Source organism: Kitasatospora sp. NPDC057738 (assembly GCF_042798815.1).
Classification (GTDB): Bacteria; Actinomycetota; Actinomycetes; order Streptomycetales; family Streptomycetaceae; genus Kitasatospora; species Kitasatospora lactacystinica.
In genome coordinates this window covers 1-57,671 of the sequence record NZ_JBHVJT010000039.1, presented here as the reverse complement: position 1 = coordinate 57,671, position 57,671 = coordinate 1, and the positions used below count along the sequence as shown (strand labels likewise).

Here is a 57,671-nt window from a genome sequence, read left to right as displayed (position 1 = left end):
CGGTCGGGCCCGATCCGGCCGATGAGCAGCTGGGTCTGGACGGAGCCGGGGCGGTCCACGATGACGACGCGGCCGCGGTCGTCGCCGGTGACCGGGGCGTGGACGGACGGCTCGACGGCCGTCCCGGTCCAGGTGCCGAGGGTGCTCTCCAGCAGCGCCGGCAGGTCCACCCCGGTGAGGTCGCCGACCACCACGACGGTGCCGGTCGCGGGGCGCACGTGGGCGTCGTAGAAGGCCTTGACGGCGGCGCGGTCGATCGACTTGACGGTGTCGGCGGTGCCGGCGCGGGGCCGGGAGAGCCGGTCGGCGGCGTCGAAGAGCTCGGCGTACAGGGCCTTGGCGGCACGCCGGGCGGGGTTGGCCTGCTCGTGGACGATCTCGTCCAGGCGGTTGGCGACCAGCCGCTCGATCTCCGCCTCGGGCAGCGCGGGGGCGCGCAGGGCATCGGCCAGCAGGGACAGGCCGCGCTGGAGCCGGGAGGCGGGGACCTCCAGCGAGATCCGGATGCACGGGTGGTCGGCGTGCGCGTCCAGGGTGGCGCCGGCGCGCTCCAGCTCGGCGGCGAACTCCTCGGCGCTGAGGCTGTCGGTGCCCTCGCTGAAGGCGCGGGCGAGGATCCCGGCGATGCCGTCGAGGCCCTCGGGCTCGGCCGCGAGCGGGACGTCGAGCAGGACCTCGACGGCGACCAGCTGCTGGCCGGGCCGGTGGCAGTGCAGGACGGTGATGCCGTTGCCGAGGGCGGCCCGCTCGGGGGCGGGGAAGTCCCAGGGGCTGGGCGTGCCCGGCCGGGGCTGCGGGTGGAAGGTCATGGCGGGAACGAAGTCGGTGCTCATACGGCGGCACCCTCCTCTTCGGAAGCGGCGTCGGAGTCGGCGTCGGTCTCGGCGGCGGCGGTCGGCTCGTAGGCGAGGACGGCCCGGTTGTCGGGGTGGAGCCGGGCCTTGGCGACGGCCTGGACCTCTTCGGCGGTGACGTCGAGGACCTTGGGGAGGGCGTCGTTGAGCAGCTTGGGGTCGCCGAACAGGACGGCGTAGCGGCACAGTTCGTCGGCCCGGCCGGCGACGGTGGTGAGCCGGTCGAGCCACTCGCGCTCGATCTGGGCCTGGGCGCGTTCGAGTTCCTCGGCGGTGGGGCCCTCGGCGGCGAAGCGGGCGAGCTCCTCGTCGACGGCGGTGCCGATCCGCTCGACGGTGGCGTCGCCGGAGGTCTTGACGTCGAGCCAGCCGAGGCTGGGGGCGCCGGCCAGCCGCAGCAGGCCGAAGCCGGCGGCGACGGCGGTGCGGTCGCGGCGGACCAGCCGGTTGTAGAGGCGGCTGGACTCGCCGCTGCCGAGGATGGTGAGGGCGAGGTCGGCGGCGTCGGCCTCGCGGGTGCCGTCGTGCGGGAGGCGGTAGGCGGCCATCAGGGCGCGCGAGGGGACGTCCTCGTGGATCTCCTCGCGGATCTCCCGCCCGATGGTCTCGGGGAGTTCGCCCGAACGCGGGGGCTGCTTGCCGTCGTGCGCGGGGATGGAGCCGAAGTACTTCTCGACCCAGGCGACGGTCTGCTCGGGGTCGATGTCGCCGACGATGGACAGGACGGCGTTGTTGGGCGCGTAGTACGTCCGGAAGAACGTGCGGGCGTCCTCCAGGGTGGCCGCGTCGAGGTCGGCCATGGAGCCGATCGGCGTGTGGTGGTACGGGTGGCCGTCGGGGAACGAGAGCGCGGTGAGCTTCTCGAAGGCGGTGCCGTACGGGACGTTGTCGTAGCGCTGGCGGCGCTCGTTCTTGACGACGTCGCGCTGGTTCTCCATGGACGTCTCGTCGAGCGCGGCGAGCAGCGAGCCCATCCGGTCGGCCTCCAGCCAGAGGGCGAGCTCCAGCTGGTGGGCGGGCATGGTCTCGAAGTAGTTGGTGCGCTCGAAGCTGGTGGTGCCGTTGAGCGAGCCGCCGGCGCCCTGGACGAGCTCGAAGTGCCCGTTGTTGGAGACGTTGGCCGAGCCCTGGAACATCAGGTGCTCGAAGAGATGGGCGAGGCCGGTGCGGCCCTTGACCTCGTGGCGGGAGCCCACGTCGTACCAGAGGCAGACGGCGGCGACCGGGGTCAGGTGGTCCTCGGAGAGGACGACGCGCAGGCCGTTGGCCAGGCGGTGCTCGGTGATGGCGATGCCTCGGCTGGAGGCGGGGGCCGGGTTGGCCATGCGCTCGGGTCCTTCCCGTCGTCGATGTCGGGGTTCGTGTGGCGTCCCCCATTGTGGTGCAACGTGCGGGAGCCGTGTTCGTGTCCGCGCGGACGGGGCCGTTCGCCAGGGGCGGAAGAGGGCCGCTGACCGGGAGTGTCGGCGAGAGGGTCCACAATGGGGGCGCCGCGCCCTGTCGGCGGCACCCGGTTGACGGGTCCGGCGGCGGGACGGTGCGGAGACGGCCGACGACCGCCCCCGGGCGTTCGGCGACCGACCGACGACCTACCGAGACACAGCCAGCGACACGTAAGGGAGCCCCGCCGCGATGGCCCGCCGCAGTTCGCAGACCCCGCCGCCCGGAGACTTCGAGGAGCGGATCCTCGACGTCGACGTCGTGGACGAGATGCAGGGCTCCTTCCTGGAGTACGCCTACTCGGTGATCTACTCGCGTGCGCTGCCCGACGCACGGGACGGCCTGAAGCCGGTGCACCGCCGGATCCTGTACCAGGCCAACGAGATGGGCCTGCGCCCCGAGCGCGCGCACGTGAAGTGCGCGCGCGTGGTGGGGGAGGTGATGGGCCGGCTGCACCCGCACGGTGACGCGTCCATCTACGACTCCGTGGTGCGCATGGCGCAGCCGTTCTCGATGCGGCTGCCGCTGATCGACGGCCACGGCAACTTCGGTTCGCTGGGCAACGACGACCCGCCGGCCGCGATGCGCTACACCGAGTCGCGGCTGACGGCCGCCTCGATGGCGATGGTGGAGTCGATCCACGAGGACACCGTCGACTTCGGCCCGAACTACGACGGCAGCGAGCAGGAGCCGCTGGCGCTGCCGGCCGCGTTCCCGAACCTGCTGGTGAACGGCGCGACGGGCATCGCGGTCGGCATGGCGACGAACATGCCGCCGCACAACCTCTCCGAGGTGGTGGCCGCGGCCCGGCACCTGATCAAGCACCCGAACGCCGACCTGGACACGCTGATGCGGTTCGTGCCCGGTCCGGACCTGCCGACGGGCGGGCGGATCGTGGGCCTGTCGGGCATCCGGGACGCGTACGAGTCGGGCCGCGGCACGTTCAAGATCCGGGCGACGACGACGGTGGAGGCGGTGACGGCCCGCCGCAAGGGCATCGTGGTCACCGAGCTGCCGTACAACGTCGGCCCGGAGAAGGTCATCTCGAAGATCAAGGACCTGGTCAACGCGAAGAAGCTCCAGGGCATCGCGGACGTCAAGGACCTGACCGACCGCGAGCACGGGCTGCGGCTGGTCATCGAGGTGAAGAACGGCTTCGTGCCGGAGGCGCTGCTGGAGCAGCTGTACAAGCTGACGCCGATGGAGGAGACCTTCGGCATCAACAACGTGGCGCTGGTCGACGGCCAGCCGCTGACGCTGGGGCTGAAGGAGCTGCTGGAGGTCTACGTCGACCACCGCTTCACCGTGGTGCGCCGGCGCAGCGACTTCCGCCGCCGCAAGCGCGAGGAGCGGCTGCACCTGGTCGAGGGCCTGCTGGTGGCCCTGGTCGACATCGACGAGGTCATCGCGATCATCCGGTCGAGTGACAACGCCCAGCAGGCGAAGGAGCGCCTGATGGAGCGCTTCTCGCTGTCGGAGACGCAGACCGCGTACATCCTGGACACCCCGCTGCGCCGGCTGACCCGCTTCGACCGGGTCGAGCTGGAGCAGGAGAAGGCGAAGCTGACCTCCGAGATCGCGGACCTGACCGAGATCCTGGAGTCGGACACCAAGCTGCGCAGCGTGGTGTCGTCCGAACTGGGCGCGGTGTCGAAGCAGTTCGGCACCGAGCGGCGCACGGTGCTGCTGGAGGCGGGGGCGGTGCCCTCGGCGGCGCTGGCGGTGCCGCTGGAGGTCGCGGACGACCCGTGCCGGGTGCTGCTGTCGTCGACGGGCCTGCTGGCGCGGACGGCGGACGGCGAGCCGTTCGAGGTGTCGGAGAAGCGGGCGAAGCACGATGTGATCGTGTCGGCGGTGCACGCGACGGCACGGGCGGACGTGGGCGTGGTGACGTCCGCGGGCCGGGTGCTGCGGCTGCCGGTGATCGACCTTCCGGCACTGCCGCCGACACCGTCGCCGACGCTGGCGGGCGGGGCCGCGGTGGGCGAGTTCCTGCGGCTGGAGGACGGGGAGCGGGCGCTGGCGCTGACCACCCTCGACGAGTCCTCGCCGGGGCTGGCGCTGGGCACGCTGCAGGGCGTGGTGAAGCGGGTGGTGCCGGAGTGGCCGGCGAACAAGGACGAGTTCGAGGTGATCGCCCTCAAGGAGGGTGACGAGCTGGTGGGCGCGGTCGAACTGCGCACCGGCGAGGAGGACCTGGTCTTCATCGCCTCGGACGCCCAGCTGCTGCGCTACCCGGCGGGCCAGGTGCGTCCGCAGGGCCGCCCGGCGGGCGGCATGGCGGGCATCAAGCTGTCGGACGGCGCGCGGGTGCTGTCCTTCACGGCGGTGGACCCGGCGGCGGACGCGGTGGTGGTCTCGGTGGCCACGGCCACGGGCACGCTCTCCGACGGCGAGCAGACGAGCTGGAAGGTCACCCCGTTCGAGCAGTACCCGCGCAAGGGCCGTGCCACCGGCGGCGTGCGCTGCCAGCGATTCCTGCGCGGCGAGGAGGCCCTGACCTTCGCCTGGGCCGGCGCCGCCCCGGCCCGCGCCGCCACCGCCAAGGGCGCCCCGGTCGACCTGCCCGAGCGCGACCCGCGCCGCGACGGCTCCGGCACCCCGGTCACCACCCCGATCGCGGTGGTCGCCGGCCCGGCGTAACGGCACCCGTACGAGCGGAGGGGCACCGGAGATCATCCGGTGCCCCTCCGCTTTTTCGTGCCCGTCCGACCGGGAATGCGGAAGGGCGATCTCCAATTCCCGGGCATGGCCCGAACTTTGCCCACCCATGGGTTAGGTTCACCGAACAGGTGCTCCATATCGCGCCACATGCATTGGGGGGACGGGGAGTTGGCCGAAGAATTCAAGATCGACATGGGCCGGATGAGAACCGTGTCCAAGCAGCTCGACGAGTGCGGCAACCGCATGGGGGCGGTCGCCAAGAGCCTCGAAAACCTCGGAAAGGGCAAGCAGTTGGGCACCGAGCGGCTCGACTCGGCCTGCAAGGGCTTCGAGGACCACTGGCACGGCGGCATCGGCCGGATGGCCAAGCTCGCCCACGGCCTGCGCGAAGGCCTCGACGCCTCGCTCAAGAACTACGGGGACAACGAGCAGGGCACCGCCAAGGGCCTCGGCGCGACCTGAGCCAACACCCAGGGGACTGACTTCCACCATGAGTGACAAGAACTGGCCGGGCCTCGGCTTCTGCCCGGCCCCGGGGGACCTCCCGGCCATCGCCAAGATGTACGCGGACGTCGACGCCGTCGCCCGCGAACTGGAGGAACTGCGCCACGCGCTCGCCGACCTCGGCTCCGAGGGCAGCGCCTGGCAGGGCGAGGCGGCCCGCAACTTCGCCGGCAAACTGGGCGAACTGCCCAAGTACCTCACCCAGGGCCACGAATCGATGGCCACCTGCTCACGGGCCCTCAAGACCTGGCACACCCAGCTCACCGGACTGCTCTCCACCGGCCGGACCATGGAGGCCCAAGCCGTCGAACTGCGCTCCCGACTGGGCGACATGAACGTCCAGTGCGACACCGCGGGAAAGGCCCTCGACGCCTCCGCGCAGTCCACCGACGCGGCCGCCCGGACGAAGGCCAAGGCCGACTTCGAGGCCAAACTCCAGGCCCAGCAGCAGCTCGTGCACCAGCTCGACGAGGTGATCGCCAACGGCCGCAAGCAGCTCGCGGACCACAAGAACAAGGCCGAGGTGGCCGCCAAGGCCATCATGGAGGCGTCCCGGCACCACCCGCCGGACCCGAACTTCCTCAAGAAGATGCTGGACAAGGTGGAGCATGCCTGGCAGAAGTCGCTGGACTTCCTGGCCGAGCACGCGGACCTCCTGTCCCAGATCTCCGCCGGGCTGGCGATCGCGGCGCTGGCGATCCCCGTCGCGGGCCCGGTGCTGGGCGCTGCGGCCATGCTGACCAGCGCGGCCGCGATGGCCGGTCACGGCATCGCCAAGTCCCGTGGACAGGACGTCTCCTGGTTGAAGATCGGGCTGGACGGGCTCGGGGTGATCCCCGGTGTCGGCGCCATCAAGGGCTTCGCCACCGCTGGGAAGGCAGCCAAGGCGGCCAAGGTCCCGGGCGTCGTCAACAAGGTCAAGGCCCACGTCGGCAACCTCAGGGAGTCGATGCAGCTCGCGAAGGGATCCGGTGTCGCCGCGCGGACCCGTGGTGCCGGCACGTCCCTGTACGAGATGACCCGCAACCCCCTGTCGACCAGGGCCATCGTCGGCGGGCTCAAGAAAACCGGCGTCGAGGTGGACCCCGGCATGATCACGATCTCGAACAAGGCGGGCGGGCTCTCCCACAGCCTCTACCGGAACTACGAGAAGGACCAAGAGGAGAAGGAGAGGGAGTCCCACATCGTCGCCCCCGGAGTGCCCAAGCCCGCCTACCGTCTGCCGTCCACACCGTTCCTGAACGCCGTCGGCTGAGAGGAGAGACCCATGGCCAACGATTTCCATGCGACGCTCCCCGTCGAAGGCGGGAGGATCGCCGCGGTGCCCGAGGTGGCCGAGGCCGCGCGGCGGGCCGAAACCCTCTATGGGATCAACCTGTTGCACGACCACGTGGCACGCGAGGTGGTGACCAGACATCTGAGGCTACGGAACCGAGTGGGTTCCTACTCCGAGCTGGCGTGGCTGCTCATCATCATGGCGATCGCGGCCACCTCGATCACTGGCAACTGGGCAGCAGTGATCCTGGGGATTCCGGCCGGCATCGCACTCTGGGCATGGGGTGCGCACCGCGCTTCGGAGAAGGACGCCGCCTCAGTGCACTTCACCACGTACATCGGTCTGCTGAACCACGCCAGGCGCGCGGGACTGACGGTCCGGATTCCCGCCGAGTGGGGAGTCGATGCCGATCGGGCCTCCTGGGAAGAGAGCGCCGCAACCGCTCCACAGCCGCCTGCCGCCCCGGCGCCGTACCCCGCCGCTCCGACCGCGCACCCCTCCGCCGCTCCCCCGTCCTCCGCCCCCGCGCTGCACGGCTCATGGTGGCCGACCGACGCCGTAATCGACCCGAAGTTCCCGGTGCTGCCGGTCGGCGCGCTCACCCTCCATCCGGCGCTGGCCGCCCGGGCCCGTGAGATCGGTGCTCCGCACGGCCTCGACTTCCTGGACGAGCAGGCCGCCAGGGGGCTGCTCACCGCCGTGAAGCGCTCCCGCCAGCAGATCAGCACGTGGGGCAGGATCTTCATCCTCACCGTGGTCGTCGGCATGATCGTCGCCCCCCTGGGCATGGACCCCGCCGGTGCCGAGCACCGTCGGCAGCTCACCTCCCTCGGCATGGGGCTGATCGGCATCGGCGTGCTCGCCGCCTTCCCCGCGCTGAAGGAACTCTGGACCTGGCACCGCTCCGGCCTGCGCGACCGGGCCGCCGCCTACCTCGACCTGCTGATCGAGGCCCGCGCGTACGGCGTCCCGGTCCCCGTCCCGCCGTCCTGGCTGGACGTCCGCAACCGGATCCGCAAGCCCTCATGACCTCCGTGGAAGGCCCGATGTCCGACATTCCGACAGCCACCGAGGACACCCGGCTCCAGATCCGCTTCGTCGTCCCGCCCGCCTTCCACGAGGTCCCGGTGCTGGGCACCGACGACGAGGTGGCCGAGGAGCTCTGGGAGCTGGTCTGCGAGGTGCTGGCCTCCCATCCCGAGGAGATGCGGGTGCGCTGGGCCGTGGCGCTGGCCGAGCTGATCCCGCCGATGGCCGAGGCCGGGGTGATCCACGCCGGGATGTGCCTGGTGGACGTGGACGGCCGCCCCAGCACGGCGTCGATCGTGGCCTCGGTGTGCCCCCTGGTCGGGACCGACTACCCGGGCGCGGTGGACTTCCTGCTCACCCGTCTGGCCCTGTCCCGTCCGGAGGCGGAGGTGACGGCGGTCGAGCTGCCGGCCGGGCGGGCGGTGGCGGTGATCGACGCCGTGGCGACCCCGGTCGACGACGGGTCGACCCCGCTGGACGGCCTGGCGGTCCCGCTCGTCGACGGGGTGCTGACCACCTCGGTGATCCAGGTGCACCTGCCGCTGCCGAACGAGTCCCAGCTGCTCTCGCTGGAGTTGAGCACCCCGTGCCCCGAGGACTGGGTGCTCTACTCGGAGCTGTTCGCCGATGTCGTCCGCAGCATCCACCTGGAGTTCGCCGACCTCCCGACCGTCTCCGAGCCGATGTACGACGCGGTGGACGAGGAGGTGGCGCAGCGGGTGAGGGCCGCGTTCGGGTGAGCCGGGTGAGGGTGATCAGGTGAGGGTAGCCTTGCCGGGGTGAGCACCTGTGCGACCGTGTCGCGTGAACTTTCGGAGCCGCTGGCAGCGACGGCGGCGGTGGCGACCACCTGGCTGCTGGTGGAGCAGAACGGACCGTGGGGCGCGAAGGCGCTGGGTGAGAGCCACCTGGACGCGGCGGTCGGGCGGGCGCTGGAGGCGGCCGCGGCGGGGACGGGCGTGCGGGTGGCCCTGATCCGGCGGCCCGGGCGGCACGCCGACTGCCTGCCGACCGCACGCCACGAGGTGCTCGTGGCGCACACGGTGCCCGGCCGCGGCTGGGTGCGCCGGGCGGGGGTGGCGGATCCGGCGGAGCTGCTGGAGCTGGACTTCGCGGCGCTGGGCGCCGGTGACCACACCGGCTTCGGAACGGAGCACGTCGGCGGGCCGGTGGCCCTGGTGTGCACCAACGGGCGGCGGGACCGCTGCTGCGCGCTGCTGGGCCGTCCGCTCGCGGCGGAGCTGGCGGCGGCCGGGCACAGCGAGGTGCGGGAGGTGACCCACCTGGGCGGGCACCGCTTCTCCCCCACGATGCTGGTGCTGCCGTACGGCTACGCGTACGGGCGGCTGACGCCGGAGACGGCCAAGGAGGTGCTGGCGGCGACGGCGGCCGGGCACGTGGTGCCGGAGTGGTCGCGGGGCTGCTCGGGTTGGGAGCGTCCGGGCCAGGCGGCCGAGCACGCCGTGCGGCTGGCCACCGGCGAGACCGGGGTGGACGTGCTGACGCTCACCCAGCGGCCGGACGGCGGGGGCCGCTGGCTGGTGACGGTGCTGCACCGGGACGGGCGGTCCTGGGAGGTGGACGTGATCGAGGCGGCCAGCGAGCCGGCCCGCCCGGAGAGCTGCGGCAAGGCGGCGGGGACGCCCTCGCGGATGGACGTGCTGTCCGTACGGGGGGTCTGAAACGCGGCGGCCCCGCGCCCGTGGGGGTGAGCGCGGGACCGCCGGGGCGGAGCGTCAGCCGGCCGCCTTGGCGACGAACTCCGTGGTGTACGTCTTCGCCAGGTCGATCGTCCCCTCCTTGCCCTTGACGTCCGGGTGGAAGGCGGCGAGCACCGAGAGCACCGTCTTCGGCCCGTCGGCCGGCATCACGCCGTCCGTGGTGAACATCGGCAGCGTCGCCTTGATCGCCGCCGCGTACTGCTCGGCGCCGCCCTGCGCGTAGTCGGCGGGCATCTTCGCGGCGATCTCCTCGGGGGTGTGGCCGGACATCCACTTGAGGGTCTTCACGAAGGCGTTGGCGAGCTTCTGGGTGGTGTCCTTGTTCTTCTCCACCCAGTCGGTGTTCATGTACAGCGACGAGGACGGGTACAGCCCGCCGAGGGCCTCGCGCGAGCCCTCGGGGGTGCGCATGTCGTACAGGACCTTGCCGAGGCCCTTGTCCAGGATGTTCGCGACGGTCGGGTCGGTGGTCATCCCGGCGTCGATGCTGCCCTGCTGGAGCGCGGCGATGAAGGTCTGGCCGGCGCCGACCGCGATCGGGCTGAACTCGCTGACGGCGGTCCCGTTCTTGACCGCGAGGTACTTGGTGAGGAAGTCGGTCGAGGAGCCGATGCTGGTGACGCCGAGCTTCTTCCCCTTGAAGTCGGCGCCGGACCTGATGGCGTCGGCCTGCTTGGTGGAGACCACCTCGACCTCGCCGGGCGCCTGGGCGAACTGCACGACGGACTCGACCTTCTTGCCCTTGGCCTGGAGGTCGATGGTGTGGTCGTAGAAGCCGACGGCGCCCTGGACGTCCCCGGCGAGCAGCGCGGTGGTGGCGTTGACGCCGGCCGGCTCGGTCATCAGCTCGACGTTGACGCCGGCGTCGGCGAAGTAGCCGAGCCGCTGGGTGAGCATCGCGGGCAGGTAGATGACCTTGTCCAGGCCACCGACCATGATCTTGACCTTGGGTCCGTCGACCTGCTGCCCGGCGGGGGCGGCGACCGCGCCGTGGCCGGCGGTGGCGGCGTCGTTGGCACAGGCGGAGAGCGGGAGGAGCAGGGCGGCGGCAAGGGCGGCGGCGACTGGTCTGCGCATGGGTGGGGGTGCCTCTCTCTTCTGACGACGGGGGGAGTTCAGCGGCCGTCGCCCGCGTCGGCGGGCTTCCAGCGGAACAGCTTCTTCTCGGCGAAGGTCAGCAGTCCCTCGGTGAGCAGCGCGACGACGGCGAGGATGGTCATGGCCGCGTAGACGCCGGCCGCGTTGAAGGTGCCCTGGGCGGCCGCGACGAGCAGGCCGAGGCCCTTGGTGGCGCCGATGTACTCGCCGACGATGGCGCCGATCAGCGCGAAGCCGAAGCTGACGTGCAGGCTGGTGAAGATCCAGGTGGTGGCGGCGGGGATGACCACCTGGAGGGTGACCCTGCGGTTGTCGGCGCCCAGGATGCGGGCGTTGGCGACGAGGTTGCGGTCCACCTCGCGGGCGCCCTGGAAGGCGTTGAAGAACACCGGGAAGAACACCAGCACCACCGCGGAGGCGACCTTGGAGGCCGGGCCCAGGCCGAACCAGATCAGGAAGATCGGCGCGAGCACGATCCGCGGGATGGCGTTGAGCACCTTGATGTACGGCCCGAGGACGTCGGCCAGGAAGCGGACCCGGCCGAGCGCGATGCCCAGCAGCACACCGCCGATGACGCCGATCACCCAGCCGGTGAGGGCCTCGTAGAGGGTGTAGCCGATCTGCTCGCCGAGCGAGCCCTGCGCGGTTCCGTGGGTGGTCCACTGCCAGATCTGGTCCCAGATCCTCGACGGCTGGGAGAAGTTGAACGGGTCGATGACGTCCGTCCGGGCGCAGACCTCCCACAGTCCGAGGAAGGCGACCAGCACCGCGACCCGGGCGCCGAGGACACCCAGCCTCCGGTTGCGGGCGGCCCGTTCACGGGCCTCGGTCCTCGTCGTGACGGCCGGGGGCTTCCCGGCGGCGGCCGGCGCGGACGCCGGCGCCGCCCCGGACCCGGACACGGACTCCGCCCCGGGCTCGGACGCGGACTCGGATGCGGTCTCAAGCGGCACGACCCGCTCCTCTCTCCCGGGTGATGCGCACCTCTTCGCCGAGCGAGGCCCAGATCTCGCGGTACAGCTCGACGAACCTCGGTTCCAGCCGGACGGCCTCCACGCTGCGCGGGCGCGGCAGGTCGACGGTGAAGATCTCCTTGACGGTGGCCGGTCCGGCCGTCATGACGACGACCCGGTCGGCGAGCGCGATGGCCTCGTCCAGGTCGTGGGTGACGAAGACGACCGACGCCGCGTCCCTGGAGGAACCGGTCCCCGCCCACAGCTCCAGCAGCTGGTCCGACATCAGCGCCCGGGTCTGCACGTCCAGTGCCGAGAACGGCTCGTCCATCAGCAGGATCGCCGGGTCGTTGACGAAGGTCTGGGCGAGCGCGACGCGTTTGCGCATGCCGCCGGACAGCTGGTGCGGGTAGCGGTCCTCGAAGGCGGCCAGGCCGACCCGGCCGAGCCAGTCCCGGGCCCGCTCCCGGGCCTCGGCGGCGGGCACGCCGCGGAAGCGCGGGCCGGCCATCACGTTGGACAGGACGGTGCGCCAGGGGAAGACGGCGTCCTGCTGGAAGACGAACCCGACCTTGGGGTCGATCCCGCGCACGGGCTCGCCGTACACCCGGACCTCGCCCTCGGTGGGCTCCTCCAAGCCGCTGACCAGCGTCAGCGTGGTGGACTTGCCGCAGCCGGTGGGGCCGACGACGGCGACGAACTCGCCTTGGGCGACGGTCAGATCGAGATCGCGGACGGCGGTGTGCAGCGCCCCGGAGGGGGTGCGGAACCGTTTGGTCGCGCCGGTCAGCTCGATCGCCGGGGTCTTGCTCATGTCGATCCTCCCGGGTCTGTTGCCTGCCCCGGAAAGGTAGGAGCGGGCCCGGCCCCGGCGGGAGCCTTCTTCGCGTAGTGCGACTTCTCCGCATAGAGGGGTGTTCTGCTCGTTTTGCTTCCGCTACAACTGCGGGGACGCGGCTGACAGAAACACCCCGGAAACATAGGGTGTCCCGACCCCACCCATCGGCGCCCCGACCGCCCCCCGAGGACGCCCGATCCCCCGCAGCCGCCGAGAGGAGGTCCGGATGAAGCTCCCCCGCGGACCCCGCCGGGTCTTCGCCCAGCTGCTGCTGAGCCAGACCGTCGTCACCGTCGGTGTCACCGCCGTGACCGCCGGGCTGTTCCTCGCCCCGGTCAGCAGCGAGCTGGACCACGACGCGATGCAGCGGGCGCTGTCGATCGCCCAGGCCACCGCCACCGACGAGAACATCGCCCGGGCCGCCGCCGGCCGCGACGTGGTGGCCGCCCAGCGCAACGCCGAGCAGATCCGGCTGGCCACCGGCGCCAGTTTCGTGGTGGTCACCGACCTGGACGGCATCCGGCTCTCGCACACCGACCCGGGCCGGATCGGCCAGCGGGTCAGCACCGATCCGGAGCCGGCCCTCAGCGGCCGCAGCGTCACCGCCATCCAGCAGGGCACCCTGGGCCGCACCGCCCGCGGCAAGGTGCCGCTGCGGATGGCGGACGGCCGGATCGTCGGCGAGGTCTCGGTCGGCATCAGCGACGACTCGATCCGCCGCCGGCTGCTGACGATGCTCACCGGCATCCTGCTGTGCGCGGGCGCCGGCCTGGCCGCCGGCACGCTCGCCACCCTCCTCCTGGCCCGCCGGCTCAAGCGCCGCACCCACAACATCGCGCTGGCCGACATCTCGGCGCTGCTGGTCGAGCGGGAGGCGATGCTGCACGGAATCCGCGAGGGCCTGGTGGCGCTGGACGAACGCGGCCGGATCCGGCTGGCCAACGACGAGGCCCTGCGGCTGCTCGGCCTGCCCGAGGACTGCACCGGCCGGCCGATCGGCGCGGTGCTGCCACCGGGCCGGCTGGCGGACGTGCTCTCCGGGCGGATCGCCGGCGCCGACCTGCCGGCCGTCCGGGACGACCGGGTGCTCGTGGTGAACCGCACGACCACGCCCGAGGGCGGCGCGGTGGTCACCCTGCGGGACCGCACCGAGCTGGAGTCGCTGGTCCGCGAGCTGGACACCACCCGCAGCCTGACCGAGGCGCTGCGGGCCCAGGACCACGAGCACGCCAACCGGATGCACACCCTGCTGGGCCTGCTGGAACTGGGCCGCCACGAGCAGGCGGTGGCGTTCATCTCGGAGCAGTCCGGCTCGCACGCCGTGGTCGCCGCACGGATCGCCGAGCAGGTGCAGGACCCGCACGTGGCGGCACTGCTGGCGGGCAAGACCTCGGTGGCGGGCGAGCGCGGGGTGCTGCTGGCGCTGGCCGCGGCGGCGCACCTGCCGGACGCGGTGGTGGACGCCCGGGCACTGGTGACGGTGCTCGGCAACCTGATCGACAACGCGGTGGACGCCCTGGCCGCGGGCGGCGGGGGCCGGGTGGAGGTCAGCCTGGCGGCGGCCGGAGCGACCCTGCTGCTGCAGGTCGCGGACAGCGGCCCGGGCGTGCCGGAGGAGCTGCGCGAGCAGGTCTTCGAAGAGGGGTGGACCAGCAAGGACGCGCCCGCGCACCGTCCGCGCGGGCTGGGGCTGGCGATGGTGCGGCGGCTGGTCGAGCGGACCGGCGGCCGGATCGTGCTCGACACCGGGCCGCTCGGCGGCGCCCGGTTCACCGTCGAGCTGCCCGAGGCCCTGCTCACCAGTCGGCTCGTGGAGGCGTGATGATCGACGTACTCGTGGTGGACGACGACTTCCGGGTCGCGGACGTGCACGCCGCCTACGTGGCCAAGGTCCCGGGCTTCCGGGTGACCGGCACCGCGCACTCGGCCGGGGAGGCGCTGGCCGCCCTGGAGCGCCGCCCGGTGGACCTGCTGCTGCTCGACCACCACCTGCCCGACGAGACCGGCCTGGCCCTGGTGCGCCGGCTGCGGGAACGCCAGGTCGCCTGCGACGTGATGATGGTGACGGCCGCCCGGGACGTGTCGACGGTGCACGCCGCGATGCAGCACGGCGCACTCCAGTACCTGGTCAAGCCGTTCACCTTCGCCGGGCTGCGGGAGAAGCTGGTGGCGTACGCGCAGCTGCGCCACGCGCTCGCCGCGCCGGCCCGGGAGGCCGGCCAGGACGAGGTGGACCGGCTGTTCGCGACCCTGCGCAGCGCCGCCGCCCCGGCCGGAACGCTCCCCAAGGGCCACTCGGCGCCCACCACGGACCTGGTGATGGGGGTGCTGCGCCGGGCCGGCCGGCCGCTGTCCGCCCAGGAGGTCGCCGACGCCACCGGGCTGAGCCGCTCCACCGCGCAGCGCTACCTCAAGCAGTTGGAGCGGGACAGCCGGCTGCGGCTGACCCTGCGGTACGGCGACACCGGCCGGCCGGAGCACCGCTACGGGCTGGCGGCCCGCGCCTAGGGCACGGTCTCCGGACAGGGGCCGGACAGGGGCCGGGCCTGGTCCCGGGCCTGGGGCCGGACAGGGGGGAACCCCGGCGGCCCCAGGCCCGCCGGGGTTCCCCGGGCGCGACGGCTCAGGCCGCGCCCGCACCGGTGAGGGCACGTACCTCCAGCTCGGCGAACCGGTCCGGATCGGCGGGCTCGGACGAGGTGACCGTCCCGACCCAGCCGGCCAGGAAACCCAGCGGGATGGAGACGATGCCCGGGTTCTCCAGCGGGAACCAGTGGAAGTCGAGGCCCGGGAAGAGCGCCTCGGGGGAGCCGGACACCACCGGCGAGAAGAACACCAGCACGATCGCCGGGACCAGCCCGCCGTACACCGCCCAGACCGCGCCGCGAGCGGTGAACCGCGACCAGAACAGGCTGTACAGCAGCACCGGCAGGTTGGAGGACGCGGCGACGGCGAAGGCCAGGCCCACCAGGAAGGCGACGTTCAGCTGCTGGGCGAAGAGGCTGATCACGATCGCCGTCGCACCGATCCCGGCGGCGGCGAACCGGGCGACCACCACCTCCTGCTGCTCACTGAGCTCGGAGACCGGTTCCTCCGCCGCCCGGGAGGCCGGGACGGTCTCGCCCCGGCGGCGCCGCCCGCGGCCGTTCTTCGACTGCTCACGGCTCTTCAGCTGCTCGCGGCTCTTCACCTGTTCGCGGCTCGGCCGGGCGCGCCAGGCGCCGGCCCAGATGTCGTGGGCGAAGGCCGCCGAGGAGGCCAGGGTCAGCCCGGCGACCACCGCGAGGATGGTGGCGAAGGCGATCGCCGAGATCAGGGCGAACAGCACCACCCCGCCGGTACTGCCGTTGCCGCCGCCGAGCACCAGGGCGAGCAGCGGAACGGCGGTGTTCCCGGCCGAGTTGGCGTGCCGCACCTCGGCCGAGCCGATCAGCGCGGTGGCGCCGAGGCCGAGCACGATGGCCATCAGGTAGAAGCTGCCGACCAGGCCGATCGCCCACATCGTGGAGCGGCGGGCGGCCCGCGCGGTGGGCACCGTGTAGAAGCGGGACAGGATGTGCGGCAGGCCCGCGGTGCCGAGCACCAGGCCGAGGCCGAGGCTGACGAAGTCCAGCCGGCTGGTGATGCTGCCGCCGTACTTGAGCCCGGGCTCCAGGTAGCGCTGCCCGGCGCCGCTGTGCTGGGCGGCCTCGCGCATCAGCTCGCCGAGGTCCCCGTGGAAGCGGACCACCAGCAGCACCGTGAGCAGCACCGAACCGCCGGTCAGCAGGAAGGCCTTGATGATCTGGATCCAGGTGGTGGCCCGCATCCCGCCGATGGTGACGTAGACGATCATCAGGGCGCCGACCGCGATGATGGTCCAGGTGCGGGCGTGCGGGCTGCCGGTGCCGAGCAGGAGGGCGACCAGCGAACCGGCGCCGACCATCTGGGCCACCAGGTAGAGCAGGGTGACCACGACGCTGGCGCCACCGGCCGCGGCGCGCACCTTGCGACGGCGCAGCCGCAGCGCGAGGACGTCGGCGAGGGTGTACCGGCCCGCGTTGCGGACGAGTTCGGCGACCAGCATCAGCACGACCAGCCAGGCGACCAGGAAGCCGATGCTGTAGAGCACGCCGTCGTAGCCGTACAGCGCGATCAGCCCGGCGACGCCCAGGAAGGACGCGGCGGAGAGGTAGTCCCCGGAGAGCGCGAAGCCGTTCTGCAGCGGGGTGAAGTCGCGGCCGCCGGCGAAGAAGTCCTCGGCGGCGTTGCCCTGGCGGCCGACCCAGAGGGTGACCCCCAGGGTGACCAGGACGACGACGGCGAACAGCGCGATGGCGAGCGAGTGGTGGTCGCCGGTGGGGGCGACCGGCGGCGGGGTGGCGGTCGACACCACGGTCCGGACGGCGGTCTGCACCGCGGCCTTGGCCGCATCGGTGGGCACGGTGGCCAGCAGGGGCGTCATCGCAGCTGGTCCTGGGTGTCCCAGCGCAGGCCCAGGGCGGCGCGGTCGCGCTTGGTCCGGGAGTTGCGGGCGTAGAGCCAGGTGAGCAGGAAGGTCGAGGCGAACTGCAGCAGCCCCAGCAGCCAGGCCACGTTGAGCGGGCCGGCCACCGTCCTGCGCATCAGGTCCGGGGCACCCGCCTGGGCGGCGACGTACAGCAGGTACCAGGCGAGGAAGGCACCGGTGATCGGGAAGACGAAGGTCCGGTAGCTGCGGCGGATCTGCAGGAACGTCTCGCTGGCCTGAACCGTCCGGTAGACCTCGGTGCGGTCGGCGACCGGTTCCTCGTCGAGCGGTGCGTGCGGTGCGGCCGGGGCCGCCGGATCGGCTGGGATGCTCTGGGCGAACGGCTCGACGGCGGCCCCGTGGACCGGTGCGCCGACGGCCACTGACCCGACGGCGGCCTCTGCCGACCGGGCCGTAGGAACGTGGTCCGTGGGGGCGGGGCCCGACTGCGCCGGTACCGCCGTCCGGCGGTGCGCAGCCGATGGCTCGGCGGACTCAACGGGGGTACCGGCGGCCGCAGCGGCCCACCAGTCGAATTGCTGTCCCGGGCCGGGACTGCTCGTCTGCTGCTGTGGCACTGCTGCTCCTGGACGGCCGGATGTTCTGACCCGAACCATGATGGCGGCCCTAGGAGAGCGCCCCTGACCATCGCAGATACGTTCACTCGATGAGGTGATCGATCATCCGACAGACACTCATCGGACTACTGCTGCGTCCCAGTGATTCCGTGTCGGAACGCGTACGCGACCGCCTGAGCCCGGTCCCGCACCGCGGTCTTGGCGAACAGATTGTTGATGTGGGTCTTCACGGTCGCCTGGCTGACGAACAGCCGCTGGGCGATCTCGGCGTTGGACAGCCCCTCGGCGATCAGCGCCAGCACCTCGGCCTCCCGGACGGTCAGCCCGTCGGGCAGCTCCCCCGACCGGGTTCCGGGCCTCCCGGCGGCCGGCCCGGAGTCGTCGCGCTGCTCCGAAAGCCTTTCCAGCAGCCGGAGTTGGACCTGCGGGGAGAGCCCGGCGGCACCCGAGCGGACGTCCGCGACGGCCCGGGCGATCTCCTCGGCGCCGGCGTCCTTGGTGAGGTAGCCGCGCGCCCCGGCCCGGAGCGCGGGGAACAGCGAGTCGTCGTCGGCGTAGGTGGTGAGCACCACGACCTCGGTCTCCGGGTGCGCCGAGCGGATCCGCCTCGTCGCCTCGACCCCGTCGCAGCGCGGCATCCGCAGATCCATCAGCACCACGTCCGGGTGATGACGCTCCACCAGGGCGACGGCCTCCTCCCCGTCCCCGGCCGCACCGACCACCTCGATGCCGGGCAGCAGCCCCAGCAGCATCACGATGCCCTCGCGCACCACGGTCTGGTCATCCGCGACCACCACCCTGATCGCCCCCGCACCACCCATGTGCTCACTCATGCCGGCACCCGCAGCAGCACGCGCCACCCTCCGTCCTGCGGGCCCGCCAGCAGCGTGCCCCCGAGCAGTTCCGCGCGTTCGCGCATTCCCAGCAGACCGTACCCGATGCCGCTGGCGGCCAGCTCCTCCGACGGGGGCCCACCCGCGGATCGGCCGCGCGGCGGCCGGGTGTTGCACACCTCCAGCTCCACCGCGCCGTCCAGGTAGCGCAGTTCGACGGAGCCGCGGGCCCCGGACGCGTGCTTGCGGACGTTGGTCATCGCCTCCTGCGCGGTGCGCCGCACCGCGAGGGCGACCTCGGCGGCGAGCGGGCGGGGCGTGCCGGTGACGGTGAGGGCGGCCCGCTCCCGACCGGTCAGCTCGACCAGGAACTCCCCGACCGGGGTGAGCTCCCCGCGCAGCGCGGACAGTGCCTGGCGGGTCTCGGCCAGTCCGTCCTGCGCCATCCGCCGGGCGGCGACGACCCGTTCGCGGATCTGCTCGCGGTCCGTCCCGGCGTCCAGCATCAGCCGGGCCGCCTCCAGGTGGACGAGCTGCGCGGAGAGGCTGTGGGCGAGCACGTCGTGGATCTCCCGCGCGATCCTGGCCCGTTCGGCGAGCGCCGCGCTCTCCGCCTGGGCGGCCTGGGCGGCCCGCTCCTGGGCGAGCAGCCGGCGGGCGGTGCCGCGCGCCTCGATGTCCAGCCGCAGCAGGCAGCCGACCAGGACGGAGCCCCCGACGGTGGCGGCGTTGCCGAGCCAGCCCGCCGGGGAGGCCGCCGTGTACGAACCCAGCGCGGCCGCCGCGACGACCAGCGCGGGCGCGGGCGGCAGCCGGATCAGAGCCGTCACGGCCAACCCGATCCACAGGAAGTCGGCCAGCGTGTGGGCCAGCCACAGGTCGGCGAGCCAGCCGCCGCCGACCAGGCCGGCGGCCAGCAGGTACGAGAGCGCCGGGCGCTGCTCCCGGGTGACCCGCAGGTACGCCGTGCAGAGGGCGACGGCCGCGGCCAGCCCGGCCGCCGCGGCCGCCACCGTCCAGCCGGTGTACCTGCCGCCGGAGAAGGTCCCCCAGCCGACGGCGACCAGCAGGACGCTCCGGCCGAACACGGACAGGACCCGCCGAGGCCGGCTCTCGTCCTCGTGGCCGATCCCCTCCCGGGACGGCCAGCGGGTCCAGTACCACCCGGCCACGGGGCCTCCTCGATGCTCACGGCGGCGGGTCAGTGCAGTGCGGCGGCGGGCCGCGAGGGCTCCAGCGACCGGGCCCTCCAGTTCACCACGAAGGAGCGGACCAGCAGCAGGACCGCCATGCCCAGCATCAGCGAACTGCCCGCCTGGTGGACGTGCAGGGCCGCACCGACCGCGTACAGGCCGATCCGGACGGCGATCATCCCGCACCAGGCGGCCACGGTGGCCCTGGTGCCCTTGACCAGGACGCTGCCGTCGGAGGCCCGCCAGATCCGGACGGTCCAGCCCCAGGCCGTGCCCATCGCGAGCACGGCGACCAGTCCGGCGGCCAGCAGCCCGGCGGAGAGCGCGGTGTGCTGGTGGTCGAGGAGCTGCGGGTCGCGCAGCGCGAGCGCGCCCAGGATCAGCGGCAGCAGCCAGAAACGGCGCTCGGTGTCCAGGCGCTGGACGCGCATCTGGCGCTGGACCACCAGGACCACCACCGCGAGGGCCACGAGGATGTCGGCGATGGAACCCATCGAATTCTCCGTCCCGGGAAAGGCTTGTTGCTGACCTCTCCGACGCTACGGATCCGGCGCTTCCCGCTGATCGGAGCCGGGGTGGAGCACGGGTGGAACCGGCAGCGCGAGGGCCCTCCACCCGTGGGTGGAGGGCCCTCGCGCACGGCCGGGATCAGGCGTCGATGCGGGAGCGGTCCAGGGTGGCCGCCGAGTCCACGATGAACTCCTTGCGGGGGGCGACGTCGTTGCCCATCAGCAGGTCGAAGATCCTCTCGGCCTGCTCCAGGTCGCCCAGGTTGATCCGGCGCAGCGTGCGGTGGCGCGGGTCCATGGTGGTCTCGGCCAGCTGGTCGGCGTCCATCTCGCCCAGGCCCTTGTAGCGCTGCACCGGCTCCTTCCAGCGCTGGTTCTTGCGCTGGAACTCCAGCAGCGTGGAGCGCAGTTCGGCGTCGGAGTAGGTGTAGTGGTACTTCTCCTGGCCGCGCTTGGGGCTGGTGAGCTCGATCCGGTGCAGCGGCGGCACGGCGGCGAAGACCCGGCCCTGCTCGACCATCGGCCGCATGTAGCGGTGGAAGAGGGTGAGCAGCAGGGTGCGGATGTGCGAACCGTCGACATCGGCGTCGGCCATGAAGATGACCCGGCCGTAGCGGGCCTGGTCGATGTCGAAGGTGCGGCCCGAGCCGGCCCCTATCACCTGGATGATCGCGGCGCACTCGGCGTTCTTGAGCATGTCGCTCACCGAGGCCTTCTGCACGTTGAGGATCTTGCCGCGGATCGGCAGCAGCGCCTGGAACTCGGAGTTGCGGGCGAGCTTGGCGGTGCCGAGCGCGGAGTCCCCCTCGACGATGAACAGTTCGCTGCGGTCGACGTCGTCGCTGCGGCAGTCGGCCAGCTTGGCGGGCAGCGAGCTGGTCTCCAGCGCGGTCTTGCGGCGCTGGGCCTCCTTGTGCTGCCGGGCGGCGACCCGGGTGCGGGCGGCCGCGACGACCTTGTCGAGCACGGCCCGGGCCTGGAGCTTCTGGTCCTTCTTGGCCGAGGTCAGGAAGGCCTTGAGCTCCTTGGCGACGACGGCCGCGACGATCCGGTTGGCCGCCGAGGTGCCGAGCACCTCCTTGGTCTGGCCCTCGAACTGCGGCTCGGCGAGCCGGACGGTGACCACCGCGGTGAGGCCCTCGGTGGCGTCGTCCTTGGTGATGTCGTCCTCGGCGACCCGCAGCAGCTTGCCCGCGCGCAGCGCCTCGTTGACCGTCTTGGCCAGCGAGCGCTCGAACCCGGTGACGTGGGTGCCGCCCTTGGGGGTGGCGATGATGTTGACGAAGGAGCGCAGCGTGGTGTCGTAGCCGGTCCCCCAGCGCAGCGCGATGTCCACACCGAGGTGGCGGGTGACCTCGGTGGGGGTCATGTGCCCGAGGTCGTCCAGGACCGGCACGGTCTCCTTGAAGGTGCCCTCGCCGTGCAGCCGCACCACGTCGCAGACCGGCTTGTCGGGGGCCAGGAACTCGCAGAACTCGGCGATGCCGCCGTCGAAGCGGAAGGTGCTCTCCTCGACCTTCTCGCTCTCGGTGAGCCGCTCGTCACGCACCACGATGGTGAGGCCGGGGACCAGGAAGGCGGTCTGCCGGGCGCGGCTGTGCAGGTTCTCCAGGGAGAGCTTGGCGTCCTTGAGGAAGATCTGCCGGTCGGCCCAGTAGCGGATCCGGGTGCCGGTGCGGGTCTTCGGCACCTTGCGGGCCCTGGTCAGACCGTTGCCGGGCTCGAAGGGCGCGTCCGGGCTGGCCTCGGTGAAGAGGCCGGGGGTGCCGCGGCGGAAGCTGATCGCGTGGGTGTGCCCGCCGCGGTCGACCTCGACGTCGAGGCGGGCGGAGAGCGCGTTGACGACCGAGGCGCCGACGCCGTGCAGACCGCCGGAGGCCGCGTAGGAGCCGCCGCCGAACTTGCCGCCGGCGTGCAGCTTGGTCATCACGACCTCGACGCCGGACAGCCCGGTCTTGGGCTCGACGTCGACCGGGATGCCTCGCCCGTTGTCCCGGACCTCGACCGAGGAGTCGGGGTGCAGCACGACGTCGATGCGGTCGCAGTAGCCGCCGAGCGCCTCGTCGACGGAGTTGTCGATGATCTCCCAGAGGCAGTGCATCAGGCCGCGGCTGTCGGTCGAGCCGATGTACATGCCGGGGCGCTTGCGGACCGCCTCCAGGCCCTCCAGGACGAGCAGGTGCCGCGCGGTGTAGTTGGAACCGTCGTCGCCGGCCAGCAGCGCGGACGGCACGGTCGTTTCGGCACTCACGCGGCACTCTCCTCGGTGAAGTTCTGTCTCATCGGTCACATCCGGACGCATCCGGACCAAACGCCAGTGCAGCACGCCGCACCGACACCCGTCGCCCTGCGTGCCCGAGCCCCTGCGCCGGGTGCAGAGCACGACGGGCCGGCCCCGCGCAGCTTGTACGCGCTGCGCGAACAAGCACCGCACCCGGGTACGGACCCCGGGGGCGCCATCTCCTCCCGGTACCACCGGTCCTGGCGGATCGTGGGACCCGGCACAGGCTCCGGAACTGCCGTTATGCAGGCTACCGGGGCCCGGGGCGGGGCTTATGCTCCAACCCGGCAGAGGATTATGCTACGCGGACCTCGTACCCGATCCCGATCGGGCGTTCGAGCGACGGGCGGATCCCGGGAATCGGCACGCATGAACCACCGACGCCCGGGGCACGTCCTCATCAACACAGCAGAATCCTCAGAGAAGAAAAGCCACGAGCGGGAACGTTTTCGGCCTGGTTGGATGTTGACCCTGGTACGACAGCTCGTCGAGCTAGAGAAGAGGCGACGTGACTACTGTTCTGACCCCTGCGAGCCCGCTGACCGCGGCTGACCGCTGCGACCGCTGCGGCGCCCAGGCCTACCTGCGCGTCGTACTCGCCAGCGGCGGAGAGCTGCTCTTCTGCGCCCACCACGGCCGGAAGTTCGAGCCCGAGCTCAAGAAGATCGCCGTGGAGATACAGGACGAGAGCGGCCGTCTCACCACGACCACCGCCACGGCGACCGAAGACGAGCGCTGATCCCGGGCGCCAAAACCAGCAGCCGGCGTCGAGCTGTGTCCGGTCGTGCACCGCGCGCGACCGGTGGGCCGGGCGGCTGACCCCCTCGGGGGCCGGCCGCCCGGCTCTGCTGTACCCCCGGGCACCCTCCCGGGTCCGGTGACGGCCCGGCCACGACTGCCGACGCCGCGTCAGAACCCGGCGTCAGCACGTGACCGGGCGCACACCCACCGCGACGTCCGCTTCACCGGACACACCGCGTCCGCGGACGTTCACAGGACCGAGCGCACCGCGTCGGCGACCGAGGACACCCTGGTGTAGACGCCCGGGTGGGCCGCCTCGGCGCAGCCGGTCCCCCAGGACACCAGGCCCACCAGCCGGCCCTCGACGATCATCGGGCCGCCGCTGTCGCCCTGGCAGGCGTCCTTGCCGCCCCGCTCCTCGCCCGCGCAGACCATGCCGCGGGCGTCGAACCTTCCGTCCTGCCCGCCCGGGTACGCCTGCGCACAGGCCCCGTCCGGCACGATCGGCACGGACACCCCGCGCAGCGTGGGCGAGTAGTCGCCCCGCCCGGTGGTGTCGCCCCAGCCGTACACCTGCGCCGTGGTCCCGGCCAGGTACGGCACCGTCTCGCCCTGGCCGACCAGCTCGACCACCGGCCGGGCGCCCTGGGACTCGGCCAGGGTGATCACCGCGACGTCGTTCATGTTCGCGTCGAAGGAGTAGTCGGGGTGGATCCAGACCGACCGCGCCGCAATCTCGCGGCCGGTCGTGCCGCGCATGTCGTCCCGGCCGACGATCACCTTGAGGCCCGGCCGCTCCACCCGGCCCTTGCCCTCGTCGTAGAAGCAGTGCGCGGCCGTGACCACCTTGGTCGGGGTGACCAGCGCTCCCCCGCAGAACTGGCCGGAACGGCCGCTGCCGAACTGCTGGCGGCTGGACAGCGCCACGATCCACGGGTGGTCCCCGGTGCTCGCCGCCGTACCGCCGACCACCCGGCGCTGGGCCTCGGCCGGCGCCGCGCCGCCGAGGGCGACCAGCGGGACGGGCACGGCGGCCAGCAGCGCCAGCACGGCGGCCCTGCGGCGGCGGCCCGCCCGGCCGACGGCCGGATCGACCGGATCGGCGAGGTCTGCCGGAAACGGGATGGGCGTCGGCAGGTCAGTGCGGTCCGGCTCGGTCGGCACCGTGACTCCAGGAGGCTCGGAAGCAGGCAACCGGCACAGCGTAGGTGACCGGCTGCACCGTGCGACCGCTTCCCGCCGCGCCGCCACCCGGACGAGCGACAACCACCACCCGGACGCTGACACGCCCGGGCCCGGACAGCCGCGAAGGCCCGGAGCCGTGCGGCTCCGGGCCTTCGCGTGGAACGACTGCCGTCGATCAGTCCAGGTAGTCGCGCAGCACCTGGGAGCGCGACGGGTGGCGCAGCTTCGACATGGTCTTCGACTCGATCTGGCGGATGCGCTCACGGGTGACCCCGTACACCTTGCCGATCTCGTCCAGCGTCTTCGGCTGGCCGTCGGTCAGGCCGAAGCGCATCGAGACCACGCCCGCCTCGCGCTCGGACAGGGTGTCCAGCACCGAGTGCAGCTGCTCCTGGAGCAGGGTGAAGGAGACCGCGTCGGCCGGGACGACCGCCTCGGAGTCCTCGATCAGGTCACCGAACTCGCTGTCGCCGTCCTCGCCCAGCGGGGTGTGCAGCGAGATCGGCTCGCGGCCGTACTTCTGGACCTCGATGACCTTCTCGGGGGTCATGTCGAGTTCCTTGGCCAGCTCCTCCGGGGTGGGCTCGCGGCCCAGGTCCTGGAGCATCTGGCGCTGGACGCGGGCCAGCTTGTTGATGACCTCGACCATGTGCACCGGGATGCGGATGGTGCGCGCCTGGTCGGCCATGGCGCGGGTGATCGCCTGGCGGATCCACCAGGTGGCGTAGGTCGAGAACTTGTAGCCCTTGGTGTAGTCGAACTTCTCGACCGCACGGATCAGCCCGAGGTTGCCCTCCTGGATCAGGTCCAGGAAGAGCATGCCGCGACCGGTGTAGCGCTTGGCCAGCGAGACCACCAGACGGAGGTTGGCCTCCAGCAGGTGGTTCTTGGCCCGGCGGCCGTCCTCGGCGATGATCTCCAGCTCGCGCTTGAGCTTCGGGGCGAGCTTGTCGGCGGCCGAGAGCTTGTCCTCGGCGAACAGACCGGCCTCGATGCGCTTGGCGAGCTCGACCTCCTGCTCGGCGTTGAGCAGCGGGACCTTGCCGATCTGCTTCAGGTAGTCCTTGACCGGGTCGGCGGTGGCGCCGGCGACGGCGACCTGCTGGGCCGGCGCGTCGTCCTCGTCGTCGTCGGAGAGGACGAAGCCCTCCGACTCCTCCTCCGGACCGGTGCCCTCGGCCTCGGTCTTGTCACCGGGCAGCGCGACGTCCTCGAGCAGCTCCTCCTCGCCGAGCAGCTCCTCGTCGCCCTTGGCGGTCTTGCCGGCGGCGGTCTTCTTGGCGGCGGTCTTCTTGGCCGGCGCGGCGGTCTTCTTGGCGGCGGCCTTCTTGGCCGGCGCGGCCTTCTTGGCAGGAGCCGCCTTCACCCCGGCGACGACGCCGGTCGTCTCCTCGACGGTGATCTCGGCGGAGACGGTGGGAGCCGTGGCCGCGGCGGCGACGACGGCCGGAGCCGCGACGGGAGCGCCGGGGGCGATCCGCACGGGCGGCTTGGTCGGGGCCGACGGGGTCCGGGTGGTGACAGCCTTGGTGGCGGTGCGCTTGGTGGGGCTCTTGGCAGCAACGCTCTTGCGCTTGGCGCCGGCCGGTTCGGCCGCGCTGACCATGAGGTCCACGCCCTCCTCAATCAGCACCTGATTGAGGCTGCGCATGACGTTCTTCCACTTGGTGACCGGGATCTGGTCCGCCTCGAACGCCTGGCGCACGTCGTCACCGGCGATCTGCCCCTGGGCCTTGCCCCGCTCGATGAGAGCCAGCAGAGCCGCGGACTCGGCGATCTCGGGGGGAAGCGAACGGGATGTGCTGGCCGACACGAACAACCTCTCGGACGATGAGTGGATCTCGAACCCGTACCGGCCGCCCGAGCGGGCGGGGAAGGAGATCGCGCGTCGGACGCGCGGTGTCGATTCCGACCGACTCGGGCTTGAGGACTGGGTTTGCAGGACGGCAGCAGCGCCGCGGACCAACACAGCATTCTGACATGTTGGAGTATTCCGGAGCTGCTTCCGCTCAGGACACATCGCTGCTACTCGTCAAGTGTTACGCATGGCCTTCGTGTCGCGGGTCACACCATCCGGCGCCCGCAACCCGGAGCCGCTTCCATCATCGCGCACTCGCCGGTGAAACTATTGTCATGGACAAGCCCGACGTGGGCCCGCTTTCGCCGTCCGTTTTCGCCGCCCGCATTCGCCGGGCCGCTCCCACCGGGCCGCTCCCGGCGGTTCGCCCCCTGGGGACGCCGCCCCCTCGGCCACGCGGCCCCCGCCGGCTCTGCCCGGTGGGACGGCGACATGCGGAAGCCCCCCGGCTGCGCCGCGCGGTGCGGCCGGAGGGCCCGGGCGGAGCGGGCCGCCGCCGTCCGGCGCCTCCGCTCGTGGAAAACAGCCCGTTCAGTGCTCCCTGGGCGCGGGAACGGACGGCTCGATCTCGGGATGGACGGTGAGCAGCGCCCGCATCGCGACCTCGCCCGCGGCGCCGTCGCCGGCACCCAGCGCCTCCACCAGCCGGGCGTGCAGGCTGACCGAGGACTCCGTGGGGCGCTCGCAGGAGATCGCCGGACCGCCCGAGACCTGCAGCGCGCAGGCGACGATCCCGGACAGGTGCTCCAGCATCCGGTTGCCCGCCATCTGGAGGACCAGGCCGTGCAGCTCGGCGTCGGCCCGGGTGTAGGTCGAGAGGTCGGCCTGGGAGGCGGCGTGGCTCATGATCTCGACCAGCTCGACCAGGCGCTGCTGGACGTCCTCCCGGCCGTGGCCGGAGGCGAGCCGGGCGGCCAGCGGCTCGATCGCCCAGCGGAGCTCGAACAGCTCCCGGCGCTGCTCGTCCCGCTGCGGCCCGAAGGCGCGCCACTCGATGATGTCCGGGTCCAGCAGGTTCCAGTCGCCGACCGGACGGACCCGGGTGCCGACGTTCGGCCGGGCGCTGACCAGGCCCTTGGCCTCCAGCACGCGCAGCGACTCGCGGACGACGGTGCGGGAGACCTCGAACCGCTGGCCGATCTCCTCGGGCACCAGCGGGCGGTCGGCACCGAGGTCGCCGGAGACGATCATCTGGCCGAGCTGCTGGACCAGCTGGCCGTGCAGACCGCGGCCCCGGCTGCTGGTGGTCTTGCGGCCGACCCGGGCGATGTCCGACTCGGCGCCCTCCCAGCGGGGCACCGGCGGGGTCGGCCGGTCGGCGTACGAGAAGCGGTCCAGGTCGCCGGGACCGTGGATGGGCCCATCGGCGGAACGGGCGGGGGTCATGGTGGGGTGCGCAAGGGTACTCACGCCTCCTTTGTCGGCGATCGGCAGGCGTGGCTTGAGAATTCTCGTGAAAAGCACACGAAAGGGTGATCGACCGTGACTGGATAATTGACTTCTTATCAGGAAGAACCGCGCATTACGGTCACTGCTGGTCGATCTTGGAAGTCCCGGGCAGGACCGCACCCGTGACGCGGCCTCGGGCCCGGGCGGGCGGCCCCGTGCGACGCGGCGCTACAGGGCGCGGCGGCGGGCCTGGGCCAGCAGGGCGGCCAGCAGCAGGAGCGCCGCAGGGGTCGCGACCGCGGCGAGCAGCGCCGGATCGGTCAGCGCCGCGCTCCCGGCCATCGCCTCGTGCGCACCGCCGTACACCCAGCCGTAGGCCCACTCGATCCCGGACTGGAACGGCAGCAGTTCGGTCGCCCGGGTCGGCCACGGCCTGCCGGTGCGGCGAAGCAGCAGGGCGACGCCGGACTCCAGCAGCGGCGGCAACGCGCACAGCAGCAGCACCCCGGCCGCGGCACTGCGGGTCAGCGAGGCGGCCAGCACCCCGGTCCAGCCCGCCACCACGGTGAGCAGGACGAAGGCCAGCAGGGCGGCGGGCACCCCGTGGCCGGCCACCAGCCCGAGCGGGGCGCCCACACCCGGCAGGTCGGACAGCCCGGACACCCCCGCACCGGTCAGCGCCTCGAAGGCCCGGTCCGACAGTGCGGACGGGTCCGCCCAGGCCGCCACCGTGACGCCGTCCGGCAGCGCGAGGTGCACGGCCGCCGTGTCGAACAGCAGGGTGGCCAGCGCCAGCAGCGCCGCCACCGGGCCGATCACCACCAGCTTGGCCAGCAGCAGCCGCACCCGGCGCGGGTACGACACCTGCGAGGCCACCAGCCCCGGGTGGCGCACCTCGTGCCCGTACGAGAGCGCGCCCAGCACCCCGGCGCCGAGCGCCGCGAAGGGCAGCGGGATCAGCGGGACGGCGGCGGTCAGCAGCCGCACCCCCGCCGGGGCCGTCAGCGGGCCGTCCGGGGCCTGGCTCGCCAGGACGGCGGCCACCCCGGCGTCGCCGAGCAGTACGGCGGCGAGCAGCAGCCAGGTGGAACGCAGGCCGCGCAGGCGGCGCAGCTCGTAGGCCAGGACACGCACGGTTCACTCGCTCCGGTGGTCGTCGGGGATGGCGGGGGCTGCAGAGGTCCCCGGGGCGGCCGGGGTGCCCGGAGTGGCCGGGGTGCCCGGAGTGGCCGGGGTGCCCGGGGTGGCCGGGGCGGCTCGCCTGACGGGGCTCTGGGCGGCGGCGCCCCGGACGGCGGAGGCTCGGACGGCGGTCGCGCCCGAGGCGGGGCGCCGGAGGCGCACGGTGTCGTCGGTGAGCAGGTCGTCGGCGCTGGCCCGGCGGCCGAGGGGCCGGACCCGGGCGGGCTCCAGCGGCGGGGCCGGGTCGTCGCGGAAGAGCCGGTCGACGGCCACCATGGGCGCGGGTTCGTCCATGGCGTCGACCCCCGTCCGCATGGACGGCCCGGAGCGACGGCCCGGCGGCTCGGGTCGGCGGCCGGCCGAGCCGAGGACGGGGAGCGCGGCGGCCGGGAGGGCGGCGGCGACGGCCACGGCGGGCAGGGCGCGGGCGGGCAGGGAACCATCCTGCCGGGGGCGGCGGGGAGCCCCGCACTTCGGGACGGCGGCGCCTCCCGGCGCGGCGGCGGTGGCCGGTTCGGCCGGGGTCAGGGTCGGGGGCGGGGGCAGGGGCGGGGCCGTCGCGGGCTCGGCCGGGGACCTCACGGCCTCGCCCGGAACGGGCTCGGCGGCCGGCTCGGGGACCCGCCGGGCGGCCGGCTTCGGACCCGCCTCCCGGGCCGGTTCCCGGTTCGGCCGCCGGCCAGGCTCCTGGCTCGGACCGGTCTCGGGTTCCGGGTGGAGGCGGAGCTCGCCGGAACGGCCCGAGCCGACCGGAAGGACGACCCGCGGCGCCGGCTGCTCGACCACCCGGTCGGCCAGCTCGTGCAGCAGGATCCCGTGGCGGTAGGCGAGTTCGCCGATCTCGGTGCGGTCGATCCCGGCCACCGCGAGACCGACGCTGCCGTCCCGGCGGACGTCCGCGCCCTGGCTGACCAGCAGATCGGCCAGTCGCGCCATCTGCGGCCCCCGGACGGCCACTTCGGGACTGAGCCTGGTCTGCCGGAACTCCGCGACGGGCTGGTCGGCCACCAGCCGGCCGCGGTCCAGGGTGACCACCCGGTCCGCGAGCTGCGAGGCCTCCTGCGGGCTGCGGGTGGTCACCAGGACCGTTCCGCCGGCGGCGCCGAAGGAGCGCAGGAAGGAGTGGAACCACTCGACGTTGCGCGGTGACAGGCCGTCGGCGGGCCCGTCCAGCAGCAGCGCGCCGGGGTCGCCGAGCAGGGCGGCGGCCAGCGCCAGGCGGCGGTGCATGCCGGGCGAGAAGGTGCGCAACCGCTGCCCGGCGACCGCGGCCAGCCTGGTCTGCTCCAGCAGTTCGTCGGCCCGGCGGGCCGGGACGCCGACGGCAGCGGCGAGCATCCGCAGGTGGCTGCGCGCCTTGCGGCCCGGGTGACCGGCCACTGCGGACTCCTCGGCGCCGGGCATCATCACCCCGACCACGCGTTCGGGGTGGCGCAGCCGGCGGTACGGGCGGTCGCCGAAGAACGTGACGCCCTGGCCCCGTTCGAGTTCGAGCATCAGCCGCAGCGCGGTGGACTTGCCCGCCCCCTCGGCGCCGAGCAGCGCGGTCACCGTGCCGGGCCGGGCGTCGAAGGTCAGATCGAGTACCGCGGGCGGAGCGCCCTTGCGATAGACCTTGGTCAGTCCGGTGATCTGGATCATCGCTGGCTGCTCCCATGCCCTCGGCCGACCTGCTCGACGCGGAGCGCCCCTGAGGGGCGGGCATGCACCCGCGCGGCTCCGCGCCAGCACATTAGGGGGCGACGGCGGCTATTCCGGGCATTGCGGGAACGGCACGGGCCCGCCGACTGCCCACCTCACCCGATCAGGGGAAAATCCGATCCTGCGATTCACGGGGGACCGGTCCGTTCCGGACCCGGGACGCTCCGGACCCGGGCCGCTCCGGCCGGCTCCGGGAGCGCTGATGGCTCCGGGGCTTCGGGAGCTTCACCGGCATCGGTGGCCCCGGGAGCTCAGGCCGGGCGCAGCGCCGTGCCCGAGGACGGGGCGCGGCCGCTAGCGGGGAGGCCAGGGCGGGGGTGGGAGCTGCTCGCCGCCGCACACCGCGTGGAACTCGTCGACGGCGGCCTGGCCCTCCACCGTGATCTCGCCCAGTCGCTCCCGCTCGGCGGCCAGCCGTTCCTCCACGGCGGCGACCGCCTCGGGCGCCGCCTGCTCGACCTGCAGTGCGGCCAGTTCCTTCTCCGTGGCGGTGGTGGTCTCGTCGAGGCTCCGGTAGTCCGCCGCCAGCCCCTCGATGAGGGTTCGCTGGTTGGCGCAGTCCTCGATGGCCATCGCGGGGCTCCCTGGGCCGGAAGGCCTCCGGCCCGGCGGCCGGAGCGTCCACCGACACTCTGCGCCGCCGGCCCCGCGTTCGCAGCCAGGCCAGGCCATTCGGCTGCCTCGGGGCCGCGCACCGCGACAGGACTGGCCGAGCGGGATCGGGACGGGGCGGGCACGGACGGGCCGGGTACGGGTCCGGCGGCGCTCAGGACTCCGGGCGGAGCATGGGCGGGTTGAGGACGGTCGCCCCGCCGGCGGTGAACAGCTGGGCCGGACGGCCGCCCTGACGCGTCGTCGTGCCGCCCGAGGGCAGCAGGAAGCCGGGGGTGCCGGTGACCTTGCGGTGGAAGTTCCGCGGGTCCAGCACCACGCCCCAGACCGCCTCGTAGACCCGGCGCAGCTCGCCGACGGTGAACTCGGTCGGGCAGAAGGCGGTGGCGAGGGAGGAGTACTCGATCTTGGAGCGGGCGCGTTCCACACCGTCGGCGAGGATCAGGCCGTGGTCGAAGGCGAGCGGGACGCCGTCGGCCGGGTTCTCGCCGAGGAGTTCGCCGACCGGGGCCCAGCGGGCGCTGCTGGCGTCGCCGCCGGCCCGGGGCGTGGGCAGATCGGGAGCCAGCACCAGGTAGGCGACGCTGACCACGCGCATCCGGGGGTCGCGCTGCGGGTGGCCGTAGGTGGCGAGCTGCTCCAGGTGGGCACCGGCCGCGCCGGGGCCGACCGCGTCGTGGCCGGGGGCGGTGTGCGCGCGCAGGCCGGTCTCCTCGGCCAGCTCGCGGGAGGCGGCCTCGGCCAGGCCCTCGTCCGGGCGGACGAAGCCGCCGGGCAGCGCCCAGTACCCCTGGAACGGCGGCTCGCCTCGTCTGACCAGCAGGGCGCAGAGCGAGTGGTCGCGCACCGTCAGCACCACGAGGTCAACCGTGACAGCGAACGGGGGAAAGGCCGACGGATCGTAACGCGACATGGCGACGATCATAGTCGTCTCTCTGACGATAAGCACAGGCCCGTGCGGGGACCGCGCAGGGCCGGGGCCCCGCACGGGCCCCGTGCGGTTCGCACCCGTCCAGCGCGGGACCGGGAACGGGCAGGCGCGGCGCCGGCGACCCGGTGTCACCGCCGCGGGGGCACGAGCCCCCGCGGCGGCTCAGCGGGCGACGAGTTGCAGGTCCGTGGACGCCTCCTCCACCATCGCCACGCCGATCCGGCTCACCCGGACGGAGAACGGCTCGCCCGCCACCCGCAGGCCGGTCAGCTCCAGCTCGCCGAGCGGTGCGGTGCTGGCCGGGCGGACCAGCACCCGGCCACCCGGGACGTCGGGCCGGACCCCGGCGAGGGCGAACACCGCGTGCGCGGCGGCGGCCGCGGAGACCGCTGCCGGGCGACAGGCGGCCGGGTGCGGCACCGGCGGGCAGCCCGGGGTGCGCTGCTCCCCCGCGTACATCTCCGGCAGCCGCCCCTCGAAGTGGGCGCTCGCGGCGAGCAGGCCCTCCAGCAGGGTGCCGGCCTCGTTCTCGTGACCGGCCTCGGCCAGTCCGGCGATCGCCAGGGCCGTCTCGTGGACCCGCACCGCACCGCCGCGGTGACCCAGCGGGTTGAACCGGGGGGACTTGGCGCTCAGCGTGCGCAGGCCCCAGCCGCTGTCCAGCTCCGGCGCGACCAGGCGCTGGGCGAGCAGCCGGGTCTGCTCGCGGTCCAGCAGGCTCTCGTACCGGCCGCCGTCGACGGCGAGCCCGGTGTCCAGCAGGTGCACCAGGGAGGAGGCGACGGCGGGCAGCGGCTGGCCGCCCGGGGCCAGCCCGGCCGCGGGACGGCCACCGGACAGGTCGTCGATCCAGAACCGCTCGCGGAAGCGCCCGCGCAGCGCGGCGGCCCAGCCGCGCCAGTCCTCGGCGCCCGGCCTGCCGAAGGCCTCCAGCAGCTCGGCCCCGTGCAGGGCGGCGCGGTGGGCCTGCGCCTGGACCTCGGCGCGGGCGGCGACCGGGTGGGCGGAGCGCTCCTCCAGCGGGCGGCTCAGGTCGGTGACGAAGCCGTCGACCAGGCCCTCGCGCAGGGCGGCCAGGGCCCGCTCGGCGGCCGGGAGCAGCTCGGCGACCTCCGCCGGGGGCAGGCCCCAGCGCCAGGCCTCGGTCAGCACGGTGACGAACAGCAGGGTGGCCTCGGTGGCGGTGCAGGTGGGCGGCAGCTCGGGACCGCCGTGCCGCAGGGCGCCGGGCAGCAGGCCCTCGGTGCGGCCCGGGGCGGGGGCGAGCTGCTGACGGCGGGCCAGCGCCCGGAGGGTGCCGGCCGCCAGCCGGGTGCCGAGCGGCAGGGTCAGCCGGGCGGCCCAGAGCGCGTCGGCCGGGGCGAGGCCGAAGCGCCAGGGCGCGCCGGAGGCCGGGTAGAGGTCGGTCGGGCGGTCCGGGTCGGCGAACAGCAGCCCGCCGAGGGCGTCCAGCGAGCGGGAGACCAGCGGAGCCGCCCGGCCGTCGTCGCTGCGGACCTCCGGCTCGGACCAGGGCAGCGGGGCTCCGGTGCCGCGGCCGCCCGGCGGGCGCGGGCCGCCGACGGCGCTCTCCAGCTCGGTGTGCAGCTCGACCGACCAGCGGGCGCCGGGCTGGATCTCCAGGTCCCAACGCAGCACGCCGGCGCCGGCCAGGACGGCGTGCGGGGAGGGCTGGGCGCTGACCACGGCGCTGTGCACCGGCCCCGTCCAGCGCAGCCCGGCGGACTGCACCTGGCCCGGCAGGTCGGGCTGGCGGTGCCCGGCGGCGATCTCGGCGACCGGGCCGAGGTCGGTGCCGAGGGCTATCTCCAGGGGCAGCCGGGCGGGCCGCGGACCGGTGTTGCGCACGACCACCGTCTCCACGCCGTCGGCGTGCCGCAGCCGTTCGACGGTGAGCGCCGGGTCCGGGTCCAGGTCGCCGGGGACGCGGACCGCGCCGAGGAAGCGGGCCTGGGCGGTGCTGGTCAGGGTGCCCTGGAGCGGCAGCGGCTCCATGCCGCCCAGCCGCAGCTCCATCCGGGCGAGCACCCGGACGCCGTTGCGGTAGAAGCCGTGCAGGCCGTGGCCGCGCAGCTGGCCGTCGGGGCCGGAGGCGGCCATCGCCGGGGCGTTGACGCAGATCACCGCGTGGTGGACGGCGGGCGGCTGCGGGCGCGGCGGGGCCGCGGGTCGGCCCGGGCCGACCGGTGCGCCCGCGGGCCCGGCCACCGGGGCCTGGTCGGGGCGGCCCATCGGCCTGGGCGGCGCGCCGACCACGCTCTCGGCCGGCATGGCCTGTGGTGGCCTCATGGCGGTCACCGGACTCTCCTCCCCTCGGCGGTCCGGTGGCCGGGTCAGGCCGGTGGGCCGCGAGCGTGCTCGATCGCGTGCTGGTGGTGCGGGGGCCGGCGGGGCCGTCCCGTCGGCGGATGTGCCGTGTCTGGCCGTACCCGGCGGTGGGTCGTGCCATGCGGTGCTCGGTACCGGGTGGGTACCGGCGCACCGCGCCTTCGTTCCGGGGCTCGCCGCCGTGCCCGGCACGCCGTCAGGTCCGGCGCCCCGGCCTGCCGGTGACGCCCTTCCCCCGCGGCCCGCGCCCTCCGGGCCGTACGGTCCCGTGGCGGCGGCCGGTCGTGGCGCCGCACGCGGTCACCCAGCGCTGCCGGTGCCCGGGCGGCCGGGTCCGCTCCGCCCGGCGATCGGCCCGATCGGCCCGCCCGAACCGGGTGCAGGCCCCCGGGGGTGAACGCCGCGCACCGCCACCAGGTCACGCCCCGCCGCTGCACCGCTGGTCAGGGCGGCCCGGCTCGGCGGTCGTACCGCTTCCGTCGGATCGTCACCGGGGCCTCGCTGCGGGCACGTCACCCTCCGCCCTCCGGGGCCGGCGCCCATCGTCCGGGCCGCTGCCGGGGCCGGCTCGGGCCGTCCGCCGGTCGGGCTCGGCCGTCCGATCGGACGGGCGGGGCGGTCGAACCGGTGCTCGACCGCCGCCAGGATACGGTGCGGGGGTCGCGGCCCCCGCACCCGGTGACCCCGTGAACCGCGACGCCATCGCTGTGACCAGCAGAGACCGAGGAGTTGCATGTCCACCATCAGCCGGCTGCCCGGGATTGTCACGACCGACCACGTGTTCCAGCTGCCGCTCGACCACGCCGCCCCGCAGGGCGAGCAGATCGAGGTGTACGCCCGCGAGGTGGTGGCCACAGGCCGCGAGCGGGACGACCTGCCCTGGATGGTCTTCCTCCAGGGCGGTCCCGGCGGCAAGGCCGCCCGCCCGCTCGGCCGGGACTCCTGGCTGGAGCGCGCCCTGGACGACTACCGGGTGCTGCTGCTCGACCAGCGCGGCACCGGGCGGTCCACCCCCGCGACCCGGCAGACCCTCGCCCGGCGCGGCGGCCCGCAGGAACAGGCGGACTACCTGGCCCACTTCCGGGCGGACTCGATCGTCCGGGACGCCGAGCTGATCCGCGAGCGGCTGCTCGGCGCCGACCGGCGCTGGAGCGTGCTCGGCCAGAGCTTCGGCGGCTTCTGCACCCTCACCTACCTCTCCATCGCCCCCGAGGGCCTGACCGAGGCCTTCATCACCGGTGGCCTGGCCGGCCTCGGCAGCTCGGCCGACGACGTCTACCGCGCCGCCTACCCGCGGGTGGTCCGCAAGAACGAGGACCACTACGCCCGGTTCCCGCAGGACGTCCAGGCGGTGCGCCGGATCGCGGCCCACCTCGCCGACTCCCCCGCGACCCTGCCGGACGGCGGGCTGCTCACCGTCGAGGCGTTCCAGCTGCTCGGCCTGCTGCTCGGTGGTGGTAACGGCTCCGGCACGCTCCACTACCTGCTGGAGGAGGCCTGGGTGGAGGGCGCGGCCGGGCCCGAGCTCTCCGACACCTTCCTGGCCGGCGCCCAGGCCCAGCTCTCCTTCGCGGGCGGTCCGCTGTACGCGGTGCTGCACGAGTCGATCTACGGCCAGCGGTCGGTGGACCAGGGCGGCACCGCCTGGGCGGCCGAGCGGGTCCGCAAGGAGTTCCCGCAGTTCGACGCCCGGGCCGCGCTGGAGTCCGACGCGCCGGTGCTGTTCACCGGGGAGATGATCTACCCCTGGATGTTCGACACCGACCCGGCGCTGCGCCCGCTGAAGGAGACCGCGGACCTGCTCGCCGCCCGCACCGACTGGCCCGACCTGTACGACCGGGCGCGGCTGGCCGCCAACACCGTGCCGGTGGTGGCGGCGGTGTACCACGACGACATGTACGTGGACACCGCCGACTCGCTGGAGACCGCGCGCGCGGTGCGCGGCCTGCGGGCCTGGATCACCAACGAGTGGGAGCACGACGGCCTTCGGCTGAGCGGCGGCAAGGTGCTGGACCGCCTGATCAGGATGGCGCGCGGCGAGGCGTAGCCGCCCGCGGGCCGGCGCCGTGCCGCGGGGCTCAGTGCGCACGGTGGCTCCCCCTCCCCGCCCGCCGGACGCCCCGGCAGCGGTGGAGGCCGGTTCGGACCGCGGCGGGCGCGCACGCCGCGGCCCGGCCGAGCCGCAGGCCCCGGGCGGACCGCTCGCCGGCCGCCCGGGTGTGCCCGGGCTGCTCGACCCGTCCGGGCGCCGGGAGCAGGGCGACCGCCCCGGCGGCGCCACCGCCCGGCTCCGTGCTGTCGGGGCCGTCGGGCGCGCCCGGCCCCGGATCGGCCGGTGCCGATGCCGTGGACGAGCCCTTCCGGCGACCGCCCCGCCGATGCCGTCGGCCACCGGCGGACCGCCCGGGCCGTTCACCGGGAGCCGCACCCGCCCCCGGGACGGCGGGCCCGGGAGCCGCCGCGCCACCGGACGGCGCTTCCTGAGCGGGCGGTGACCCCTCGGCGCCCGGCGCTCCGCCGACCGGGGGCCGCGGTTCGTCGACCGGGGCCGCCGCGGCCTCGGACTCCTCGCGCCGCCGCCGCTGGGCCTCGACGGCGGCCAACAGGCCCTGGGGCGTCATGCCGTCGTTGAGCGACTCGTAGAGCAGTTCGGCCAGCAGGTAGCCCGGGGCGAGCCGCAGGACGTGGCCGAGCACGACCCGGGCCGTCGCCGTGTCCCCCGTGACCCAGGACGTCCAGGCCAGCAGGGTGAGCGGGGCCACCGCGCAGCCCTCGTAGGGCGGCACCGCCCGCCGGGCGAGGAAGCGCCAGAGCCGCTCGGCCGGGGCCAGCTCGTCGGGCCGGGCGTACTCGACGCCGCGGTCCCGTACCAGGCGGTCCCGCAGGGCGAGCAGCAGTTGGGCCGTCCGGTCCGGATCGAGTTCCCCGGCCCCGGCCCGGAACTCGGCGACGGCCTGGTCGAGCAGGGCGATGCGCTGCTCCCTGGCGAGGGCGTCCACGGCCTCCGCCCGGGCGAGCGCGTCGCGCTGGGCGACGGCCTCCGGCGGACCGACGGGCTCCAGCCCGCCGATGATCGCCTTCCGGCTGCCGCGCGGCACCAGGCCGGCGACCGTCGCGGCGGCGGCCGCCGGACCCGGGTCGGGGCTGCGCCGCACCGGATTGCCCGCCGCGTCGCAGCAGCCGTCGCCGCGGCAGAGGAAGGACCACCAGCGGCCGTCCGAGACGCACAGCGACTCCTTGACGGCCACGCCCCGGCGCCCGAAGGCCGCCCGGAGGGCCTGCGCCAGCGGCCGCAGCCCGTCCACCACCGGAGGGGCGTGGGCCGTGCCGGGATCCTGGCAGAGGTAGAGGAGCACCTGGAGCGGCCGGGCGCCGTGCCGCTCGGAGAGGGCGACCAGCAGGGCGGCCGTCTCCTCCGCCGCGGCCGGCCACTGCGCGGGCGACCGCGGCAGATCCGCCCGGATCACCCCGCCCTGGTGGAGGCCGGGGCCGTGGAGCCCGACCGCGACGATGCTGTCGTCCGGGTAGAAGCCCAGGAAGTACGGAAGCAGCTCGGCCATGTCGGCCGGGCCGCGCATGACGACCGACCGGTGGTCGGAGGCCGGACCGAGGGACAGAATGACGTGTTCGTTGTTCATCGCGTTCATGGCCGCAAGAGTGGACGCAATCCGCGGACGACACCGGAACTAAGTTTTTTCCTGTGGATAACTCCGCCCCCGAATTTTCCTTCGCTCATTCGAAGTAGGCAAGACTCACTCCCACGGGTGGATTTTGTCCGCCGTTCAGCGGATCAGCGGATGAAATACACCTCGCCTTCCCCGCTTCCCCTCCCCCGCATTCGTCGCTTGTCAGCGGTACGGGGTTACATGGACGCCATGCAGCAGCCCGACACCCACACCACCGCCACCGCCGACCGCGCCGAGGTCCGGGCGCGGGCCGAGGCCGTCCTGCGCGAGCTCGCCGGCCCCGGAGCCACCCTGCGCGAGGACCAGTGGACGGCCATCGAGGCCCTCGTGGTCGACCGCCGCCGTGCCCTGGTCGTCCAGCGCACCGGCTGGGGGAAGTCCGCGGTCTACTTCATCGCCACCGCCCTGCTCCGGGCCCGCGGCTCCGGGCCGACGGTGATCGTCTCGCCGCTGCTCGCCCTGATGCGCAACCAGGTCGAGTCGGCCGGCCGGGCCGGCATCCACGCCCGCACCATCAACTCGGCCAACAGCGACGAGTGGGCCGCGATCCAGGAGGAGGTCGCCGCGGGGAAGGTCGACATCCTGCTGGTCAGCCCCGAGCGGCTGAACAACCCGGACTTCCGCGACCAGGTGCTGCCCGAGCTCGCCGCCTCCACCGGCCTGCTGGTGGTCGACGAGGCCCACTGCATCTCGGACTGGGGGCACGACTTCCGCCCCGACTACCGCCGGCTGCGCACCATGCTCGCCGACCTGCCGGCCGGCGTCCCGGTGCTGGCCACCACCGCCACCGCCAACGCCCGGGTCACCGCGGACGTCGCCGAACAGCTCGGCACCGGCGCCAACGACGAGCACGCCCTGGTGCTGCGCGGGCCGCTCGACCGGGAGAGCCTCACCCTGGGCGTGCTCTCCCTGCCCGACCCGGCCCACCGCCTCGCCTGGCTGGCCGACCACCTCGAACGGCTCCCCGGCTCGGGCATCGTCTACACCCTGACGGTGGCCGCCGCCGAGGAGGTGACGGCCTTCCTGCGCGAGCGCGGCTTCCCGGTGGCCTCCTACTCCGGCCGCACCGAGGACGCCGAGCGCCGCACCGCCGAGGCCGACCTGCTGGCCAACCGGGTCAAGGCGCTGGTCGCCACCTCCGCACTCGGCATGGGCTTCGACAAGCCCGACCTCGGCTTCGTGGTGCACCTCGGCTCGCCCAGCTCGCCGATCGCCTACTACCAGCAGGTCGGCCGCGCCGGGCGCGGGGTGGACCGGGCCGAGGTGCTGCTGCTGCCCGGGCGCGAGGACGAGGCGATCTGGCGCTACTTCGCCTCGCTGGCCTTCCCGCCGGAGGAGCAGGTGCGCCGCACCATCGACGCCCTCGCCGAGGCCGGCCGGCCGCTCTCCACCGCCGCCCTGGAGCCCCGGGTGGATCTGCGCCGGGCCCGGCTGGAGACCATGCTCAAGGTGCTCGACGTGGACGGTGCCGTCCGCCGGGTCAAGGGCGGCTGGACGGCCACCGGGCAGAGCTGGGCGTACGACGGCGCCCGCTACGCCAAGGTCGCCGCCTCCCGGGACGCGGAGCAGCGGGCGATGCGCGACTATGCGGCGGGCACCGGCTGCCGGATGGAGTTCCTGCGCCGCCAGCTGGACGACGAGCAGGCCGTGCCGTGCGGGCGGTGCGACAACTGCGCGGGGCCGCTGCACACCCCGGACGTCTCCGCGGAGACGCTGGCGGCCGCCCGGGCCGCGCTCGGCCGCCCCGGCGTGAGCTTCGAGCCGCGCCGGCTGTGGCCGACCGGGATGGACTCGCTGGGGGTGCCGCTCAAGGGCCGGATCCCCGCGGGCGAGCAGGCGGAGACCGGCCGGGCGCTGGGCCGGCTGTCCGACATCGGCTGGGGCACCCGGCTGCGCAGCCTGCTCGCCGAGCAGGCGCCGGACGTGCCGGTGCCCGGCGAGGCGGTGGACGCGCTGGTGGCGGTGCTCGCCGACTGGGCCCGGGGCCCGGGCGGCTGGGCCGGGCCCGCGACGACGGAGGGCGCCCGGCTGGAGCGGCCCGTCGGCGTGGTGACGATGGCCTCCTCGACCAGGCCGCGGCTGGTCGGCAGCCTGGGCGCCCGGATCGCCGAGGTCGGGCGGCTGCCGCTGCTCGGCGGGATCGACTACGCCGGCGGGCTGCCCCCGCACGGTGCCCGCAGCAACAGCGCCCAGCGGCTGCACTCGCTGGCCGGCGCGCTGGTCCTGCCCCCGGAGGTGGAGCAGGCGGTGGCGGCCGCCGGTGGACCGGTGCTCCTGGTGGACGACCTCGTCGACTCGGGCTGGACGGTCACCGTGGCCGCCCGGCTGCTGCGCCGGGCGGGGGCGAGCGCGGTGCTGCCGCTGGTACTGGCCGTGCAGGCGTGACGGGACGGCGGAAGGCCGTCGACGAAGCCCACCCACTCACCCGAATGGCCTAACAGAAAGGATCAGGCGAAGCGATTTCGATCACACCGGCCGAACGATCCGGGAAAGGAGTGCTCACCATGCCGATGACGGTTCGCCCTGCCCTCAGGGCGCCGTGGATCAAGGCCTGGAGGCGCCTGCCCGGCACTCGGTCCGCTGTGGAACATATCCGGCAGACCATGGGCTATCGGGTGGCGTTCATCTTTTCATCATTGCCGCTCTGCCCCCGATGCCCTGAGAATTGGGAGGTACCCGAAACCCGGTCCGCTGGCCCCGCCCTTCGGCGTACCCAGGCACCCGCCTGCCCACGGGCCAGGAAGGAGGATCGTGATCAACGGTATCGACCGAGGTCAGAACCCCTTCTCCGGGAGTCCGGAACCCAGACGGGTGCTGGACCTGGAGACCTGGACCGCCTCGGGGATCCCGTTGCTGCGCGACCCCCGCGAGTTCGTCCTGGAACTGCACCAGCATCACCTGCCGCAGCCGGGCACCGTCGTGGTCGCCGTCCTGGACGCGCTCCACCGCCTCGTCGCCTCGGCCTCGTTCACCCCCTGGCCGCACGACACCGACGGCTGGCAGCACCGCAACGCGCTGCTGACGCACCTGCGCCGGATCATTCCGCACGACCTGAGACGGTCCGAGCCGACCCGGACGGCCGTACTGCTGCGCTGCCGCGACGGCGCACCCGGCTGGACGGAGCAGGACGGCGCCTGGATGTGGGCACTGAGAGACGCGTCCGCGCTCCACGGACTGCGCTGCGGCGCGTACATCGGGCTCACCCCGGCGGGTTGGCAGGTCCTCGGGGACGGACGGGGCGGACGCAACCCGCACGCGGGCTCGTGGGCCGACGGGCCGGTGCACACCGTGACGGAACTGCCGCCGCGCTCGGCGCTGGACGCCCCGCGCAACCACCGCACCCGCCAACAGGCCGCCGACCAGGCCGAGCGCGGCGAGGACGCGGCACGCTCCCCGAAGTCCGAGCCCCCGTGGGCAGCGGCGCGGGTCGCAGCGGCCGAACCGACGCGCCGCACCGGCACGGGCTGAGTCCGCACGGGCCACCGGCCCCACCGGGCCGTCGACGGTCGACCGCCGGCCGTCGACACCTGCCGACGCCACCGGCCCCGAGCGCCGTGGGACGGACCCCGGGCCCGGCACCGTACGACGGCACCGGGCCCGGGGTGGACGACTGTGGTCAGGCCTTGACCGGACGGCTCGGCGCGGCTCCGGCCGCGCCCACGGCAGCCGGACCGGCGTCGCCGCAGACCACCAGCAGCGCGGTCGCGCGGCCGAGCGCCTTGGTGTATGCCTCGGCGGCCCGGGCGGACGGTCCGCCGTTGACCACCAGGACGACCACCTCGCGGGTGACCGGACGGGTCAGCGCGGCGTCCGCGTAGAACACGTCCCCGCCCTCGGCGAGCTGCGCCCAGTAGCGCTCCTCACCGAAGGAGAGCTCGTGCTGCTGCCACGGGTGGGCCTCGCCGACCGTCAGCACCAGGATGTCGCCCGGATCGCGGCCGGACTCCAACAGCAGGTCGACCGCCTCGTCGGCGTGCTCCACGGCCCGCGCCGGGGTGGCGGCGATCCGTTGGACCTCCACCTGCGGTGCGGCGGGGGCCGGGCGGCGCGGTGCCGGCCCGGGCTTGGGGATCAGTCGCGGCGGGCCCGGACGGGCGGCGCGCGGCGGGACCGGGCGCGGAGGCGCCGGACGGGGGCCGGGCACCGGAGCCGGGGCGGCGACGGTGGTGGTGGGTGCGGTGGCGGGGGCTTGTGCGTCCGACTCGCGGGGGAAGGGAACGCCGGGGCCCGGGATGCTCTCGTGAATCTCCGGCTCCTCGGGGAAGACAGGCATACCCGGATATCTATCAAATGCCGGTCGGACGCGCACGGGCGCCCCACCCATTGGGCACCGGTCTCCTGCCGCCCCCTCCCGGGGCAATTCCAGACGGATCGTCAGAAACCGAGCGTCAACTGTTCGTCGGCGGACCCACGGCCGTCGCCCGCACCCTCCCGGACGCGCTTGAGATGGCGCCACTTCGGCAGTGCGTCCAAGTACGCCCAGGAGAGCCGGTGGTGCCCGGTGGGGCCGAACTCCTCCAGTGCGGCGCGGTGCACCGGGGACGGGTAGCCGGCGTTGTCGGCGAAGCCGTACTCCGGGCACCCCTCGCCCAGTTCGGCCATCAGGCCGTCGCGGTGGACCTTGGCGAGCACCGAGGCGGCGGACACGCAGATGCAGGACTGGTCGCCCTTGATCACCGTGCGCACCCGCCAGGGGCCGCCGAGGTAGTCGTGCTTGCCGTCCAGGATCACCGCGTCGGGTTCGACCGGCAGCGCCTCCAGCGCGCGGACGGCGGCCAGCCGCAGCGCCGCCGTCATGCCGAGCTCGTCGCACTCCTGCGGGGAGGCCTGCCCGAGCGCGTACGCGGTGACCCAGTCGGCGAGCACGGGGGCGAGCGCGCGGCGGCGCAGCTCGGTGAGCAGCTTGGAGTCGGTCAGCCCCTCCGGCGCCTTGCGCAGGCCGGTGACGGCCGCGCCCACGGTGACCGGCCCGGCCCAGGCGCCGCGCCCGACCTCGTCGAGACCGACGACGATCTTGGCGCCGGCCCGGCGGAGCGAGCGTTCGACGGAGTGCGTCGGGGGGACGATGGGCATGGCGTCTTCCGTTCAGCGGGGGCAGCCTCCAGCCTAAGCCCGGTCCGCGACCGCCGAGTCCGCCCGCCCGGGCGGGCGGGGCCGTCAACGGACGGACGGGCGGGCGGGGCAGTCACCGGACGGACGGGCGGGGCCGTCGACGGGCGGGCGGGGCCACCGGGCCACACGCTCCGCGCGCCCGGCGCCGGCCGCCTCAGGCCCGGATCATCGGCTCCAGCACCTCGTCCACCAGCCGGCCGGCGAAGCCCGGCCCCATGTTCTCCAGCCCGCGGATCTTGACCTGGTAGAGCAGTACCGCCGGAATGACGTCCGCCACCAGGGGGGTGGCCGCGCCGGGCCGGACGTCGCCGCGCTCGGCGCCGCGGCGCAGGATCTCCAGGATGGTCCGCGCGGTCGGCTCGATGACCCGGTCGGTGACGAAGGCCTTGAAGACCTCGGCCCGCTCGTGGTCGATCTCGCCCATCAGCGCATTGAGCGCGGAGCCCACCCGGGAGGTCATCGCCTTCGTGAACCCCTCGACGAGCCGGTGGAGTTCGTCCCGTGCGGACCCGAGGTCGGGGGTGTCGTAAGGGCGTGGGAGAGTGGCGTCCAGGGCGTCGAGAACGAGTTCGTCCTTGGACGCCCAGCGCCGGTAGAGCGCGGCCTTCCCGGTCCGCGCCGCACTGGCGACCCCTTCCATGGTCAGCCGCGCGTATCCGCCGGAGGTGAGCTGGTCGAGCGCGGCCTCGAAGATCGCCGCCTCCAGTTCCTTCCCCCGGCGGCGCGCCGGCCGCCTCAGTGCCTGGTGGGCGGCCCGCACCGGGCAGAAGGCCGGGTCCGCGCCCGGCCTGCCGCCCGGCTCCGCGCCGGCTCCGACGCCCTGCCCCGTGACCGCCGCCCCGGCGTCCGCCTCCGCGGGCCGAACGGTCCCCTCCCTCGACGCCGGGTCCGCCTGGCCGGCCGAGTCCGCCGGCCCTCCCGGAGGACCCCCCGGGGCGCCTCCCCGCGACCGACCGGACCGGTCCGCCACCAGGCGCCGCACCAACCGCTCCATCGCCACCATCCTTAAGGAACGCTTGCGTTCACAATCACGGCCAGGATATCGTCCCGATTAGTGAACGATCCCGTTCCTTCCAGGCCTGCGCAAGGGCGCGCGGCCACACCCGGACCGGCGACTCCGCCGAACCGCACCACCGAGCACACAGCCAGCAGGGGGCACATTCGTGGCCATCTCCGACACGCTCAGCAAGAACTCGCCACCGCGGACGAGCCAGGGGCGGGGCAAGGGCATCACCCTGACCGTCATCGCGGCCACCCAGCTCATGGTGGTCCTCGACGCGACCATCGTGAACATCGCGCTTCCGCACATCAAGGACGCCCTGGGCTTCTCCACCACCGACCTGTCGTGGGTCATCAACGCCTACACCCTGACCTTCGGCGGGCTGCTGCTGCTCGGCGGTCGCGCGGGCGACATCCTCGGCCGCCGCCGGGTGTTCATCTTCGGCACCCTGCTGTTCGGCCTGGCCTCGCTGCTCGGCGGTTTCGCGCAGGACAGCACTCTGCTGCTGGCCGCCCGCGCGCTCCAGGGCATCGGTGGCGCGATCTGTTCCCCGACCGCCTTCGCCCTGATCGCGACCAACTTCGACGAAGGACCCGAACGCAACCGCGCGTTCGGCGTGTTCTCGGCGGTCGCCGGTTCGGGCGCCGCGATCGGCCTGCTGGCCGGCGGTCTGCTCACCGAGTACCTGAACTGGCGCTGGGTGTTCTTCGTCAACGTGCCGATCGCGATCCTGATCGCGATAGCCGCGCCGCGCTACATCGCCGAGTCCGAGCGCCACCCGGGCCGCTTTGACCTGCCCGGCGCGCTCACCTCGACTCTCGGCCTGGTCGGCCTGGTCTACGGATTCATCCGGGCCGCCTCGGACGGCTGGTCGGACGGCATCACGCTCGGCTCCTTCGCGGCCGGCGCGATCCTGCTCGCGGCCTTCCTCGTGGTGGAGAGCCGCACCGACCAGCCGATCACCCCGATGCACCTGTTCGCCGACCGGAACCGCACCGGCGGCCTGGTGATGATGCTCTGCCTGGCCGCGGCCATGTTCGGCATCTTCTTCTACGTCGTGCTGTTCGTGCAGGGTCCGCTCGGCTACAGCCCACTGAAGGCCGGCGTCTCCTTCCTCCCGATCAGCGTCGCGATCATCATCGCCGCGCAGATCGCCTCCAACCTCCAGGCCAAGTACGGCCCGAAGCCCTTCATGGCGGGCGGCGCGCTGCTGGTCACCGTCGGGCTCAGCTGGCTGACCCAGATGAGCAAGGACAGCGGCTACCTGGACGGGGTGCTCGGCCCCACGGTGGTGTTCGGCTTCGGCATGGGTCTGATCTTCGTCCCGGTGATGCTGCTCTCCGTCGCCGGTGTCCCGGGCGAGGAGACCGGCGCCGCCTCCGGCCTCCTCAACTCGATGCAGCAGATCGGCGGTTCGCTCGGCCTGTCGATCCTGACCACGGTCTTCGCGCACTACGCCACGGCGGAGGCCACCGCGCAGCTGCCGAAGTTCATGGAGAGCGCGACGCCGGAGCAACTGGCCTACCTCCAGCAGCACCACGAGTTCCCGCCGGGCACGGACGCCGCCAACACCGTGCTCACCCAGGGCATTTCGCACGGCTTCATCGTGGGTGCCGCGCTCGCGGCGGTCGCCCTGCTCGTCGCGGTCTTCGCGATCAAGGCCAAGGCCAGCGACCTGCCGAGCGGCTCATCCGCCGTCGCGATGCACTGACACCGTCACGGCGCTCCGACGCCGTCACGATGCGGCGGCACCGCGGCCCGCGGCCGCGACACCGCGCGACAAGCCACAAGCCACAAGCCACAAGCAGGCGCAACAAGCCGCCGCAGGACGCAGGGCCGGCCGGGAGCAGCACGCTCCCGACCGGCCCTGCCGCCGTCCGCGGGCCCCGCCCCGGTCGTCCTACCTGTCCTCGTACGCCAGCCTCGCCCAGTCGCAGGCCGTGCGGCCGGGCGCCGTCGAGTCCATCAGCGGCCGCTCCGCCAGGATCTCCCGGGCCCGGGCGGCCGCCAGGTTGGTCGCATACCAGGGCTTCGACGCTCCGCCCACGCCCTGACCGATCAGCTGCAGCGCACAGCTCCGCTGCGGCTCGGGGAGCCGGTCCAGGGCGGGCACCGCGTCCGCCGCGAGCCGGCGGACGTTGCGCAGGTCGATCGCCGCGGTGTGCGGGTCGGTCCGCAGCGCCCGTTCGTACCGGGTGACGTTCTGCTCGGCGACGATCGCGTCCGGGCCCATCAGGCCGTAGACCGCGGCGGTGAGCATCCCGCTGAGGACGACGACGCGCGGCAGCCAGCCGGTGCGGCGGGTCAGCCCTGCCGCGATCAGCAGCAGGAAGACGGCGCCCAGCCAGACCTCGACCACCAGCACCCAGAGCCGCAGCCGGGTGAGCCCGGAGGCGTCCACGTAGAACCACATCCTGCCGAGCGCCGAGGCGACCACGGCCAGCGCCAGCAGGCAGAGCAGCCCGAGCAGGATCCGCGCCATCCGGCGGTCGGCCGCGGTGCTGCGCGGCGCCCACCGCTTGGCGACCGCGACCACGACCAGCGTGAGCACGGTGATCACGCTCAGCTGCCAGAAGCCCTGCCGGGCGTACGCGGAGCGGCTCATCCCGGTGTTGCTCAGCACGGCGTCCGCCCCGCCGAGCACCACCACGGCCTGGATCACGGCGAAGACGCCGAACATCAGGTTGAGAGCGACCAGCGGCAGCGCCCACTCCAGCCGGCGCCGCTCCCGGCCCGGCCGGATCACCGTACGGTCCCAGCGGCGCGGGCCGGCGGCCATGTGCGCGAAGCCCAGCGCGGTCGCCGACCCGAGCACGAACAGGACGCCGCGCCCCGGGAGTTGGTCGAGGTCGAGGTCAGGGCTGAGGCTGCCCAGCAGGTCCGCCATGGCGGCGTCGGCGCTGGCGAACAGCAGGCCGAAGACGGTCAGCAGGGCGGCGGCGACCGCGAGCGCCTTGAGCACCGGGACGATCCGGCCGCGGCCGGGCAGGTTCCGCCGGTCCACGCTCTCCCAGACCCAGACCACCGAGGGCACCAGCTGCCACAGGATGCCGGGCAGCGGGAACAGCACGCCCGCCCAGCGGCGGCCGCCGTGCAGGGCCAGCGAGGCCAGCGCGAGCGCGCCGACGGCAGCCAGCACCCCGGGCCAGGAGGCGTCCCAGCAGGCCGGAACGGCGAGCAGGGCGAGGGCGAGCAGGCTCCACGCCGCCGTCCAGGGCCGGATCCGGCGACCGGCCGCCCGGGCGGTGACCCCTGCCCCGACGGCGACGGCGGCGCCGAGTACCAGCAGATTGGGCCCCAGGCCGTCGAAGAGCAGCCAGGCCGTCAGCAGGCCGGTGAGCAGGGCCGCCAGGGCGACCCCGGGCCTGGCCGCCGCCCGTCGTTCGGGGTCGCTGCGGCGCAGCCACGCACCGGTCGAGGGCACGGGCGCGCCGGGAACCCGGCCCGGGCCCGGCCGCCCTTGCCGGCCCTGCGACCCCTGCGACCCCTGCGACCCCTGCAGTCCCTGCGACCCCTGCGGGCCGGGGCCCGTCGCACGGTACGGGCCGTACGGGTCGTACGCGTCATAAGGGTTGTGCGGCTCGGTCGGGCCGGCCGCCCCGGCCTCCTCGGTCGCCCCGGACAGGCCCGGAACCCCGGTCGCCCCCGACACCTCGGACGCCCCCTGCGGCTCGGACGTCCCCTGCAGCTCGGTCGAGCCGGTCGAACCGGTGGAGCCGGGCGAGCCGGGTGAACCGAGCGAATCGGGCGAATCGGGCGCGGCAGGAACGGACGGACCTGACATGAGTCCCCCTCAGTGGTCGGCGGGCATGCGGAGGCCACCCGTCGGGCGGTCCACCGGCGGGCGCTCTCGGCGCCCCGGCCGCTGCCGACTGTAGACCATTCTGAACAGGTTCAAAAGTCAGCTCTGAACGCGTTCAGAACGCCCTCACCACCAAGGACTCCCCCGCTACCCCTTCACCGACCCGGCCAGCAGCCCGCGAACGAAGTACCGCTGGAGACTGAAGAAGACGATCAGCGGCACGACGATCGACAGGAACGCCCCGGCCGTCAGCAGCTCCCAGCGCCCGCCGAGCGAGCCGGACAGCTGCGCCAGCCGCACCGTCATCGGCGCCACCTCCGGCGTGCCGCCCGCGAAGGTCAGCGCCACCAGCAGGTCGTTCCAGACCCACAGGAACTGGAAGATCGCGAACGAGGCCAGCGCCGGGGTGCACAGCGGCAGCACGATGGAGCGGAAGATCTTGAAGTGCGAGGCGCCGTCCACCACCGCGGCCTCCATCAGGTCGCGCGGCAGCTGGGCGATGAAGTTGTGCAGCAGGAACACCGCCAGCGGCAGCGCGAACATGGTGTGCGCCAGCCAGACCGGCGCGTAGCTGCCCTTCAGGTCCACCGCCGGAATCAGCGTCAGCGCGCCCAGGTGCGCGCCGCCGGCGAACAGTCGCAGCAGCGGGATCAGCGCCATCTGGAGCGGCACCACCTGGAGCGCGAACACCGTGAAGAAGACCGCGTCGCTCCCCCGGAACCGCACCCAGGCCAGCGCGTACGCCGCCATCGCCGCCAGTGCCAGCGGGAAGACCGTCGCCGGGATGCTGATCGCCAGCGAGTTGACCAGGAAGGGCATCAGGCCGGTGGAGACCCCGGATCCGCCCTCGAACAGCACCGAGTGGTAGTTGCCGAGGCCGAGGTCGGGGTGGAGGAAGGCGTTCCACCAGCCGCTGGCGGTCACGTCCTGCTTGGGCCGCAGCGAGGTCACCAGCAGACCCAGCGTCGGGACCGTCCAGAGCACCGTCATCGCGATCACGAAGACCGAGGCCAGCGGACTGCTGAAGGCCTTCCGCACCGGCCGCGCCGCACCGGCCGGTCGCACCGCCCCCTCCGGCCGTGCTCCCTTCGCCCGGCGCGCCGCCTTCACCTGCCGGGCCGATTCCTCCGGCCGCACCGTCTTCGCCGTCCCCTCCCGGCCGTCCGTCCCGGTCACCGGACCTCACGCTCCTTCCGCAGCTGCAGGATGTTGTAGGCCACCAGCGGCAGCACCGCGAGGAAGAGGAGCACCGCGAGGGCGCTGCCCCGCCCGGAGTTGAACTGCACGAAGGACTGCGAGTACATCTCGTTGGCCAGCACCTGGGTGCCGAAGTTGCCGCCGGTCATGGTGCGGACGATGTCGAAGGCCTTCAGGGTGATGATCATGACGGTGGTCAGGACGACCATCACCGTGGTGCGGATCATCGGCACGGTGACGTACCAGAACAGCCGCACCCCGCTCGCGCCGTCCAGCCTGGCCGCCTCCACGACCTCGTCCGGGATCGCCTTGATCGCCGCCGACAGCACCACCATCGCGAAGCCGGTCTGCACCCAGACCATCACCGCCATCAGCAGGAAGGTGTTCAGCGGCTGCGAGAGCAACCAGTTCGGCGGATCGTCCCAGCCCACCGCGACGGCGAGCTGGCTGAGCAGGCCGATCTGCGGCTGGCCCGGACCGCGCGACTCGTAGACGAACTTGAAGATGATCGACGCTCCGACCAGCGAGATCGCCATCGGCATGAAGATCAGCGACTTGTACACCGACTGGCCGCGCATCCGGTCCACCAGCAGCGCCAGCACCAGCCCCAGCCCGGTCGCCGCCAACGGCGCGACCACCAGCCAGAGCAGCGTGTTGACCAGCACCTTCTGCACCGAGTCGGAGGTGAAGGCCCAGCCGAAGTTCTCACCGCCGACGAACCGGGTGCCGTCGTCGTTCTGGAGGCTGAGGTAGACCGTGCGGACCAGCGGCACGACCAGGCCGACGGCCAGCAGCAGCACCGCCGGGCCGAGGAACACCGCGACCGCCAGCGGACGGGCCAGGCGGCCCCGGGCCCGGCCGGCGACCAGGAAGACCACCAGCAGGATGCCGAGGAAGCCGGCGACGGCGCCGAAGGTGTTGCCGAACTTGACCGCCGCGTCGTTCCAGGTGCCGGCCGCCAGTCTCTCGGCGACCAGCCCGCCGGCGGCCAACCGGTCCGCGGCCAGCTCGGCGGCGGGTGACGGGAATCCGGGTACGGACATGGCTGTGCGTCCCTTCGGGCGTGGTGGGAAGGGGGCGGGCGGTGCGGGTGGGTGGCCCCGCACCGCCCTCGACAGGTGGTCCCAGTGCGCCGGCAGCGGACCGGCGCCTCGGTTGCTCGCGCCGGCAGCACAACCGACGCGTCGGTTGCTCCCGCCGGCAGCGGAGCGGCGCGTCGGCTACTGCGGCCAGGCGGCGTCGATGTCGGCGGCGGTCTTCTGGATCGACTGCCCCTCGGCGAACCACGCGGTCAGCGACTTCCACTCCTGTCCGGCGCCCACGGCGGCCGGCATCAGGTCGGAGCCGTCGAAGCGGAAGGTCGCCGACGGGTCGGTCAGCGCCTCGGCCGACAGCTTGTCGATCGGGTCGGTGTAGAGGCCCTTGTCCACGCCCTGGTTGGCCGAGACCCAGCCGCTCGCGGTCTTCACCCGGCTGCTCGCCCAGGCGGAGCTGGACAGGTAGTTCTGCACCGCCTGCACCTCGGGCCGGCCGGAGAAGGCCGCCAGGAACTCGCCGCCGCCCTCGACCGGATTGGCGATCGACGGGTTCACCGCGGGCAGGTGGAAGGCGAAGACGTCCCCGTCCGGGCCGACCTTGGTGCCCTTGGGCCACTGCGCCTCGTAGAAGGAGGCCTGCTGGAGCAGCATGCACTTGCCGCTCAGGATCGGGGTGCCCGCGTCCTGGAAGGTGGTGGTGGCGATCGACTTCACGTCACCGAAGCCCGCGTTGACCCAGGCCGGGTTCTGCATCCAGTCGGCGACCGTCTTCATCGCGGTGGTGATCTTCGGGTCGGAGAACTTCACCTGGTGGCCGACCCACTGGTCGTACACCTCGCCGCCGTACGAGCCGAGCACCACCTCCTCCAGCCAGTCGGTGGCCGGCCAGCCGGTGGCCGTTCCGGAGGCGATGCCGCCGCACCACGGCTTGGCGCCGCCCGCCTTGGCGATCCGGTCGCTGAGCGCCATCAGGTCGGCCCAGGTCTTGGGCGCCTCGTAGCCGGCCGCCTTGAAGGCCTTCGGCGAGTACCAGACCAGGGACTTCATGTTGGCGCTCATCGGGGCCGCGTAGAACGTGCCGTTGACCGATCCGTAGGTCTTCCAGATCGGGCTCCACTTGTCCTGGTTGGCGACGGTCTGGGCGGGCGGCTTCACCACCTTGCCGCTCTTCACCATCTGCGCCAGCAGGCCCGGCTGCGGGATGATCGCGAAGTCCGGGGCGTTGCCCCCGGAGACCCGGACCGGCAGCTGGGACTCGAAGTCGTTCGAGCCCTCGTAACTGATCTTGATCCCGGTGCACTTGCTGAACTCGGCCCAGGACTTCTCCAGGTTGTCCGACTCCGGGCTCAGGATCGAGGCGAACATCGTCACCGTGGTACCCGCGTGTCCGGCGTACGGCTGGTACGCGGCGCAGTCACCGGACAGCGACGCGGCCGATCCGCCCCCGCCGCCGCCCGAACCGCCGGAGCTGTTGGAACAGGCCGCGGTCAGCGCCAGCGCCGCCACCAGGGCGGCCGCGGCGACCGGACGACGGCGGTAACCCGGGTGCTGCGCGGTCGGGTTGAGGGTCAATGCGGTTCTCCTCGCCAGGGCGTGCTGCCGACGGTGGGCTGAACGACATCGCGCTGTACCGGAGATGGGCCAGGGGGTCACGGACGGGGGATCACGGACGGGGATCACGAACGGGGATCGCGGACGGGGATCGCGGACGGGGATCGCGGACGGGATCACGGGCGAGCCGCGTCCGGACTGATCGAAGACGTTAACGCAGCCGCCGCCCCTCGCCAAGGTCCACGTTCGACCTTCACAAGCCGGTGTCCCGACCGTGACCCGCGACCAGGCGGTTCCCGGACCGCCACCGCCAGAAGTCGAAGGCCCCGACCGGAAATCCGGACGGGGCAGATGACATGACGATGCATCAGGTCAGAACAGCCGGATCGGCAGCTCCCGCAGGCTGTTCACCACCAGCGAGGGGCTCGGCCGCAGCTCGGCGTCCGGCACCGCGAGCGACAGCCCCGGGAAGCGCTCGAACAGCGCGGGCAGCGCGATCCCCGCCTCCAGCCGGGCCAGCGGGGAGCCCGGGCAGACGTGCGGGCCGTGCCCGAAGGACAGGTGGCGGGCCGGGTCCCGGGTGAGGTCGAAGACCTCGGCCGTCACCCCGTGCTGGAGCGGGTCGCGGCCGATCGCGTTGTACGAGACCAGCACCGGCTCACCCGCCGGGATCACCACCTCGCCCACCGGGATGTCCTGCGCGGCGAAACGGAACAGGAAGTTGCTGGTCGGCGGCGTCCAGCGGAGCGACTCCTCCACCACCGCGTCCCAGGACACCCGGCCCGAGCGCACCAGCTCCAACTGGTCCGGGTGGGTCAGCAGCGCCCGCACCGCGTTGCCGATCAGGTTCACCGTGGTCTCGTGGCCGGCCGCGATGATCACCCGCAGGGTGGCCGCAGCCTCCGCGTCGGTCAGCGCCCCGCCCTCGGTGTCGGCCGCCAGCAGCACGCTCGCCAGGTCCTCGCCGGGAGCCGAACGACGCTGCGCCACCAGGCCGTTGACGAAGGCGTTCAGTGCGGCGACGGTCGCCTGGATGCCCTCCGGGTTCGGCTTGATGCCGAAGAACCGCTCGTACAGGTCGCGCAGCAGGCCGTGGTCCGACTCGGGAACGCCCAGCAGCGAGCAGATCACCGTCATCGGCAGCGGGAAGGCGAAGGCCGTCTTCAGGTCCACCACCGGCTCGCCCGCCGCCAGGGCGTCCAGCAGCGCGTGGGTGATCTCCTCGACGCGCGGACGCATCAGCTCCACCCGGCGCGGGGTGAAGGCCTGCGCGACCAGCGCCCGCAGCCGGCGGTGCTCGGCGCCGTCCGTGGTCACCATGCTCGGGCCGGGCACCGCCAGACCGATCAGCGGCCAGGTCTTCGGCACCTCGCCGCGCTGGTACGCCGCCCAGTGCGCGGCGTCCTTCACCAGCCGGGCGTCGGTCAGCAGGTCGCGCGCGGCGGCGTGCCGCGTCACCGCCCAGGCGGCGACCCCACCGGGCAGCTCGACCGGCACCGCCGGACCGGCGGCCCGCAGCAGCGCACCCTCGGCCGCATTGTCACGGGCCAGCGGGTCGAGGACGATTCGGGCCGGGGCAGCGGTCATCGACAACTCTCTTTCGAACGGCGGGTGTTGAATGATCAGGCCGGGTGGCCCGGGGTGAACGAGACCGGCAGCGCCACCAGCCCCCGCACCCAGGCCGACGGCCGCCACACCAGCGCGTGCTCGGCCACCGCCAGCCGAAGGTCCGGCAGCCGGTCGAGCAGCACCTCGATCGCGGTGGTGGCGATCACCTCGGCCGCCTCCTGCGCCGGGAACGGGCAGCCGTGCTCGCCGTACGAGTAGCTCATGTGCGCCCGGTTCCCCTCCGCCGCGCGGCCGTCCGCCTGCCGGACCGCCGGATCGGCGTTGGCCCCGGCGAAGCCCAGCAGGACCATGTCCCCCTCGGCGATCCGCTGGCCGCCCAGCTGGGTGTCACGGACCGCCCAGCGGCCGGCGAAGATCTGGGTCGGGGTGTCCTCCCAGAGCGCCTCGTTCAACGCCTGGCTGATGCTGCGCCGGCCGCCGGCCAGCGAGGCGGCGAACCGCTCGTCGGTGAGCATCAGCCGCAGCGCGTTGGAGATCCAGTACGAGCTCGGCTGGTGGCCGGCGATCAGCAGCACCCGCAGGTCGCGCATCACCTCGTCGTGGGTCAGCCCGGCCGGGTGCGCCAGCATCCGCGAGGCGACATCGGCGCCCGGGTACTCCGCCTTCTCCTCGACCAGCGCGAGCATCAGCTCCAACAGCCGCTGGGCGCCGGCCGGCGCGTCCGGGCCGCCGTCCAGCATCGCCAGCAGCGCCGCGATCAGCTGCGGCGCCTGCTCCTCGTCCAGGCCGAGCACCCGGCACAGCACCAGCAGCGGCATCCGGTGCGCGTACTCGGCGACCAGATCGGCCTCGCCGCGCCCGGCGAACTCGTCGATCAGCCGGTCGGCGATCTCCTCGGCGTGCTTGCGCAGCTCGTACGGGTCGATCCCGGCCAGCGCGTCGGTGACCGCGCGCGAACGCCGGACGTGCTCCTCGCCCTCGGCGTAGAGGATCGACGGCACGGGCGCCATCATCGGCTTCAGCGGCCAGTCGGCGGGCAGCGTCTCCCAGGCGTGCCAGCGGCTGGAGTCACGGCCGAACAGCTGCGGCCGGCCGGTCACCTGCTGGAGCTCGCGGTAGCCGATGACCAGCCAGGCGGGCACGCCGCCGGCCAGCTCGACCGGGGCGACCGGGCCGTGCGCGGCGCGCAGCTCGCGGTAGAGCTGGGACGGGTCGGTCTGGAAGCGCGGCCCGTACAGCGGCGTGGCGCCGGCGTGCGCCGGGCAGCCCGGGGGCGGGGTGGCGGCGGGCTCGGTCACGGGGTGCTCTCCTCGTAGATCACGGTGCGGGACCCTGCCTGGGCGGGCTCCTCGGCCCCGGCGGCAACGGCCCGGGTGGTAACGGCCGGAGCGGCATCGCGCCCGGCGGCAACGGCCCCGGCGGCATCGACCCCGGCGGCAACGGCCGGAGCGGCCCCGCCGGTCAGGGCCTCCTCGTCGGCCCCGGCCAGGGCGGCCAGGTGGTGGACCAGGGCGATCAGCACCTGCTTGCCGGACTCGCGGTTGCGCGCGTCGCAGTCCACCAGCGGTACCCCGGCCGGCAGGTCCAGCGCCTCACGGACCTGCTCCAGGGTGTGGCCGGGCTCGCCGAAGTTGTTGCGGGCCACGATGAACGGCGTGCCGTGGTGCTCCAGTCGGTCGATCGCGTACCAGGAGTCCTCCAGCCGCCGGGTGTCCACCAGGACGACCGCGCCCAGGGCGCCGCTGAACAGCCGGTCCCAGAGGAACCAGAAGCGCTCCTGGCCGGGCGCGCCGAACAGGTACAGCACCTGGCGCTCGGAGAGGGTGATCCGGCCGAAGTCGAAGGCGACCGTGGTGGAGCGCTTGCCCCAGGCGCCGGCCGGGTCGATGCCCTCGCCCGCCCTGGTCATCACCTCTTCGGTGTTCAGCGGGCGGATCTCGCTGACCGAGCCGACCAGGGTGGTCTTGCCCACCCCGAAGCCGCCGACCACGACGATCTTCAGCGCGTTGTCGGCCGTCGCCCGCAGCGGGGTGCGCGCGCCGGCGGGCCGGACGCCGGCAGCGGCAGCGGCAGCGGCACCCGCGTCGGCGTCGGCGTCAACATCGGCGTCCCACGCATCAGAGCCGTTGGAGGCCATGCAGCACCTGCTTCAGCGTGTCGAGGTCGGGCAGCCGGGCCTTGTTCGGCGCGAACCGGGGGTGGCGGGCGGTGACCGCCCCGGACTCCAGCAGGTCGCCGAGCAGGATCTTCACCACTGAGACGGGCAGCGCCAGCTCCGCCGCCACCTCCACGACGGCGGTCGGGGCCTCGCACATCCGCAGGATCCGGGCGTGCTCCGACTGCATCCCCGGCGCCGGCTGCCGCTCGGCGACGATCAGGGTGACCAGGTCGAAGGCGTTCTCCGGCGCCCGGCTGCGGCCCCGGGTGATGGTGTAGAGGCGGTCCGGGTCGTCGTCACGGCCCGGCAGCACCGGCCCGGCAGTCATATGCCGGCGCTCTCTCGCGCGGCGGCCTCGCCCTCCGCCTCCCGGGCGGGCGCGCTGAGGTGGACCCCGATCTGCTCGATCAGGCCGTGCATGTTGTGGCCGACCACGCCGACGTCCGCGTCGTCGTCCGTGACCACCGCGAGGTGCGCGCCCTCACCGGCCGCCACGATGCACAGGATGCCGCCGTGGAACTCGGTCATCGACTGCCGTACGCCGCCGCTGCCGTCGCCGAACTCGATGGAGGCGCCGTGCGCCAGGCTCTGCAGGCCGGAGGCGATGGCGGCCAGCTGGTCGGCCTGGTCGGTGCTCAGTCCGGCGGTGTGGCAGAGCTTGAGGCCGTCGGCGGAGAGGACCAGGGCGTGCCGGGTGCCGGGGGTCGCCGCCAGCAGGTTCTCCAACAGCCAGTCGAGGTCGCGGTCGGTGGCACTGCTCATCAGGTGTCCTTCTCGGTGACGGGGGAAGCGTCGGGCATGGTGTCGGGATCCGTGGTCGGCGCCCCGGCGGGGGGCTGCTCGGCCCCCGCGGGACGGGCGGCGGCCCGGCGGAACGCGCCGAACCGGGCGGCCGCGCCGACCGCGTCGGTGCTCACGGCCTTCGCGGTCCGGGCCGTCGCGGGGGCGCCGGTCGCCAGCGTCTGTCCGCGCCGGCGCTGCGGCAGGCCGCTGTCGGTCATCCGGGCGGGCGCGGCCGGCAGGGCGGGCGCGGTGGACGTCTGCGTCCCGGTGGCGGTCGGCGTCCCGGCCGGGGTCCGCTGCGCGGAGGGCGCCGGAGGCAGGGAGGCGGGCACCGGAGGCAGGGAGACGGGTGCGGGACGCGCCGAGGTGAGCGCGGGGCGCGCGGTCTCCACGGGCGGCGTCTGCGCCGGGACGGACGCCTGGACGGGCGCCGGGGCGGCCGTCGGCACCGGGTGCGTGACGAGCCGCGGCGGGATCAGCATCACCACGCCGGTGCCACCGCGCGCCGAAGGCCGGAAGGAGATCTGCAGCCCGTGCTTGCGCGCCAGCACGCCGACCACCGCGAGCCCCAGCCGGGTACCGGCGGAGAGCGTGGTGAGGTCCAGCGGCTCGGCGCAGACGGCACGCTCGGCCCGGCGCAGCCAGCTGTCGCTCAGCCCCAGCCCGCTGTCCTCGACGGTGACCACCAGCCCGGCCGGCACCTCCTCGACGTAGACGTGCACCTCGGCCGGCGGGGCGGAGAAGTTGGTGGCGTTGTCCAGCAGTTCGGCCAGCGCGTGCATCACGCCCTCGGCCGCGTACCCGGCGACCGCGGCGGTGCTGGCGTTGTGCAGCCGCACCCGCTGGTAGGCGCCGATCCGGCCGAGCGCGCCGCGCAGCACCGACTCCACCGCGATCGGCTTGGCCCAGCGGCGGCCCGAGCGGGCGCCGGTGAGCACCGCGATGCTGTCGGCCATCCGGCCCGCCTGGGCGGTCGAGTGGTCCAGGCTCAGCAGGTCGCCGAGGACCTCCTCGTCGTGCCGGTGCTGCATCTCGCGCAGTTCGGCGTGCATGCTCGTGGCCAGCGCCTGGACCCGCCCGGCGGCGGTCGCGCAGACGGCCAGGGCGGCGGCCCGCAGCCGCTCGCCGCGGCCGATCTCCTCGCCGACGGCGCGCAGCAGCGCGTACTGGGGGTGCTTGCGGTGGGCGGCCAGCGCGCTGTCCACCGCGGCGCCGGCCCGCAGCTTCGCCACCACCTCGGGCAGCACCCCCTCGACGATCCGGGCCAGCTCGGCGCGTTCCGACTCGGCCCGGGCCCGCTCCGTCTGCGCCCCGGCCCGCTCGGCGTCGAGTTCGGCCCGCAGCCGGGCCAGTTCGGTGTGGGCGGCGGTGACGTCCGCCTCGGCGCGGGACTGCTCGGCGCGGGCGGCGTCCCGCTCGGCGAGCGCGGCGGCGGCGCGGTCGGCGGCGGCCGTCTCGGCCTGCCGGGCCGTGCCCGCGGCGACCAGCGCGGCCCGGGTCTCCTCGTGCTGAGCGGCCAGCTCCTCGGTCAGCCCGCGGGCGCGCTCCGCACCGGTCGAGGCGAGGCCGACGGCGATCAACCAGAGCAC

Annotated in this window: 46 protein-coding genes (1 of these 46 running past the window's edge); 13 read left to right on the top strand and 33 right to left on the bottom strand. The window is 73.8% G+C overall.

Translation table 11 applies throughout. The annotated features are described in order from the left end of the window. Both ACFVGO_RS21710 and ACFVGO_RS21705 read right to left on the bottom strand, forming a co-directional pair. Window positions 1-809 carry the 5' portion of a M16 family metallopeptidase gene (locus ACFVGO_RS21710; protein ID WP_380633483.1) on the bottom strand. Its footprint begins 556 nt before the window's first position, so the window shows 809 of its 1,365 coding nt (coding positions 1-809); its start codon is at window positions 807-809; its stop codon lies off the left edge, out of view. 20 nt (window positions 810-829) lie between these two features. Then, window positions 830-2,179, bottom strand: a complete 1,350-nt coding sequence (locus tag ACFVGO_RS21705; protein WP_359912575.1) for a pitrilysin family protein — start codon at window positions 2,177-2,179, stop codon at window positions 830-832. Between the two features lie 307 nt (window positions 2,180-2,486). Between ACFVGO_RS21705 and ACFVGO_RS21700 the strand changes: the two genes are divergently transcribed. From ACFVGO_RS21700 to ACFVGO_RS21675, 6 genes are all read left to right on the top strand, one after another. After that, window positions 2,487-4,937, top strand: coding sequence for a DNA topoisomerase IV subunit A (locus ACFVGO_RS21700; protein ID WP_359912578.1), 2,451 nt, complete (start codon window positions 2,487-2,489; stop codon window positions 4,935-4,937). Between the two features lie 189 nt (window positions 4,938-5,126). Further along, window positions 5,127-5,420, top strand: a complete 294-nt coding sequence (locus ACFVGO_RS21695; RefSeq protein ID WP_359912580.1) for a hypothetical protein — start codon at window positions 5,127-5,129, stop codon at window positions 5,418-5,420. Window positions 5,421-5,448: 28 nt separating this feature from the next. Next, a complete protein-coding gene (locus ACFVGO_RS21690; protein ID WP_359912583.1) occupies window positions 5,449-6,717 on the top strand; it encodes a hypothetical protein in 1,269 nt (422 codons plus the stop codon). A 12-nt stretch (window positions 6,718-6,729) separates the two neighbouring features. Further along, entirely contained in the window at window positions 6,730-7,767 is a 1,038-nt protein-coding gene (locus tag ACFVGO_RS21685) for a hypothetical protein (RefSeq protein ID WP_359912586.1), read from the top strand. Window positions 7,768-7,784: 17 nt separating this feature from the next. After that, complete coding sequence (locus ACFVGO_RS21680; RefSeq protein WP_380350882.1) at window positions 7,785-8,507, top strand: hypothetical protein; 723 nt, start codon at window positions 7,785-7,787, stop codon at window positions 8,505-8,507. 39 nt (window positions 8,508-8,546) lie between these two features. Continuing rightward, window positions 8,547-9,449 (top strand): sucrase ferredoxin, encoded by a 903-nt coding sequence (locus tag ACFVGO_RS21675; protein ID WP_380633469.1) that lies wholly within the window; start codon window positions 8,547-8,549, stop codon window positions 9,447-9,449. Window positions 9,450-9,503: 54 nt separating this feature from the next. Here the strand turns inward: ACFVGO_RS21675 and ACFVGO_RS21670 are convergent, their stop codons facing one another. From ACFVGO_RS21670 to ACFVGO_RS21660, 3 genes are read right to left on the bottom strand one after another with little or no spacing between them, the layout of a single operon-like run. Further along, window positions 9,504-10,565, bottom strand: a complete 1,062-nt coding sequence (locus ACFVGO_RS21670; protein WP_359912595.1) for an ABC transporter substrate-binding protein — start codon at window positions 10,563-10,565, stop codon at window positions 9,504-9,506. 38 nt (window positions 10,566-10,603) lie between these two features. After that, entirely contained in the window at window positions 10,604-11,539 is a 936-nt protein-coding gene (locus tag ACFVGO_RS21665; RefSeq protein ID WP_380633467.1) for an ABC transporter permease, read from the bottom strand. Next, window positions 11,529-12,353, bottom strand: a complete 825-nt coding sequence (locus ACFVGO_RS21660) for an ABC transporter ATP-binding protein (protein WP_359912598.1) — start codon at window positions 12,351-12,353, stop codon at window positions 11,529-11,531. Before ACFVGO_RS21660 ends, ACFVGO_RS21665 begins: the two co-directional genes overlap by 11 nt. A 250-nt stretch (window positions 12,354-12,603) precedes the next feature. Between ACFVGO_RS21660 and ACFVGO_RS21655 the strand changes: the two genes are divergently transcribed. Together ACFVGO_RS21655 and ACFVGO_RS21650 are read left to right on the top strand one after the other, a co-directional pair. After that, entirely contained in the window at window positions 12,604-14,199 is a 1,596-nt protein-coding gene (locus ACFVGO_RS21655) for a sensor histidine kinase (RefSeq protein WP_359912601.1), read from the top strand. Then, entirely contained in the window at window positions 14,199-14,885 is a 687-nt protein-coding gene (locus ACFVGO_RS21650) for a response regulator (protein ID WP_359912604.1), read from the top strand. The genes ACFVGO_RS21655 and ACFVGO_RS21650 overlap by 1 nt, the downstream gene beginning before the upstream one ends. A 115-nt stretch (window positions 14,886-15,000) precedes the next feature. Here the strand turns inward: ACFVGO_RS21650 and ACFVGO_RS21645 are convergent, their stop codons facing one another. From ACFVGO_RS21645 to ACFVGO_RS21620, 6 genes are all read right to left on the bottom strand, one after another. Further along, on the bottom strand, window positions 15,001-16,821 hold the full coding sequence (locus tag ACFVGO_RS21645; protein ID WP_359912607.1) for a cation acetate symporter: 1,821 nt from the start codon (window positions 16,819-16,821) through the stop codon (window positions 15,001-15,003). Next, on the bottom strand, window positions 16,818-17,249 hold the full coding sequence (locus ACFVGO_RS21640; protein WP_359912610.1) for a DUF485 domain-containing protein: 432 nt from the start codon (window positions 17,247-17,249) through the stop codon (window positions 16,818-16,820). Before ACFVGO_RS21640 ends, ACFVGO_RS21645 begins: the two co-directional genes overlap by 4 nt. Window positions 17,250-17,569: 320 nt before the next feature. Further along, on the bottom strand, window positions 17,570-18,277 hold the full coding sequence (locus tag ACFVGO_RS21635; protein ID WP_380350876.1) for a response regulator: 708 nt from the start codon (window positions 18,275-18,277) through the stop codon (window positions 17,570-17,572). Beyond that, window positions 18,274-19,449 (bottom strand): sensor histidine kinase, encoded by a 1,176-nt coding sequence (locus ACFVGO_RS21630; protein WP_380633463.1) that lies wholly within the window; start codon window positions 19,447-19,449, stop codon window positions 18,274-18,276. Before ACFVGO_RS21630 ends, ACFVGO_RS21635 begins: the two co-directional genes overlap by 4 nt. A 29-nt stretch (window positions 19,450-19,478) precedes the next feature. Beyond that, window positions 19,479-19,964 carry a DUF1453 domain-containing protein gene (locus ACFVGO_RS21625; protein WP_359912619.1) on the bottom strand — a complete coding sequence of 162 codons (486 nt, stop codon included), beginning with the start codon at window positions 19,962-19,964 and terminating at the stop codon, window positions 19,479-19,481. Window positions 19,965-20,118: 154 nt separating this feature from the next. Continuing rightward, on the bottom strand, window positions 20,119-22,230 hold the full coding sequence (locus ACFVGO_RS21620) for a DNA topoisomerase IV subunit B (RefSeq protein ID WP_359912622.1): 2,112 nt from the start codon (window positions 22,228-22,230) through the stop codon (window positions 20,119-20,121). Between the two features lie 538 nt (window positions 22,231-22,768). Between ACFVGO_RS21620 and ACFVGO_RS21615 the strand changes: the two genes are divergently transcribed. Further along, window positions 22,769-22,999 carry a hypothetical protein gene (locus ACFVGO_RS21615; RefSeq protein ID WP_359912625.1) on the top strand — a complete coding sequence of 77 codons (231 nt, stop codon included), beginning with the start codon at window positions 22,769-22,771 and terminating at the stop codon, window positions 22,997-22,999. A gap of 251 nt (window positions 23,000-23,250) precedes the next feature. Here ACFVGO_RS21615 and ACFVGO_RS21610 read toward each other — a convergent pair whose 3' ends face one another. From ACFVGO_RS21610 to ACFVGO_RS21575, 8 genes are all read right to left on the bottom strand, one after another. Next, window positions 23,251-24,051 carry a S1 family peptidase gene (locus ACFVGO_RS21610; protein WP_380350904.1) on the bottom strand — a complete coding sequence of 267 codons (801 nt, stop codon included), beginning with the start codon at window positions 24,049-24,051 and terminating at the stop codon, window positions 23,251-23,253. A gap of 310 nt (window positions 24,052-24,361) precedes the next feature. Next, on the bottom strand, window positions 24,362-25,999 hold the full coding sequence (locus ACFVGO_RS21605; protein ID WP_380350869.1) for an RNA polymerase sigma factor: 1,638 nt from the start codon (window positions 25,997-25,999) through the stop codon (window positions 24,362-24,364). Window positions 26,000-26,575: 576 nt separating this feature from the next. Continuing rightward, window positions 26,576-27,508 (bottom strand): FCD domain-containing protein, encoded by a 933-nt coding sequence (locus ACFVGO_RS21600; RefSeq protein WP_359912737.1) that lies wholly within the window; start codon window positions 27,506-27,508, stop codon window positions 26,576-26,578. Between the two features lie 153 nt (window positions 27,509-27,661). Continuing rightward, on the bottom strand, window positions 27,662-28,567 hold the full coding sequence (locus ACFVGO_RS21595) for a hypothetical protein (protein ID WP_380633459.1): 906 nt from the start codon (window positions 28,565-28,567) through the stop codon (window positions 27,662-27,664). 3 nt (window positions 28,568-28,570) lie between these two features. Then, window positions 28,571-30,256, bottom strand: coding sequence for an ATP-binding cassette domain-containing protein (locus ACFVGO_RS21590; RefSeq protein WP_380633457.1), 1,686 nt, complete (start codon window positions 30,254-30,256; stop codon window positions 28,571-28,573). A gap of 354 nt (window positions 30,257-30,610) precedes the next feature. Then, entirely contained in the window at window positions 30,611-30,889 is a 279-nt protein-coding gene (locus ACFVGO_RS21585; protein WP_359912728.1) for a hypothetical protein, read from the bottom strand. 193 nt (window positions 30,890-31,082) lie between these two features. After that, on the bottom strand, window positions 31,083-31,841 hold the full coding sequence (locus tag ACFVGO_RS21580) for an NUDIX domain-containing protein (protein WP_359912725.1): 759 nt from the start codon (window positions 31,839-31,841) through the stop codon (window positions 31,083-31,085). A 180-nt stretch (window positions 31,842-32,021) separates the two neighbouring features. Beyond that, the gene (locus ACFVGO_RS21575) at window positions 32,022-34,148 is read right to left on the bottom strand and encodes a glycogen debranching N-terminal domain-containing protein (RefSeq protein ID WP_359912746.1); all 2,127 of its coding nucleotides are present in this window, start codon (window positions 34,146-34,148) and stop codon (window positions 32,022-32,024) included. Between the two features lie 772 nt (window positions 34,149-34,920). Between ACFVGO_RS21575 and ACFVGO_RS21570 the strand changes: the two genes are divergently transcribed. Then, window positions 34,921-36,234 (top strand): alpha/beta fold hydrolase, encoded by a 1,314-nt coding sequence (locus ACFVGO_RS21570; protein ID WP_380633455.1) that lies wholly within the window; start codon window positions 34,921-34,923, stop codon window positions 36,232-36,234. Between the two features lie 31 nt (window positions 36,235-36,265). On the opposite strand, the gene ACFVGO_RS21565 is transcribed toward ACFVGO_RS21570, so the two are convergent. After that, entirely contained in the window at window positions 36,266-37,834 is a 1,569-nt protein-coding gene (locus tag ACFVGO_RS21565; RefSeq protein ID WP_380633453.1) for a DUF4192 family protein, read from the bottom strand. A 228-nt stretch (window positions 37,835-38,062) separates the two neighbouring features. Here ACFVGO_RS21565 and ACFVGO_RS21560 point away from each other — a divergent pair, with 228 nt between their 5' ends. Together ACFVGO_RS21560 and ACFVGO_RS21555 are read left to right on the top strand one after the other, a co-directional pair. Further along, window positions 38,063-40,258 (top strand): RecQ family ATP-dependent DNA helicase, encoded by a 2,196-nt coding sequence (locus tag ACFVGO_RS21560; RefSeq protein WP_380633451.1) that lies wholly within the window; start codon window positions 38,063-38,065, stop codon window positions 40,256-40,258. A 426-nt stretch (window positions 40,259-40,684) separates the two neighbouring features. After that, window positions 40,685-41,341, top strand: a complete 657-nt coding sequence (locus ACFVGO_RS21555; protein WP_380350901.1) for a hypothetical protein — start codon at window positions 40,685-40,687, stop codon at window positions 41,339-41,341. Between the two features lie 148 nt (window positions 41,342-41,489). On the opposite strand, the gene ACFVGO_RS21550 is transcribed toward ACFVGO_RS21555, so the two are convergent. The 3 genes from ACFVGO_RS21550 to ACFVGO_RS21540 all read right to left on the bottom strand — a co-directional run bounded on the left by ACFVGO_RS21550 (window position 41,490) and on the right by ACFVGO_RS21540 (window position 43,745). Further along, complete coding sequence (locus ACFVGO_RS21550) at window positions 41,490-42,146, bottom strand: hypothetical protein (protein ID WP_359912711.1); 657 nt, start codon at window positions 42,144-42,146, stop codon at window positions 41,490-41,492. Between the two features lie 101 nt (window positions 42,147-42,247). Beyond that, window positions 42,248-42,946, bottom strand: a complete 699-nt coding sequence (locus ACFVGO_RS21545; RefSeq protein ID WP_359912708.1) for a ribonuclease HII — start codon at window positions 42,944-42,946, stop codon at window positions 42,248-42,250. 193 nt (window positions 42,947-43,139) lie between these two features. Next, window positions 43,140-43,745, bottom strand: a complete 606-nt coding sequence (locus ACFVGO_RS21540) for a TetR/AcrR family transcriptional regulator (protein WP_359912705.1) — start codon at window positions 43,743-43,745, stop codon at window positions 43,140-43,142. Window positions 43,746-44,148: 403 nt separating this feature from the next. Between ACFVGO_RS21540 and ACFVGO_RS21535 the strand changes: the two genes are divergently transcribed. Then, the gene (locus ACFVGO_RS21535) at window positions 44,149-45,696 is read left to right on the top strand and encodes an MFS transporter (RefSeq protein ID WP_380633448.1); all 1,548 of its coding nucleotides are present in this window, start codon (window positions 44,149-44,151) and stop codon (window positions 45,694-45,696) included. Between the two features lie 189 nt (window positions 45,697-45,885). Here ACFVGO_RS21535 and ACFVGO_RS21530 read toward each other — a convergent pair whose 3' ends face one another. The 10 genes from ACFVGO_RS21530 to ACFVGO_RS21485 all read right to left on the bottom strand — a co-directional run. After that, the gene (locus ACFVGO_RS21530) at window positions 45,886-47,409 is read right to left on the bottom strand and encodes a DUF4153 domain-containing protein (RefSeq protein WP_380633446.1); all 1,524 of its coding nucleotides are present in this window, start codon (window positions 47,407-47,409) and stop codon (window positions 45,886-45,888) included. 525 nt (window positions 47,410-47,934) lie between these two features. Beyond that, window positions 47,935-48,963 (bottom strand): carbohydrate ABC transporter permease, encoded by a 1,029-nt coding sequence (locus ACFVGO_RS21525; RefSeq protein WP_380350852.1) that lies wholly within the window; start codon window positions 48,961-48,963, stop codon window positions 47,935-47,937. Next, the gene (locus ACFVGO_RS21520; RefSeq protein WP_359912697.1) at window positions 48,960-50,027 is read right to left on the bottom strand and encodes a sugar ABC transporter permease; all 1,068 of its coding nucleotides are present in this window, start codon (window positions 50,025-50,027) and stop codon (window positions 48,960-48,962) included. Before ACFVGO_RS21520 ends, ACFVGO_RS21525 begins: the two co-directional genes overlap by 4 nt. 177 nt (window positions 50,028-50,204) lie before the next feature. Further along, the gene (locus tag ACFVGO_RS21515) at window positions 50,205-51,593 is read right to left on the bottom strand and encodes an ABC transporter substrate-binding protein (RefSeq protein WP_359907030.1); all 1,389 of its coding nucleotides are present in this window, start codon (window positions 51,591-51,593) and stop codon (window positions 50,205-50,207) included. A 351-nt stretch (window positions 51,594-51,944) separates the two neighbouring features. Next, window positions 51,945-53,159, bottom strand: a complete 1,215-nt coding sequence (locus ACFVGO_RS21510; protein ID WP_359907032.1) for a cytochrome P450 — start codon at window positions 53,157-53,159, stop codon at window positions 51,945-51,947. A gap of 35 nt (window positions 53,160-53,194) precedes the next feature. Further along, window positions 53,195-54,439, bottom strand: a complete 1,245-nt coding sequence (locus ACFVGO_RS21505) for a cytochrome P450 (RefSeq protein ID WP_380350848.1) — start codon at window positions 54,437-54,439, stop codon at window positions 53,195-53,197. Next, entirely contained in the window at window positions 54,436-55,167 is a 732-nt protein-coding gene (locus tag ACFVGO_RS21500; RefSeq protein WP_380633481.1) for an ATP/GTP-binding protein, read from the bottom strand. The genes ACFVGO_RS21505 and ACFVGO_RS21500 overlap by 4 nt, the downstream gene beginning before the upstream one ends. A gap of 91 nt (window positions 55,168-55,258) precedes the next feature. After that, the gene (locus ACFVGO_RS21495; protein ID WP_359907038.1) at window positions 55,259-55,627 is read right to left on the bottom strand and encodes a DUF742 domain-containing protein; all 369 of its coding nucleotides are present in this window, start codon (window positions 55,625-55,627) and stop codon (window positions 55,259-55,261) included. Next, window positions 55,624-56,061, bottom strand: a complete 438-nt coding sequence (locus tag ACFVGO_RS21490) for a roadblock/LC7 domain-containing protein (RefSeq protein ID WP_359907041.1) — start codon at window positions 56,059-56,061, stop codon at window positions 55,624-55,626. Before ACFVGO_RS21490 ends, ACFVGO_RS21495 begins: the two co-directional genes overlap by 4 nt. Further along, window positions 56,061-57,671: ATP-binding protein (locus tag ACFVGO_RS21485; RefSeq protein ID WP_380633442.1), on the bottom strand; the 1,611-nt coding region annotated here is incomplete at its 5' end. The genes ACFVGO_RS21485 and ACFVGO_RS21490, both read right to left, overlap by 1 nt.

Bases quoted from the DNA above. Each gene is read 5' to 3' on its own strand.
- ACFVGO_RS21705 (WP_359912575.1), bottom strand. From the start codon at position 2,179: ATGGCCAACCCGGCCCCCGCCTCCAGCCGAGGCATCGCCATCACCGAG.
- ACFVGO_RS21700 (WP_359912578.1), top strand. From the start codon at position 2,487: ATGGCCCGCCGCAGTTCGCAGACCCCGCCGCCCGGAGACTTCGAGGAG.
- ACFVGO_RS21690 (WP_359912583.1), top strand. From the start codon at position 5,449: ATGAGTGACAAGAACTGGCCGGGCCTCGGCTTCTGCCCGGCCCCGGGG.
- ACFVGO_RS21685 (WP_359912586.1), top strand. From the start codon at position 6,730: ATGGCCAACGATTTCCATGCGACGCTCCCCGTCGAAGGCGGGAGGATC.
- ACFVGO_RS21680 (WP_380350882.1), top strand. From the start codon at position 7,785: ATGTCCGACATTCCGACAGCCACCGAGGACACCCGGCTCCAGATCCGC.
- ACFVGO_RS21670 (WP_359912595.1), bottom strand. From the start codon at position 10,565: ATGCGCAGACCAGTCGCCGCCGCCCTTGCCGCCGCCCTGCTCCTCCCG.
- ACFVGO_RS21660 (WP_359912598.1), bottom strand. From the start codon at position 12,353: ATGAGCAAGACCCCGGCGATCGAGCTGACCGGCGCGACCAAACGGTTC.
- ACFVGO_RS21655 (WP_359912601.1), top strand. From the start codon at position 12,604: ATGAAGCTCCCCCGCGGACCCCGCCGGGTCTTCGCCCAGCTGCTGCTG.
- ACFVGO_RS21650 (WP_359912604.1), top strand. From the start codon at position 14,199: ATGATCGACGTACTCGTGGTGGACGACGACTTCCGGGTCGCGGACGTG.
- ACFVGO_RS21645 (WP_359912607.1), bottom strand. From the start codon at position 16,821: ATGACGCCCCTGCTGGCCACCGTGCCCACCGATGCGGCCAAGGCCGCG.
- ACFVGO_RS21635 (WP_380350876.1), bottom strand. From the start codon at position 18,277: ATGAGTGAGCACATGGGTGGTGCGGGGGCGATCAGGGTGGTGGTCGCG.
- ACFVGO_RS21625 (WP_359912619.1), bottom strand. From the start codon at position 19,964: ATGGGTTCCATCGCCGACATCCTCGTGGCCCTCGCGGTGGTGGTCCTG.
- ACFVGO_RS21590 (WP_380633457.1), bottom strand. From the start codon at position 30,256: ATGATCCAGATCACCGGACTGACCAAGGTCTATCGCAAGGGCGCTCCG.
- ACFVGO_RS21585 (WP_359912728.1), bottom strand. From the start codon at position 30,889: ATGGCCATCGAGGACTGCGCCAACCAGCGAACCCTCATCGAGGGGCTG.
- ACFVGO_RS21580 (WP_359912725.1), bottom strand. From the start codon at position 31,841: ATGTCGCGTTACGATCCGTCGGCCTTTCCCCCGTTCGCTGTCACGGTT.
- ACFVGO_RS21575 (WP_359912746.1), bottom strand. From the start codon at position 34,148: ATGAGGCCACCACAGGCCATGCCGGCCGAGAGCGTGGTCGGCGCGCCG.
- ACFVGO_RS21570 (WP_380633455.1), top strand. From the start codon at position 34,921: ATGTCCACCATCAGCCGGCTGCCCGGGATTGTCACGACCGACCACGTG.
- ACFVGO_RS21565 (WP_380633453.1), bottom strand. From the start codon at position 37,834: ATGAACGCGATGAACAACGAACACGTCATTCTGTCCCTCGGTCCGGCC.
- ACFVGO_RS21560 (WP_380633451.1), top strand. From the start codon at position 38,063: ATGCAGCAGCCCGACACCCACACCACCGCCACCGCCGACCGCGCCGAG.
- ACFVGO_RS21550 (WP_359912711.1), bottom strand. From the start codon at position 42,146: ATGCCTGTCTTCCCCGAGGAGCCGGAGATTCACGAGAGCATCCCGGGC.
- ACFVGO_RS21545 (WP_359912708.1), bottom strand. From the start codon at position 42,946: ATGCCCATCGTCCCCCCGACGCACTCCGTCGAACGCTCGCTCCGCCGG.
- ACFVGO_RS21520 (WP_359912697.1), bottom strand. From the start codon at position 50,027: ATGTCCGTACCCGGATTCCCGTCACCCGCCGCCGAGCTGGCCGCGGAC.
- ACFVGO_RS21510 (WP_359907032.1), bottom strand. From the start codon at position 53,159: ATGACCGCTGCCCCGGCCCGAATCGTCCTCGACCCGCTGGCCCGTGAC.
- ACFVGO_RS21495 (WP_359907038.1), bottom strand. From the start codon at position 55,627: ATGACTGCCGGGCCGGTGCTGCCGGGCCGTGACGACGACCCGGACCGC.
- ACFVGO_RS21490 (WP_359907041.1), bottom strand. From the start codon at position 56,061: ATGAGCAGTGCCACCGACCGCGACCTCGACTGGCTGTTGGAGAACCTG.